General features: G+C 47.5%; 68 protein-coding genes (1 of these 68 cut by a window edge). 32 read left to right on the top strand and 36 right to left on the bottom strand.

Going from position 1 to position 55,846, the window contains the following annotated elements:
- The 4 genes from JMF81_RS12655 to JMF81_RS12640 form a co-directional block, all read right to left on the bottom strand.
- A protein-coding gene (locus tag JMF81_RS12655) for a YgiT-type zinc finger protein (protein WP_087418870.1) crosses the window boundary here: on the bottom strand, positions 1-83 show its 5' end (the start). 172 nt of this gene lie to the left of the window's left edge; only the first 83 of its 255 coding nucleotides appear in the window; its start codon is at positions 81-83; the stop codon falls past the left edge of the window.
- A gap of 72 nt (positions 84-155) precedes the next feature.
- Entirely contained in the window at positions 156-908 is a 753-nt protein-coding gene (locus tag JMF81_RS12650; RefSeq protein WP_201311804.1) for an alpha/beta fold hydrolase, read from the bottom strand.
- Positions 909-949: 41 nt separating this feature from the next.
- Positions 950-1,207, bottom strand: coding sequence for a helix-turn-helix domain-containing protein (locus JMF81_RS12645; RefSeq protein ID WP_087416744.1), 258 nt, complete (start codon positions 1,205-1,207; stop codon positions 950-952).
- A 96-nt stretch (positions 1,208-1,303) separates the two neighbouring features.
- Entirely contained in the window at positions 1,304-2,008 is a 705-nt protein-coding gene (locus JMF81_RS12640) for a hypothetical protein (RefSeq protein ID WP_243282651.1), read from the bottom strand.
- Positions 2,009-2,140: 132 nt separating this feature from the next.
- On the opposite strand from JMF81_RS12640, the gene JMF81_RS12635 reads away from it, so the two are divergent.
- From JMF81_RS12635 to JMF81_RS12565, 15 genes are all read left to right on the top strand, one after another.
- A complete protein-coding gene (locus JMF81_RS12635) occupies positions 2,141-2,482 on the top strand; it encodes a helix-turn-helix domain-containing protein (RefSeq protein ID WP_087202377.1) in 342 nt (113 codons plus the stop codon).
- A gap of 154 nt (positions 2,483-2,636) precedes the next feature.
- The gene (locus JMF81_RS12630) at positions 2,637-2,891 is read left to right on the top strand and encodes a helix-turn-helix domain-containing protein (RefSeq protein ID WP_201311803.1); all 255 of its coding nucleotides are present in this window, start codon (positions 2,637-2,639) and stop codon (positions 2,889-2,891) included.
- 360 nt (positions 2,892-3,251) lie between these two features.
- Positions 3,252-3,629, top strand: a complete 378-nt coding sequence (locus tag JMF81_RS12625) for a hypothetical protein (RefSeq protein ID WP_015574505.1) — start codon at positions 3,252-3,254, stop codon at positions 3,627-3,629.
- A 21-nt stretch (positions 3,630-3,650) separates the two neighbouring features.
- Positions 3,651-4,361 carry a hypothetical protein gene (locus JMF81_RS12620; RefSeq protein ID WP_087162270.1) on the top strand — a complete coding sequence of 237 codons (711 nt, stop codon included), beginning with the start codon at positions 3,651-3,653 and terminating at the stop codon, positions 4,359-4,361.
- A gap of 15 nt (positions 4,362-4,376) precedes the next feature.
- A complete protein-coding gene (locus JMF81_RS12615; RefSeq protein WP_201311802.1) occupies positions 4,377-5,294 on the top strand; it encodes a hypothetical protein in 918 nt (305 codons plus the stop codon).
- Positions 5,295-5,366: 72 nt separating this feature from the next.
- Entirely contained in the window at positions 5,367-7,091 is a 1,725-nt protein-coding gene (locus JMF81_RS12610; RefSeq protein ID WP_330611525.1) for a lysozyme family protein, read from the top strand.
- A gap of 10 nt (positions 7,092-7,101) precedes the next feature.
- Complete coding sequence (locus JMF81_RS12605; RefSeq protein ID WP_201311800.1) at positions 7,102-7,758, top strand: DUF5038 domain-containing protein; 657 nt, start codon at positions 7,102-7,104, stop codon at positions 7,756-7,758.
- Positions 7,755-11,066: a TraG/VirB4 family ATPase gene (locus JMF81_RS12600; protein WP_201311799.1), complete on the top strand. Its 3,312-nt coding sequence runs from the start codon at positions 7,755-7,757 to the stop codon at positions 11,064-11,066. The genes JMF81_RS12605 and JMF81_RS12600 overlap by 4 nt, the downstream gene beginning before the upstream one ends.
- An 88-nt stretch (positions 11,067-11,154) precedes the next feature.
- On the top strand, positions 11,155-15,171 hold the full coding sequence (locus tag JMF81_RS12595) for a VaFE repeat-containing surface-anchored protein (protein ID WP_201311798.1): 4,017 nt from the start codon (positions 11,155-11,157) through the stop codon (positions 15,169-15,171).
- 61 nt (positions 15,172-15,232) lie between these two features.
- On the top strand, positions 15,233-15,595 hold the full coding sequence (locus JMF81_RS12590; protein ID WP_201311797.1) for a hypothetical protein: 363 nt from the start codon (positions 15,233-15,235) through the stop codon (positions 15,593-15,595).
- Positions 15,596-15,657: 62 nt separating this feature from the next.
- A complete protein-coding gene (locus JMF81_RS12585) occupies positions 15,658-15,936 on the top strand; it encodes a hypothetical protein (RefSeq protein WP_054352595.1) in 279 nt (92 codons plus the stop codon).
- Positions 15,937-16,099: 163 nt separating this feature from the next.
- Positions 16,100-16,513: a DUF3268 family zinc-finger domain-containing protein gene (locus JMF81_RS12580; protein ID WP_087202361.1), complete on the top strand. Its 414-nt coding sequence runs from the start codon at positions 16,100-16,102 to the stop codon at positions 16,511-16,513.
- A 15-nt stretch (positions 16,514-16,528) separates the two neighbouring features.
- Entirely contained in the window at positions 16,529-17,104 is a 576-nt protein-coding gene (locus JMF81_RS12575) for a sigma-70 family RNA polymerase sigma factor (RefSeq protein ID WP_087162279.1), read from the top strand.
- Between the two features lie 20 nt (positions 17,105-17,124).
- Positions 17,125-17,808 (top strand): cell division protein, encoded by a 684-nt coding sequence (locus tag JMF81_RS12570; protein WP_201311796.1) that lies wholly within the window; start codon positions 17,125-17,127, stop codon positions 17,806-17,808.
- Positions 17,809-17,825: 17 nt separating this feature from the next.
- Positions 17,826-18,263 carry a hypothetical protein gene (locus tag JMF81_RS12565; protein ID WP_201311795.1) on the top strand — a complete coding sequence of 146 codons (438 nt, stop codon included), beginning with the start codon at positions 17,826-17,828 and terminating at the stop codon, positions 18,261-18,263.
- A 59-nt stretch (positions 18,264-18,322) separates the two neighbouring features.
- Here JMF81_RS12565 and JMF81_RS12560 read toward each other — a convergent pair whose 3' ends face one another.
- Complete coding sequence (locus JMF81_RS12560; protein WP_201311794.1) at positions 18,323-18,838, bottom strand: helix-turn-helix domain-containing protein; 516 nt, start codon at positions 18,836-18,838, stop codon at positions 18,323-18,325.
- 236 nt (positions 18,839-19,074) lie between these two features.
- On the opposite strand from JMF81_RS12560, the gene JMF81_RS12555 reads away from it, so the two are divergent.
- Together JMF81_RS12555 and JMF81_RS12550 are read left to right on the top strand one after the other, a co-directional pair.
- Positions 19,075-19,347 carry a type II toxin-antitoxin system Phd/YefM family antitoxin gene (locus tag JMF81_RS12555; protein WP_015573205.1) on the top strand — a complete coding sequence of 91 codons (273 nt, stop codon included), beginning with the start codon at positions 19,075-19,077 and terminating at the stop codon, positions 19,345-19,347.
- On the top strand, positions 19,328-19,642 hold the full coding sequence (locus JMF81_RS12550) for a type II toxin-antitoxin system RelE/ParE family toxin (protein WP_087202351.1): 315 nt from the start codon (positions 19,328-19,330) through the stop codon (positions 19,640-19,642). Before JMF81_RS12555 ends, JMF81_RS12550 begins: the two co-directional genes overlap by 20 nt.
- Positions 19,643-19,716: 74 nt before the next feature.
- Here the strand turns inward: JMF81_RS12550 and JMF81_RS12545 are convergent, their stop codons facing one another.
- The 28 genes from JMF81_RS12545 to JMF81_RS12410 all read right to left on the bottom strand — a co-directional run bounded on the left by JMF81_RS12545 (position 19,717) and on the right by JMF81_RS12410 (position 40,906).
- Positions 19,717-20,127 (bottom strand): winged helix-turn-helix domain-containing protein, encoded by a 411-nt coding sequence (locus tag JMF81_RS12545; RefSeq protein WP_201311793.1) that lies wholly within the window; start codon positions 20,125-20,127, stop codon positions 19,717-19,719.
- Positions 20,120-20,644, bottom strand: a complete 525-nt coding sequence (locus tag JMF81_RS12540; protein WP_201311792.1) for a hypothetical protein — start codon at positions 20,642-20,644, stop codon at positions 20,120-20,122. The genes JMF81_RS12545 and JMF81_RS12540 overlap by 8 nt, the downstream gene beginning before the upstream one ends.
- Before the next feature lie 29 nt (positions 20,645-20,673).
- On the bottom strand, positions 20,674-21,087 hold the full coding sequence (locus JMF81_RS12535) for a hypothetical protein (RefSeq protein WP_201311791.1): 414 nt from the start codon (positions 21,085-21,087) through the stop codon (positions 20,674-20,676).
- Positions 21,087-21,764, bottom strand: a complete 678-nt coding sequence (locus JMF81_RS12530) for an ABC transporter ATP-binding protein (protein WP_087162298.1) — start codon at positions 21,762-21,764, stop codon at positions 21,087-21,089. Before JMF81_RS12530 ends, JMF81_RS12535 begins: the two co-directional genes overlap by 1 nt.
- A 29-nt stretch (positions 21,765-21,793) precedes the next feature.
- The gene (locus JMF81_RS12525) at positions 21,794-23,047 is read right to left on the bottom strand and encodes an ABC transporter permease (RefSeq protein WP_201311790.1); all 1,254 of its coding nucleotides are present in this window, start codon (positions 23,045-23,047) and stop codon (positions 21,794-21,796) included.
- Positions 23,048-23,059: 12 nt separating this feature from the next.
- Positions 23,060-24,334 (bottom strand): ABC transporter permease, encoded by a 1,275-nt coding sequence (locus tag JMF81_RS12520; RefSeq protein ID WP_201311789.1) that lies wholly within the window; start codon positions 24,332-24,334, stop codon positions 23,060-23,062.
- A 15-nt stretch (positions 24,335-24,349) separates the two neighbouring features.
- On the bottom strand, positions 24,350-25,687 hold the full coding sequence (locus JMF81_RS12515) for an ABC transporter permease (protein ID WP_201311788.1): 1,338 nt from the start codon (positions 25,685-25,687) through the stop codon (positions 24,350-24,352).
- A gap of 265 nt (positions 25,688-25,952) precedes the next feature.
- Positions 25,953-26,351 carry a helix-turn-helix domain-containing protein gene (locus JMF81_RS12510; RefSeq protein WP_201311787.1) on the bottom strand — a complete coding sequence of 133 codons (399 nt, stop codon included), beginning with the start codon at positions 26,349-26,351 and terminating at the stop codon, positions 25,953-25,955.
- Positions 26,352-26,559: 208 nt separating this feature from the next.
- A complete protein-coding gene (locus JMF81_RS12505) occupies positions 26,560-27,456 on the bottom strand; it encodes a M23 family metallopeptidase (RefSeq protein ID WP_087317331.1) in 897 nt (298 codons plus the stop codon).
- Between the two features lie 98 nt (positions 27,457-27,554).
- Positions 27,555-28,925, bottom strand: a complete 1,371-nt coding sequence (locus JMF81_RS12500; protein ID WP_201311786.1) for a sensor histidine kinase — start codon at positions 28,923-28,925, stop codon at positions 27,555-27,557.
- A complete protein-coding gene (locus JMF81_RS12495) occupies positions 28,906-29,583 on the bottom strand; it encodes a response regulator transcription factor (protein WP_201311785.1) in 678 nt (225 codons plus the stop codon). The genes JMF81_RS12500 and JMF81_RS12495 overlap by 20 nt, the downstream gene beginning before the upstream one ends.
- 129 nt (positions 29,584-29,712) lie before the next feature.
- Positions 29,713-30,129 carry a winged helix-turn-helix domain-containing protein gene (locus tag JMF81_RS12490; protein WP_201311784.1) on the bottom strand — a complete coding sequence of 139 codons (417 nt, stop codon included), beginning with the start codon at positions 30,127-30,129 and terminating at the stop codon, positions 29,713-29,715.
- A gap of 245 nt (positions 30,130-30,374) precedes the next feature.
- Entirely contained in the window at positions 30,375-31,082 is a 708-nt protein-coding gene (locus JMF81_RS12485; RefSeq protein WP_201311783.1) for an ABC transporter permease, read from the bottom strand.
- On the bottom strand, positions 31,082-31,999 hold the full coding sequence (locus JMF81_RS12480; RefSeq protein WP_201311782.1) for an ABC transporter ATP-binding protein: 918 nt from the start codon (positions 31,997-31,999) through the stop codon (positions 31,082-31,084). The genes JMF81_RS12485 and JMF81_RS12480 overlap by 1 nt, the downstream gene beginning before the upstream one ends.
- An 88-nt stretch (positions 32,000-32,087) precedes the next feature.
- Positions 32,088-33,029, bottom strand: coding sequence for a sensor histidine kinase (locus tag JMF81_RS12475; RefSeq protein WP_201311781.1), 942 nt, complete (start codon positions 33,027-33,029; stop codon positions 32,088-32,090).
- Entirely contained in the window at positions 33,026-33,724 is a 699-nt protein-coding gene (locus tag JMF81_RS12470; protein WP_201311780.1) for a response regulator transcription factor, read from the bottom strand. Before JMF81_RS12470 ends, JMF81_RS12475 begins: the two co-directional genes overlap by 4 nt.
- A gap of 344 nt (positions 33,725-34,068) precedes the next feature.
- A complete protein-coding gene (locus tag JMF81_RS12465) occupies positions 34,069-34,485 on the bottom strand; it encodes a winged helix-turn-helix domain-containing protein (protein ID WP_201311779.1) in 417 nt (138 codons plus the stop codon).
- A gap of 158 nt (positions 34,486-34,643) precedes the next feature.
- Positions 34,644-35,378, bottom strand: coding sequence for an ABC transporter permease (locus JMF81_RS12460; RefSeq protein WP_015573168.1), 735 nt, complete (start codon positions 35,376-35,378; stop codon positions 34,644-34,646).
- A complete protein-coding gene (locus JMF81_RS12455; RefSeq protein ID WP_201311778.1) occupies positions 35,375-36,106 on the bottom strand; it encodes an ABC transporter ATP-binding protein in 732 nt (243 codons plus the stop codon). Before JMF81_RS12455 ends, JMF81_RS12460 begins: the two co-directional genes overlap by 4 nt.
- A complete protein-coding gene (locus JMF81_RS12450; RefSeq protein WP_201311777.1) occupies positions 36,103-36,336 on the bottom strand; it encodes an AbrB/MazE/SpoVT family DNA-binding domain-containing protein in 234 nt (77 codons plus the stop codon). The genes JMF81_RS12455 and JMF81_RS12450 overlap by 4 nt, the downstream gene beginning before the upstream one ends.
- 155 nt (positions 36,337-36,491) lie before the next feature.
- Complete coding sequence (locus JMF81_RS12445) at positions 36,492-36,731, bottom strand: AbrB/MazE/SpoVT family DNA-binding domain-containing protein (RefSeq protein WP_015573166.1); 240 nt, start codon at positions 36,729-36,731, stop codon at positions 36,492-36,494.
- Positions 36,732-37,018: 287 nt separating this feature from the next.
- Positions 37,019-37,435, bottom strand: a complete 417-nt coding sequence (locus JMF81_RS12440; protein WP_201311776.1) for a winged helix-turn-helix domain-containing protein — start codon at positions 37,433-37,435, stop codon at positions 37,019-37,021.
- A gap of 60 nt (positions 37,436-37,495) precedes the next feature.
- Complete coding sequence (locus JMF81_RS12435; protein ID WP_201311775.1) at positions 37,496-37,822, bottom strand: response regulator; 327 nt, start codon at positions 37,820-37,822, stop codon at positions 37,496-37,498.
- Positions 37,823-37,835: 13 nt separating this feature from the next.
- Complete coding sequence (locus JMF81_RS12430) at positions 37,836-38,327, bottom strand: anti-sigma factor (RefSeq protein WP_201311774.1); 492 nt, start codon at positions 38,325-38,327, stop codon at positions 37,836-37,838.
- A 10-nt stretch (positions 38,328-38,337) separates the two neighbouring features.
- Complete coding sequence (locus tag JMF81_RS12425; protein WP_201311773.1) at positions 38,338-38,634, bottom strand: hypothetical protein; 297 nt, start codon at positions 38,632-38,634, stop codon at positions 38,338-38,340.
- 5 nt (positions 38,635-38,639) lie between these two features.
- A complete protein-coding gene (locus JMF81_RS12420) occupies positions 38,640-39,404 on the bottom strand; it encodes an ABC transporter permease (RefSeq protein WP_201311772.1) in 765 nt (254 codons plus the stop codon).
- 15 nt (positions 39,405-39,419) lie between these two features.
- Positions 39,420-40,145 (bottom strand): ABC transporter permease, encoded by a 726-nt coding sequence (locus JMF81_RS12415; protein WP_201311771.1) that lies wholly within the window; start codon positions 40,143-40,145, stop codon positions 39,420-39,422.
- Entirely contained in the window at positions 40,142-40,906 is a 765-nt protein-coding gene (locus JMF81_RS12410) for an ABC transporter ATP-binding protein (RefSeq protein ID WP_201311770.1), read from the bottom strand. Before JMF81_RS12410 ends, JMF81_RS12415 begins: the two co-directional genes overlap by 4 nt.
- A gap of 156 nt (positions 40,907-41,062) precedes the next feature.
- On the opposite strand from JMF81_RS12410, the gene JMF81_RS12405 reads away from it, so the two are divergent.
- From JMF81_RS12405 to JMF81_RS12335, 15 genes are all read left to right on the top strand, one after another.
- Complete coding sequence (locus JMF81_RS12405) at positions 41,063-41,764, top strand: response regulator transcription factor (protein ID WP_201311769.1); 702 nt, start codon at positions 41,063-41,065, stop codon at positions 41,762-41,764.
- A 4-nt stretch (positions 41,765-41,768) separates the two neighbouring features.
- Positions 41,769-43,169: a sensor histidine kinase gene (locus JMF81_RS12400; RefSeq protein ID WP_201311768.1), complete on the top strand. Its 1,401-nt coding sequence runs from the start codon at positions 41,769-41,771 to the stop codon at positions 43,167-43,169.
- Positions 43,170-43,555: 386 nt separating this feature from the next.
- Positions 43,556-44,341, top strand: a complete 786-nt coding sequence (locus JMF81_RS12395; RefSeq protein ID WP_201311767.1) for a hypothetical protein — start codon at positions 43,556-43,558, stop codon at positions 44,339-44,341.
- Positions 44,342-44,511: 170 nt separating this feature from the next.
- Positions 44,512-45,282: a hypothetical protein gene (locus JMF81_RS12390; protein WP_243282649.1), complete on the top strand. Its 771-nt coding sequence runs from the start codon at positions 44,512-44,514 to the stop codon at positions 45,280-45,282.
- A 15-nt stretch (positions 45,283-45,297) separates the two neighbouring features.
- Positions 45,298-47,112 carry an AAA family ATPase gene (locus JMF81_RS12385; protein ID WP_201311766.1) on the top strand — a complete coding sequence of 605 codons (1,815 nt, stop codon included), beginning with the start codon at positions 45,298-45,300 and terminating at the stop codon, positions 47,110-47,112.
- A 19-nt stretch (positions 47,113-47,131) separates the two neighbouring features.
- Positions 47,132-47,383 carry a helix-turn-helix transcriptional regulator gene (locus tag JMF81_RS12380; protein ID WP_243282648.1) on the top strand — a complete coding sequence of 84 codons (252 nt, stop codon included), beginning with the start codon at positions 47,132-47,134 and terminating at the stop codon, positions 47,381-47,383.
- Between the two features lie 4 nt (positions 47,384-47,387).
- On the top strand, positions 47,388-49,505 hold the full coding sequence (locus JMF81_RS12375; protein ID WP_201311764.1) for a nitric oxide reductase activation protein NorD: 2,118 nt from the start codon (positions 47,388-47,390) through the stop codon (positions 49,503-49,505).
- Positions 49,506-49,528: 23 nt separating this feature from the next.
- On the top strand, positions 49,529-50,215 hold the full coding sequence (locus tag JMF81_RS12370; RefSeq protein ID WP_201311763.1) for a hypothetical protein: 687 nt from the start codon (positions 49,529-49,531) through the stop codon (positions 50,213-50,215).
- An 83-nt stretch (positions 50,216-50,298) separates the two neighbouring features.
- The gene (locus tag JMF81_RS12365) at positions 50,299-50,826 is read left to right on the top strand and encodes an AbrB/MazE/SpoVT family DNA-binding domain-containing protein (RefSeq protein WP_201311762.1); all 528 of its coding nucleotides are present in this window, start codon (positions 50,299-50,301) and stop codon (positions 50,824-50,826) included.
- A gap of 15 nt (positions 50,827-50,841) precedes the next feature.
- Positions 50,842-51,378, top strand: coding sequence for a sigma-70 family RNA polymerase sigma factor (locus JMF81_RS12360; protein ID WP_201311761.1), 537 nt, complete (start codon positions 50,842-50,844; stop codon positions 51,376-51,378).
- A gap of 7 nt (positions 51,379-51,385) precedes the next feature.
- Complete coding sequence (locus JMF81_RS12355) at positions 51,386-51,634, top strand: hypothetical protein (RefSeq protein WP_201311760.1); 249 nt, start codon at positions 51,386-51,388, stop codon at positions 51,632-51,634.
- Positions 51,631-52,200 carry a hypothetical protein gene (locus tag JMF81_RS12350; RefSeq protein WP_201311759.1) on the top strand — a complete coding sequence of 190 codons (570 nt, stop codon included), beginning with the start codon at positions 51,631-51,633 and terminating at the stop codon, positions 52,198-52,200. The genes JMF81_RS12355 and JMF81_RS12350 overlap by 4 nt, the downstream gene beginning before the upstream one ends.
- Positions 52,197-52,736 carry a hypothetical protein gene (locus JMF81_RS12345; RefSeq protein ID WP_201311758.1) on the top strand — a complete coding sequence of 180 codons (540 nt, stop codon included), beginning with the start codon at positions 52,197-52,199 and terminating at the stop codon, positions 52,734-52,736. Before JMF81_RS12350 ends, JMF81_RS12345 begins: the two co-directional genes overlap by 4 nt.
- On the top strand, positions 52,736-53,035 hold the full coding sequence (locus tag JMF81_RS12340) for a hypothetical protein (RefSeq protein ID WP_243282645.1): 300 nt from the start codon (positions 52,736-52,738) through the stop codon (positions 53,033-53,035). The genes JMF81_RS12345 and JMF81_RS12340 overlap by 1 nt, the downstream gene beginning before the upstream one ends.
- A 94-nt stretch (positions 53,036-53,129) precedes the next feature.
- Positions 53,130-53,861 (top strand): Fic family protein, encoded by a 732-nt coding sequence (locus tag JMF81_RS12335; protein WP_201311757.1) that lies wholly within the window; start codon positions 53,130-53,132, stop codon positions 53,859-53,861.
- Positions 53,862-53,894: 33 nt separating this feature from the next.
- Here the strand turns inward: JMF81_RS12335 and JMF81_RS16935 are convergent, their stop codons facing one another.
- The 3 genes from JMF81_RS16935 to JMF81_RS12320 all read right to left on the bottom strand — a co-directional run bounded on the left by JMF81_RS16935 (position 53,895) and on the right by JMF81_RS12320 (position 55,712).
- On the bottom strand, positions 53,895-54,050 hold the full coding sequence (locus JMF81_RS16935) for a helix-turn-helix domain-containing protein (protein ID WP_087202281.1): 156 nt from the start codon (positions 54,048-54,050) through the stop codon (positions 53,895-53,897).
- Positions 54,051-54,132: 82 nt separating this feature from the next.
- Complete coding sequence (locus tag JMF81_RS12325; RefSeq protein WP_087202279.1) at positions 54,133-54,783, bottom strand: ABC transporter ATP-binding protein; 651 nt, start codon at positions 54,781-54,783, stop codon at positions 54,133-54,135.
- Between the two features lie 2 nt (positions 54,784-54,785).
- On the bottom strand, positions 54,786-55,712 hold the full coding sequence (locus JMF81_RS12320; RefSeq protein ID WP_201311756.1) for a hypothetical protein: 927 nt from the start codon (positions 55,710-55,712) through the stop codon (positions 54,786-54,788).
- Positions 55,713-55,846 lie beyond the last annotated feature (134 nt).

Here is a 55,846-nt window from a genome sequence, read left to right as displayed (position 1 = left end):
ACCTTTATACTTTTTCCGTTAATAGTCATAGAAAATTCGCCGATTTCTGAGTGCAATGTGTTATGACATTTCATACATTTCATTGTAAATCCTCCTTGAAAAATTCCAATTCGACAACTTAGGATTTGTCTACTTAACAAACTGGAATTGCAGTACTAGATAATATATTTATCCAGTCGTGCAATCCACTCATTTGAGTGCAGTAATGCGTCCTCACAATGTCCTTTTCCTTTTGAACAAATAGTTATGGAATTTTTATAATTTTTCTTGATATATTTTGCTACGTTTCTAAAAACAAATTCATTTATCTTTCCACCATAAAAATAAATAATCTGTGTATTGGGTGTATCAACATCTGAGGGAAGTTTGAATTGTCCAACTGCATATAAATAATTTTTTATGGTTTCATCTGATATATTATCCAACAGTTCTAAAAACACATCCAGCATATCTTCTGTTACCATTGAATTTATTGCGTTTCGTACCACTTTTTGATTTCGTTCTCTTGCTTTTTTTGTTATAGACAAGTACTGCTTTATAAGCATTTGAGTCATATATTTTCCAAATGGTAAAAGTGGTGAACTTTCTAAAATAACCTTTTCAAAGGTAAGCCTTTTGTTTTTCCATAAATACGATGCTAAAACTCCACCCATGCTCATTCCATAAATTGCGTATATATGGTTAATAGATTTTGATATACAATAATTTTCTATCTCTTTTGCAGTATCATCAAAGGAATTGAACTCGGACTTTTCCTGCACGTCATGTCCCGGCAAAATTGGCACAAGAATATGATAGTTCTCTTTATAATGCTCTATATAATCAATCCATATTTGATATGGACTTTCAAAACCATGAACAAGCATTATTGTTGGATTATTTGTATTGCCATATTCCAAAATACGCATTTTAAGCCCCCGCTTTGCTTACACAAATTCCAATTTCCTTCTCATTCCTCCGCCGCCTGTTTCTTCGCTTCCTCCAGCGGAAACTTCGGGATCTCTTCCAGCAGCTTCATCCCGATCTGCTGTTTTAAATCCTCATCCACAACCTTTTTCACGCTTCCATCTGGCTGTTCGACTTCTACTGTCGCCAGTTCTTCAATATAATCCGCATAATATGCCAGCACCTTCTCCAGCGCCCATTTCTCCCCGGCGACTGCCGCCTCGATTGTATTCAGATCCAGCGTACATTCCTGCTCCTGCATCACATCCCGCTCCCTTCCCTTAGAATACTTTCATCATACCATATGCGGTCCGGATAGCATAGTGGCAGCCTGCCTGATTTTCCATGGAATTTCCCGTCAATCCCGCACTGGCGCATAGACCGCCTCCACCTCCATCCCGTCTTCCGTCTGATCCAGCCGTACATAATAATCCCTGATGTAGTAGCTGGCATGCTGCTCCTGCAGGGAATACAGCTCCAGCGTCTGAAAATCCACCAGACAAAGATCCCTGGGCTTTGGTTCCTCCCCTTCCGGTCCGTAGGTTTCCATGACAGCGAGCAGCTTATCCAGGCAGTCCTGGCAGAGAATGGTTTTTGCCTTCTCCACATCCAGGATGCTATCTTCCCCATAACTGACTTTCACCGTGGAAATCCCACGGGAGGGTGTCTGTGTGCTGGAAAAGAAATCTCCGCCTTCCCCGGTGCCTGTCATGGCAGTCCTGGTGCCACTGGTATCTGCTCCGTCCTCCTCATGAGGCAGGATGCCGAAATCCAGCACATACCACTGGTTTACACTGATAATCCCCAGATCATCAAACTGCCGGAAATATCCCATCAGGCTTTCCTTTGCTGTACCACACAGATAACAGCCCTCCGAATCCGACAATTCCGACTGGACTGCTGGCAATTCTTTATACTCCATAGAAGTGAACTCCTCCTGTTGCAGCATATCTGCCGTATCTTTCATTTTCCCAAAAGCTGTAAAAAAAAGAAGCAGGGCAGCCAGGATGCCCGCTCCCCATACCAGTTCTTTTCTCATCCGGTAATACTTTCCTTTCTGCATCGTCCTTCCTCCCGCTTTATTTATGTCTGTAACAAGCATTATTTGTGTCTGTTATGAGCATAAATAGTGTGTGGTTCAGACACTATTTATGTCTTACCATAAAGGCAAACATGGAAAGGGGGTGTAAAGAACATGGAACAATCTGAAATCAGGCGGATCGGCAGGATCCTGAAGGAACGACGGCTCCAGCTCGGATACACCCAGGAATATGCTGCAGAAAAAGCAGGCATTTCCTATTCATACTATACCAAGATTGAACGTGGACAACAACTTCCATCTCTGGAAGTTGCCATGGTCCTTTCCAAAACCTTCAGCCTGTCTATGGATCGCTGGCTTTTATGCCAGGCGCATGATTACAGGATGTCACCGGCTGCCTTAAACCTCATCCAATATGTCAGCTCCCTGGATAACAAAACCATCGAAACGATCCAGGAGCTGCTCTCCAAAGCCTCCCTGGTAGAGAAACAGAACTGACCGCAGGGCCTAAGCCCCTGCGGTTTTGCAATGAATACATTGCAATTATACTCGGAATATCCAGTAGAATCAAGGAAACTGCAATGAATACATTGCAAATTCACGTGATCGGTTTCGGCATACTCCCGGAAACACGAAAAAGGAGGCTTCTTTCATGGAACAAAAACTGAAACAGGATATTCAGATTGGCGAAACCATCCGCTCCCTCCGTATGGAGCGGAAACTGACGCAGGACCAGGTGGTTTCCAAACTGCAGCTTATGGATCTCGACATCACCCGGAGCATCTACTCTCAGATCGAAGGCGGTACCTACAGCATCCGCATCTCGATCCTTGCTGGTCTGTCCCAGATCTTTCAGGTGGACTATAACACCTTCTTTCGGGATGTCCATCTCCCAGGTTCAGAATAATTCTTCTCCCCAAATCTTCCCGCTTTCTCTTCGTTCTGACCGTGGCACATATTCTTCCCGGTTTCGCACGAAACTGGCACGGTTTTGCGATTGTGCCGTAAATTTCCCCGTGTTACAATAGGTACTGTCAAAATTATATGCAGCGAAAACGCAGCGCATCCAAAGGCGGCAGCCTCCCGCCCGGATTGGCTGCGTTTTTTCGTGCAGGGAAAGGAGGTTTCCCTTCAACAACTTCATATGGCTTTGCAGAAGTAGTCCGCATTGACCGGGCTGCTTTTGCTTTTTGAGGCAGGAAATTATAAGCACGGGCGGGAAAAGCAATCCCGTCCGTTTTTTCAAGATCAATGAAGGAGGTCATACATGAAACAGTTACCTGCAAACTCTTCACCGGAGAAAAAGCGGACGGTCTGCTACGGGAAATACCTCTACGCAGCCTTCCTGCTCTTTACGCTTATCGCAGCGAATGTCCAGCCGGTGCTTGCTTCCAATATGTGGGACAAGGCCAATGAGATCATGAAGGATGTTTATAACCAGATCGTCCTCATATCCACCATTGCCGCCGTAGTGACCGCATCCGTGGCGCTGCTTTTGATGAATTTCTCGAAATCCGGCAAGACCGTGGATGAGAGCCGTGCCTGGCTGAAGCGGATCATCATTACCTGGGCGATTCTGAACGGCCTTGGTTTTATTATGGCATACATTACCCCGTTCTTTGCCGGAGGCACATACAGCGGATAAGCCCGGAAAGGAGGAAACCACATGGGAATACTGGACGGAATCGTGGAATGGATCGCAGAACAGGTCATGAACATCCTGGATCTGATCACCACTTCAGTCCTGGGCGCCCTCGGCTGCTCCATGGACACGTTCCTGCGCTATTTTCCTGCAGCTGAAACCATGTACGATGTGTTTCTGGCACTGGCTCTTGGCCTCATCCTCTTAAACTGGGTGTGGCAGCTTTTCAAGAACTACTTCATGGGTGCCGGAATCGAAGCGGAGGATCCCCTGAAACTTTCCATCCGTTCTTTTATTTTTATCTTCCTGGCCTTTTATGCGGAAGACATCGTGAACCTGCTCCTTGGCATCGCCGGGACGCCTTATGACTGGATCTTAACGGAGGAGCTTCCCTCCCTGGATTTTGCCAGCTTCAATTCAGTCATCACCGTCATCCTGGGTGTATGCGCCAATGGAGCCGTGGCGATTATCGCCCTGATTTTAGTTTTGATTTTGGCGTGGAATTACATCAAGCTGCTCTTTGAGGCAGCGGAACGCTACATCCTTTTGGGAGTGCTGGTCTATACGGCGCCGGTTGCCTTTGCCACAGGTGCCTCCCAGTCCACCGGGAACATCTTCCATTCCTGGTGCCGGATGCTGGGCGGGCAGTTCTTCCTATTATTGATGAACGCCTGGTGCCTGCGGCTGTTTACCAGCATGGTCGGCACTTTCCTCGCAAACCCGTTATCACTCTGATGAAAGGAGGAGTCCATGAAATACAAAAAACCAATCCTCACTGCCCTGGTACTGGTTTCCTGCCTGGTTTTGTTCTGCTCCATGCCGGTCTTTGCGGCAGAGCTGACAGAAGCCCAGGTGGAGGAAGCCGTAGCAGAACAGGGAAAGGAAGCCGTGACCGGAAATGTGTTCATCTGGTTCCTCTGTGCCATTGCTTTCCTCAAGGTTTCCCAGAAGATCGACAGCTTTATGGCATCCCTGGGGATTAATGTAGGAAACACCGGCGGGAACATGATGGCGGAGCTGCTCATTGCAGGCCGGGGCCTTGCCGGAGCCTTCCATGGGCATGGTGGTGGCGGCGGATACCGCAGGGCATCCTCTCCCGGAAGCGCAGCCGTTGGCGGCAGCTTTCTCTCCGGAGGGCTTGCCGGTGCAGTGGGACGCCAGGTACAGCGGGAAGCCGTCAATGCTGCTACCCATTATTCGGAAGGCCCCAGCGTCGGGAATATGCTCTATCAGTCCTCGCTCAAGAAAGGCGGAGACTTTGCGAATAGTGTAATCAGCAATATCGCCCAGGGCAATTACGGGCAGGTCGGCTCCATCAAGGGAGAGGATGCGGCAAAAGCCTATGCCTCCTACATGGGAATCGACACCTCTGCTCCGGATGCCGCCACCTACTCGAACATGGAGATTGGCGGTGGACGGATGACCGGCGTGGAAAAAACGGATGCCGGCAGCCGGGAATTTGCCCTTTACAGTGCTGACCAATATGCGGCGCCTACCCATGGCAGCTTTGAGACGGTCCAATCCGTGGACGGCACTGCCTGGTATAAGCAGTACGCACAGGATACGGTGGAGAAAACGCCGTATGACGCTGGCAATGGAAAAGTCGCCTACAACGAATCCATTGTCCAGAAGCTCCCGCCGGCACCCCAGCGAAAGGACCGGATGTAAATGGCGGAGCAAAGCTCCGGCCTTGGGGAAGCTGTCGATGTAGGCACCAGTGCAGCCTCCCACTTACATGCCATGAAGACCGCCGCCCATCTGTCCAAGACCGTGGCGGGTGCGGCAGCCGGTCCCTTTACAGCAGCCATCAGTGCTGCCATCGCAAACCGGCATACCCTATTGAAAGCCGGAGCCGTTATCCTGGGGTTTTTACTGCTTCCCGTGCTATTCATCCTGATGCTGCCAGGGCTGATCTTCGGATCCCTGACAGAAAACACCGGGGCTTTAAACAGCAATGCCCTGATCAATGAAAATATCCAGAACGCCAGGCAGGCGATTGTTGAAGTCCTGGAAGAAAGCCATGCGGATCTTTTAGAAGAGATCAACAGTGCCATTGCCGCTCTTCCGGAGGGGTCCACCGTACAGATCGTAGATCCCTATGAGACAACCATAGCGGTCAATGCCCATCTTTTAATCTCCCAGTTCTGTGCGAGCCAGGATGATTATGAAAATATCAATATTGACAAACTCCAAAGCCTGATCCGGGAAAACAAGGACGGGCTTTTTTCTTATGATGTAGCGGAAGAAACCGTTTCTGTGGAAGTGGAGACGGAAACCGCAGAAGGGGAAACGCCTCAGACGGAAACCGTAACATTTACCCGCTATACCTATACCGTTTCCTTTGCCGGTGACGCCTATTTTGCTGACCATGTATTTTACTTGAGCGAGGAACAAAAGGAACTGGCGGAAAACTACGCCAGTAACCTGACCCTCTTCTTTGGCGCAGCCTCCGGCACGGCTATGGCGATCAACTTAAGTGATGAGGTGCTTGCCTACCGGCCACTGGTATCCGAGATTGCCGCCCGGTATGGAATGAGCGATTACGTGGAGCTGATCCTCGCCGTCATGATGCAGGAATCCGGCGGACGGGGAAGCGATCCCATGCAGGCATCGGAAAGCGGATACAATACCCGGTTCCCCAGAGGCTCCGGCACGATCACTGATCCGGAATACTCCATTGAGTGCGGCATCCAGGCGCTCCGGGACGTCCTGCAGAAAGCCGGATGCACCGGGCCGACGGACCTGGACCGGATCAAGCTGGCCCTCCAGGGCTATAATTACGGTTCCGCTTACATCGACTGGGCGATGGAACGGGATGGCGGTTATACAAAGGAAAACGCCATTGCCTACTCGGACATGATGTGTGCCCGGCCCGGCTGGAACTATTCCATCTACGGGGACAAGGAGTACGTGGATCATGTCCTGCGCTATTACCAGGTACTGAATACCGGCGGCACTTACCCGGCGAACGGGATGCAGATCCCCCTCTACATCCAGACGGAATACGGAAACATCCCTTACGGCACCGGCTCCATTGCGGACTGCGGCTGCGGGCCTACTGCCTTTGCCATGGTAGCAAGCTACCTGACTGGCAGCACCATTACTCCGGTGGATGCAGTCGCCTGGTGCGGCAATTCCTATTATAAGGCGGGGGAAGGCACCTACTGGTCCTATTTCCAGGCGGCGGCTTCTCATTTCGGATGCGGAAGCGTCACCCAGACTACGGATGCCAATGCGGTGCTGCAGGCGTTATCAGAAGGCCGTCCGGTCATCTCCTCCCAGCGTCCCGGATTATTCACGTCCGGGGGACATTTTATCGTCCTTAGTGGGCTGACTGCGGACGGGAAGGTGCTGGTAAACGATCCCAATGATAACGACTCCAAGAACTACGTGAACCGTGCATTTGACATGATGACGGAAATCCATGCGACTTCCTCGCAGTATTGGATTTTCGAGAAGAAATAGAGGAGTGCTTATGAGCAGATTAAAACTGATCCTGTCCATCCTCCTGATGCTCTTTCTCCTATTGGTCGCCATCTTTCTTCCCTCCAAGCTCCGGGAACAAAAGGAAACACCGGATCCAGAGGCGCAGGGAGAGGCCGCCACCCAGGAAGAGACAACACAGCCAGAGGAGCTGACCGAGATGGACTTTTTATCCTTTGAAGAACTGAGCCAGTTCTTCTCCTCCGCCCAGACTGCATCCCTAAAGGAGCAGTTTCCGCTATATCTTACTCTTATCGGGCGGACAGACATTACATCGGCAGAATATCTGCCGGATGAAACCGGGTATCCGGATACCACCTCAGTTGAACTGCATTTCCTCCTGTCCGATGACAGCACCCTTCCAGTGTTCTATGACACCATGACGGGTGCTTTTTCTTTTGGAGAGGAGCGGACAGTGCTGGGGACATCCGGTCAGACCTATGAGAAAACGGTAGATGATACCCTTCCTTCTGTCTCCAGCAGTGAAGTGGAGCAGCGCCAGGAAGGCGGCTATGCGGATGTGACCGCACCTGCAGAGTCTGCACCGGATACCGGGACAGAAGAAACGGGAACTACGCAAAGCGGAGCTTCCGAAAATGCTGCGGATCCCGTACAGAACACCCAGACCGGAGAGGAGGTGCTGCCATGAGCAATCCGGATGAGCAGCGGACCTCCTTTATCCCGCCAAACTTCATCGAAAAGGGCAAGATCTTAAACGGCACCTTTGACATCCGCAATGCCATTGAAGCCATTATTTTCGCCCTGCTGATCGGGATGCCGGTGGTCCACCTGCCGTTTTCCCTGACCACCCGCATCATCATCCTTTGCATGACCGCACTGCCGGCAGCCATGGTATCCCTCATCGGGATCGGCGGGGAAAGCATCACCGCTTTCCTTATGAACGCCCTGCGTTTTTTGAAAAACCGGCGGGTGGTTTACCGCTCTGACGCAATGCCGGAGCCAAAGAAGAAACGGCAGAAACAGCCCGGTACGAAAGAAGCCAAAAAGCCTGCCAAACGGGAACGGCGGAAGAAAAAAGCGAAAAAGGGCTCTTTGGAGGATTCTCCCCCTTTTGAGGGGGCCGGTCAGCAGGACGATGCACCTCCCACGAAAGAGGCGCCCCAGCAGGATCTGTCCGGCTCCCCTTCCTCCACTCCTTCTGGGAAAACAAATCGGAAAAAGAAACGGGAGCCAAAGGTACGGGAGCATAAATCCTTTGATACCTCCACCCGGCGGGGCATCCGCAGGCAGGCCAGAGAAGATATCCGGCAGTTAGCCTATGAGCAGAAATGCGCAAAGATAGCAAAGCGCCGGGAAGAGCGGGCGGAGAAGGAAAAGCTCCGTGCGGAAAAGAAACAGGCTGCACAGGACGCCCGCCTTGCTGCACGGCAGGCGAAAGCTGCCCGCAAAGCAGAAGCCCGGAAGGCAAAGCAAACACAGGAAGATAAGGCAGTACCAAAAAGTGCTTCAAAATCCAGTCAGACAGCTTCCCAATCTTCCGCCAAGAAAAAGAAACGGAAGTTACAGACCATAGAGGACTATCTTCCGATTGAAAAGATTGCCCACGGTGTCATCTACACGACAGATGGCCGGTATGTAAAGATCCTGGAAGTCGAGCCCATCAACTTCCTGCTCCGAAGTGCCAGGGAGCAGATGGGGATCATCTACAGCTTTATCAGCTACCTGAAGATCAGCCCGGTAAAGCTGCAGATCAAGATGATCTCCAAACGGGCGGACATCAACCAGCATCTGGAGAAATCCAGACAGGAGCTGGAAAATGAAACGGATCCCCGGTGCCGGGAGCTGCAGGAGGATTACCTGAAGTTTGTCCGGAACCTAAGTTCCAGGGAGGCCGTTTCCCGGCGGTTCTTCCTTGTTATGGAATATGAACCTTTTAACGTCAACCGGAAGGTGACGGAACGGGAGATCTTAGAGTCTCTTGAAACGACGGCGCAGACAGCCAAGACCTTCCTGTACCAGTGCGGCAATGAGGTGACAGAGCATGAAAATCCGGATGAGTTTACCACGGATGTTTTGTACACCCTCTTAAACCGCTCCCTTTGCGCCACCCATCCCTTACAGGAGCGCATTGCTTCCGTACTAGCACGGTACGCCAAGGAGAACCGGCCCGACGAGGACATCCGCATCAGTGAATTTCTCTCCCCGGAAACCCTGGATTTCCGGCACTCCAGCTATGTGCTGATCAACGGGGTCTACCACTCCTATCTGTACGTACCGTCATCCGGCTACAAAAGCCGGGTGGTGCCGGGGTGGCTGTCTCTTTTGGTAAACGCCGGGGAAGGCATTGACGTGGATTTTTACCTCCACCGGCAGCCAAAGGATAAGATCCAGCAGCGGCTGGGACAACAGATCCGGATCAACCGTTCCAAGATCAAGGACGCCTCGGATACCAATACCGACTATGACGACCTGGATTCCGCCATCCGCTCCGGTTATTTCTTAAAACAGGGGCTGGCGAATAATGAGGACTTCTATTACATGAGCCTTCTCATTACCGTCACAGCCTCTACTTTAGAGGAACTGCAGTGGCGGGTACAGGAGATGAAAAAGCTCCTGATCTCCCAGGACATGGACCTGAGAACCTGCTACTTTCTGCAGGAGCAGGGCTTTTTATCCACGCTGCCCCTGGCATCTCTGGATAAGAAGCTGTATCAGCTTTCCAGGCGGAACGTTTTAACCAGCGGGGCGGCAAGCTGCTATCCTTTTGTCAGCTACTCCATCTGTGATGACAACGGGATTCTATTTGGTGTCAACAAGCACAACAACAGCCTTGTCATTGCGGATATCTTTGATTCCAGGCAGTACAAAAATGCCAACGTGGCGATCCTGGGCTGCTCCGGTGCAGGGAAAACCTTTACCATGCAGCTTTTTGCCACCCGGATGCGGCGCAAGAACATCAAAGTCTTCATCATAGCGCCGCTGAAAGGGCATGAGTTCTACCGGGCCTGCAAGAATATCGGCGGGGAGTTCATCCAGATTTCCCCCGCCAGCCGGAACTGCATCAACATCATGGAGATCCGGAAAACGGATAACTCCGTCAATGAGCTGCTGGACGGTCCTTCCATGGACAACTCGGCGCTGGCCGGGAAGATCCAGAAACTGCATATCTTCTTCAGCCTGCTCATCCCGGATATGACCCATGAGGAGAGGCAGCTTCTCGATGAGGCGCTGATCAAGACCTATGCCAAAAAGGGGATCACCCACAAAAACGAGTTCCTGATCGATCCGGCTCATCCGGACCGGTATAAACCCATGCCGATCCTGGAGGATGTCTACGATATCCTGATGGAAAGCGATGACACGAAACGCATGGCCCACATCTTAAACCGGCTGGTCCACGGCTCTGCTTCCTCTTTTAACCAGGAAACCAACGTGGATCTGACCAATAAGTATACGGTGCTCGATATCTCTGAGCTGACCGGGGATCTATTGACAGTGGGCATGTTTACCGTCTTGGATTATGTCTGGGATATCGCAAAGGAGAACCGAACGGAGGAAAAAGCCATCTTCGTGGATGAGGTCTGGCAGCTCATCGGTGCGTCCAGCAACCGCCTGGCTGCGGAATTTGTCCTGGAGATCGCCAAGATCATCCGGGGATACGGCGGTTCTGCCGTCTTTGCAACGCAGGACTTAAACGACTTTTTTGCCCTGGACGACGGCAAGTACGGAAAGGGAATCATAAACAACTGCAAGACTAAACTTGTCCTGAACCTGGAAGACGAAGAGGCGCAGCGGGTGAAACAGATCCTGCATCTCTCGGAAACGGAGGTGATGAACATTACACACTTCCAGCGGGGCAATGGTCTGATCTCCACGAACAACAATAACATTACCGTGGAATTTAAGGCATCCGTTTTGGAAAAAGAGCTGATCACGACGGACCGCCAGGAACTCCTGGAGATCCTGGAACGGCACAGGCAGAAAGCCGCCGGATAAGGATGCCGAAGGAACCTTTGGGAAGTGTCTGGCGCAGGGCGGGCGCTTCCTTTTTCATTCCCTGCATCTTTTGAAAAGGAGGAGACTTATGAAACGAATCAAAACCCACGTCCTCCGCCGCTGTTTCGCTTTCCTGATGGCAGCCATCGTCCTTGCGGGGACAGCCATCACAAGCCCCGTGACAGCCCGTGCGGCGGACGGAACCCTTAATTTTCAGTTAGGTAAAACCATTTATTACGGGGACTATCTGACAACCAAGATGGCTGTGGATAACAACGGCACCGCCTACTGTGTCCAGCCTATGAAGAAAACTCCGCCGGCCGGGAGCTACCAGTATGACCTGTTGGGAAAGGACTCTGCGCTGCGCAAAGCCCTCTACTATCTGCCCGGCGGTTACGGCTATGAAGAGCGCAACATCGCAGGCACCTATCTGGGCGGCTGGTCCGAGGATGACCGCTACGTGATCGGACATCTGACTGCTTCCTATGTGTACGCCGGATATGACGCCGGAAGCGGGGCCTTCTACGGGGCGCCCCAGAACTACATTGACAAAGCAGTGGAGATTGCCAACGCCATCCAGGGCCTGCCTGCTCCGCCGGATTCCTTCCGCGCCTTTATCATCCCCTCTGACAGCCGGCAGACAGTAGCCGGATGCTGGTATGAAAAGCCCTACGGCTGGATCGAAATCCGGAAATCCACGGCAAACAGTTCCGTTTCTGACGGGAACGGCAATTACAGCTTAAAGGGCGCCCAGTACGGGATCTATCAGGGCAGCAACCTGGTAGAGACACTGACTACCGATGAGAATGGCTACGCCAAATCCGGTGATCTGGAGGTGGGCAGCTACACGCTCAAAGAGCTTTCCCCTTCTCCGGGATATGCTCTGGATACCAATACCTATGATGTGACCGTTTCTTCCAACGAGACAGCAAAAGCGGCTGTAAAGGAAATCCCCCAGAATAACCCCCTCTCCCTGGTGCTTCAGAAGCTGGATGCGGACTTAAAGGATGCCATTCCCCAGGGTGCCGCCAGCCTGAAGGATGCGGAGTTTACCGTGAAGTTCTACACCACCATCTCCGATACGGATCCGGCTGCAGACGGCAGTGAGCCTGCCCGCACCTGGGTATTCCGTACAGGAGACGATGGAAAAATTTCCTTTACGGAGGAATCCAAAGTCAGCGGGGATGACTTCTACTACGCAAGCGACGGCAAAACGCTGTGCGTGCCTCTTGGTACTGTGACCATTCAGGAGACCAAAGCACCAGCGGGCTATCAGCTCAATGATACCGTATTCGTTCTGCCGATTTCCAGCAGCGGTACAGAAGAAACAGTCTCTGCTTACCAGGCGCCGGATGTACCGGATGCTGTTATCCGGGGCGGTGTCAAAGTACAGAAACGGGATCTGGAAACCGGCAGCACCACTCCCCAGGGCGGCGCCACACTGGAAGGCGCAGAGTTCGCCATCACCTCTTTGAATGATAATCCGGTGGTCGTCGATGGGAAGACCTATCAGAAGGATGAAGTCGTCCTGACCATCAAGACCGATGCCTCCGGACTGGCATCCACTGCTGCGGACGCTCTGCCTTACGGCAGTTACCGTGTAGATGAAGTGACGCCTCCCACCGGTTATTTAGGGGAAGGCACCCTCTCCGCTGAGTTTACCATCTCTAAGAACGGGGAAATGGTAGATCTGACAGGAGAAGACAACTCCATCTCGAACCAGATCATCCGGGGCGGCGTTAAAGTGCAGAAACGTGACATCGAAACCGGGAAAGCTGCCGCTCAGGGCGGTGCTACCTTGGAAGGCGCAGAATTTACCATCACCAGCTTAAATGCCAATCCGGTGATCGTGGACGGGGAAACCTACGAAAACGGGGAAATCGTCCTGACGCTTGTGACGGATGAGAAGGGGCTGGCTTCCACTGCGAAAGATGCCCTGCCTTACGGCCATTACCGGGTGGATGAGACAAAAGCACCGGAAGGGTATCTGAACGAGGGCCGTATCTCCCTGGAATTTGACATCACGGAAGACGGCAAGATCGTGGAACTGACCGAAACCGGCTCATCCATTGAAAACCAGGTCATCCGTGGGGATCTGGAGCTTGTTAAAGTCAGTGACGGGGATCTGTCCCGTCTCGCAGGCGTACCGTTTACTATTACTTCTAAAACAACCGGCGAGAGCCATACCATCGTGACCGACCAGAATGGATACGCCAGCACATCCGCAGAGTGGAACAAACATACCTCCAATACCAACCGGGGCGAGACTGCGGAAGACGGTATCTGGTTCGGCACCTCCGAGCCGGATGACTCCAAAGGCGCCCTGATCTATGATACCTATACCATTGAAGAGCAGCGCTGTGAAGCCAATGAAGGCCGAAACCTTCTTACCTTTGATGTAGAAGTGTACCGGGATTCCGTTACCATCGACCTGGGGACGCTGACTAATGACAAGGTGGAGATTGCCACCACTGCACTGGATAAAGAAGGCGGCTCCCATATGGCAAAACCGGATGATAAGGTAACGATTGTGGACACGGTTGAGTATGAAGGGCTGAAAAAAGGTGTGGAGTACCGGGTAGTCGGCACGCTCATGAACAAAGAAACCGGGGAACCTTTTGAGATTGATGGGAAACCGGTCACGGCAGAGACGACCTTTACGGCGAAAAAATCTACCGGCAGCGTGGAAGTAGAATTTACCTTTGACGCTACGGGCCTTGGCGGAACCACCGTGGTCTGCTTCGAGGAACTGTGGCAGGATGACCTGAAAATGGCTGTTCACGCCGATATCGAGGATCAGGACCAGTCCATCTTCTTCCCGGAGATTGGTACTCAGGTGAAAGATTCCGAAACCGGCCTTCAGATGGCTCACGCAGATGAAGAGGTAACACTCATTGATACGGTGTCCTATTCCAACGTACCCGCCGGAGAAGAGCTTACCCTGCAGGGAATCCTGATGGATAAAGAAACCGGGGAAGCATTGGAGATTGACGGGGAAACCGTGACTTCTGAGCTGACCTTTACACCGGAAAGCACGGAAGGGACCGTGGATGTGGAGTTCACTTTCAACGCCACGGAAGCGGCAGGTAAGACACTGGTTGTTTTTGAGTCCCTGTATTATGGGGAGGAAGAAATCGCTTCCCACCAGGATCTCGATTCACCGGAGCAGACGCTGGTTCTGCCTTCTGTCAGCACCACTGCAGCAAATCCGGAGCTTGGAAACCAGACCGGGCTTGCAAAGGCGGAAGCATCCATTACGGATGTGGCGGAATATACGAACCTTATTGCCGAGGAAACCTTCACGATCCGCGGCACGCTGATGGATCAGGAAACCGGCGAAGAGCTGCTGATCGATGAGAAGCCCGTGACGGCTGAAGCAGAATTTACCCCGGAGGAGACTTCCGGAACCACCGAGCTGACCTTTACGTTTAACGCAGAGGCACTGGCCGGAAAAACACTGGTGGTCTTCGAGGAGATCCTTTATAAAGATCAAATCATTGCGTCCCACAGGGACATTTCCTCAGATCCGCAAAGTATCTACTTCCCGCAGATCGGCACCTCTGCCACAGACGGAGAGGACGGGGATCAGGAAATCCTGGCCGACAGTGAAGTGACCATCAAGGATACGGTTTCCTATGAAAACCTGATTCCCGGGGCATCCTATCTCTTAAAGGGTGTGCTGATGGATCAGGAAACCGGTGCAGAACTGCTTCTTGACGGCAAGCCGGTTACGGCAGAAACCACATTTACACCAGAAGAACGAAGCGGCTCTGCAGAAGTCCTCTTTACCTTCGATGGCAGCTCCCTTGCCGGGAAGTCCCTGGTTGTCTTTGAAACCCTCTACTACGTGGATGGGGACGGGACCCAGCGGGAGATCTGCTCTCACAAGGATATTGACGATGCGGGACAGACCGTGCATCTTAGCGAAAATCCTCCGGAAGTACCGGAAGAACCGACGGAAACACCTTCCGTTTCTAATCCGGTCAAAACCGGGGATGATGCACCCATCCTTCTTTACCTTGGCATCGGGGCAGGCGCTCTTGTCCTTGCCGGGGCACTGACCGTCCTGTATCTGCGCAGGCGGAAACAGAAGGAAAACAAGTAACATGAACTCTGACAGGCGGTTCCTTTGACTGGGCCGCCTGTTTCTATGGAAGGTGACAGATATGGAACGAACCCATTGTACGGCGGATGCCAAGCATATCCGCCATTTCCTGGACTGCTGTGAAGGGAACTGGCACCAGTGCGTATATGTGCGCTGCGTTTCCTGCAAAACTCCGGGATACTGCAGGCAGCCGGACTTTTTGTACCATCCGGATCCGGAGGGGAAACCCTGTATCCTCCCCATGAGGGATGCCAGATTGCTTTTCGCCCGGTTTCCGGAGCCCACCGAGTGCGCCGGCGCATTGACCATGGAGCAGTTTCACTCCCTGTACCGGCCCTATCTGGAGAAAGAGGGGCTGCTTGAGGCCCCCTGTCTTCCGGAAGCGATGCTGCGTCTCCAGGAGGCAGCCTGCTATGACTGGTAAAGTTGCGTTTTCCGGAGCTTCTACGTATGGGATAAGTAAGAAAATGAAAGGAGGAGCATCATATGAGTTATCTGATTCTGATCATCTGCTGGATCGACAGGGCATTTACCACCCTGATTTTTCTCCCCATGCTGTATATCCTGTACCGGAAGTTCCGCCCCACAAAGCCCTGGACGCCCCGCACCATGCGGCTGTACCTGGTCTGCAAGGTTCTGGTGATCCTGTTTCTGGTGCGTATCTTCTGCGCCGGATTCATCTTCACACCGGTCAACTATGAGCGCTTCACGGACAGCGGCCTGTTTCCACTGATCAAGGCCATTTTTTACTCTGACTGGCCGTAAAAATGGTGAAACGTGCCATTTGGTCCGGATCTGGGACCAGTTTCGGTGTTCATCCTATGGGCATCTGTCACCTTTATCCTTACACTATAAGTAAGCAATACGTAGAGAATGATAAATGTATGCCGTACTTATGCCATACGTATGAAATTGAGGTGAACAGACTATGAAACAGAAGAAAATCATCCGCTGCCCATACTGCGGCGGCACTGCCATCCTTCGGGACGCTTCCTTCGTCTACGGGGAAAAGTCCTACGGCGGCAAGGTTTATGTATGCAGCAATTATCCCAGGTGCGACGCCTATGTGGGAGTCCATCCCGGAACCCGGATCCCCAAAGGCACACTGGCAGACCAGGAACTTCGGAAGAAACGGATGCTGGCACATCAGATCTTTGACCAGATCTGGCTGAGGGGAATCTTGAGCCGTCCCGACGCCTATCACTGGCTGGCAGACAAGTTCTGCCTCTCCGATGAGCAGGCACACATCGGGATGTTCGGGAACTATATGTGTGACCAGGTGATCCGGGAGTCCAAAAAACTTCTGGCAAACCAGCGCCCCCGCCTTCAGGCGGCAGGCTGAAGGGAGGGAAATGCGATGGTAAAGCCCATGACACCCGCCCAGAAGCAGCTGGCGGAAGATCATATGGATCTGGTCCCAAAGATCATCCGCTCAATGACAAACGGAAGCCCTTTAACCAGCGAGCAGCGGCAGGAACTTTGCCAGATCGGATACCTGGCCCTGTGCCGGGCAGCCGTCTCCTGCGGGGAAGGGTTCCCCTTCACTCCATACGCTGCAGCTGCTATCCGCAATGCCATTTATGACTCCTGGCGTCACGAAATCCGGGGAAAAGATCTTTTCTGCCCGCTGCAGGAAGATCTGCTGGATGCTATGCCGGCCCTGCAGATTGGCCAGGAGCAGGAAGCAATGCCGGATGCAGCGCCCCTGGCGCTGAAGGATACGGCGGCAGGTGCTTATCTGGAGACGCTCAAAGCCTCCCAGTGCAGCACCATCCAAAAAGGCATTGAGGCCCTCTGCTTCCAGCTTGAGGGTTACTCGGCCAAGGAGCTGTCCGCTCACTACCAGGTGCCTTCCAACCATATCCGGGCCTGGCAGAGCAAAGCCCGCAGATTTTTACAGCAGGATGCAGCGCTGTGCGCTCTGTTATCCTGAACGATAAAGGAGGAACTTTTATGCTTACGCTCTATACCGCTGTCGGCAGTCTTCAGTTTGTAAATGTGAACGGGAAACCGGTCCCCCATGTGATCAACAACCAGAAGGAATACGGGATGTCCAAAGAGGAGCTTCTGGTGTGGAGCTGCCTGGCCTTCCAGATCCTGACCTACCCGGAACTGGAGCGTCTGTTTGAAAAGAGCTGTGCAGACTCCGGCCAGTCCATTTCCCTGCCGCTGTCCCATTACCTGAACCGTCTGCTCCTGCGGGGGCTTCTGGTAAAAGGGATGGGGGTAAGCGCCGTGGATGCCCTGTACCGGCTTTTGGGGACGCTGACCATCACGCCCGTTGAGGACCGTTTTCTTCCCCGGCTTGCCAGCGTATTCCTGCTCTACACCAAAAGGCAGGTACGTCTGAAAGATATCCCCCGGCTCCTGCGTAAGACAAAATGTACGCCCACGGAGCGGGAAGTCCTGGCTCTTGCCGGGAAAGCGTCTCTGTCCACGGCAGAGCTGCTGCTCAGTATGGAGCGGGGCGTCCTGATCCGGAAGGAAGAGGATATCCTGGAAAAGCTCTACACCTCGCCGGAAGACACCTGCAGCACCCTTACGGATACCGTGCAGATCACCCACGCCCAGTATCCCATCCTGCAAGCGGTCAGCAACCTGTACCTGAACCAGAAGATCCTGTTCCAGAAGATTTAATCCGAAAGGAGAACCCTATGCCGAAACCATTATTCACCCGGCTGGCTGCCATCTGTGCAGTCGGCCTTTTCTGTGTCCTGTTTGGAGGCGTTTATGCCCTGTCTCAGAAGGATACCATCCTGCTGGTCATGAGCCTGCTTCTTGGAGTGTGCTGCATCATCCGCTTCCTTCTTTTATATCATACCATCAAGACGGAGAATTACCTGATCCTGGAAGGCACCTGTGTTAAGCGGGAGAAATCGCCCCTCACTCGAAACCAGCAGATGCTGTTCCGTACTACGGACGGAAAAGAATACCGCTTCAGCCTGGAAAAAAATACCCGGCTTCTGGCTGGTCACAGCTATCGGCTTTATTTTAAAAGAGAATTCGCGCTGGAAGAAAATCCAGGAAGAGCACTTCACGATCCGGCGCTGATCGGTTACGAAGAACTGATAGAAGTAGCTGCAGAAGAATAAAGAATGTCCTGTACAACTGGGATCAATCCGGTGTACAGGACACTTTTTAGCGTGATAAACTATCTTTTTTTATAGGTGAAGATAATCCCGATAATAGAAGCAATAAGGGCGAATGGCGCCAGTCTTACGAACAAAAATTCAACGCCATGCAGGATGGTCCCTGCAACTGCCAGCTCCGGATCATTGTAATCCCAATTCAAATATTCGCTCTGCATAGCTGCAAAAGCAAGAAATACAACTATGATAACCGCACACAACGCAAAAAGCAGATAGCGGATCGTCCGAATCCTCGTCTCACTTCTTTTGGCAAATTGAAGATTGATTCTTTCCAGTTTCTCAGAAAGACTCTTGAGATCCAACTCATTCACACAAGGCTCCTGTACGGTTTCGCCTAAGAGTATACTTACTGAAGTATCCAGTTCGTCTGCTAACGAAATGAGCAGATTGGAGTCAGGAACCGATAGACCTTTTTCCCATTTCGATACCGTCTGCCTTACTACATTCAGCTTTATGGCAAGTTCTTCTTGCGATAATCCTTTTGCTTTTCGTAGATTTTTAATATTTTCATTCAGCATAACCTGTGCCTCCTTTGTTTTGATACAACTATTAAATATCAAAAGCACCGTTGCCACAAGCAACACAAATTAACATTTCCATTATTACTACGAATGTTAATCTGTTGACACCTTAAATATACCAAATAAGTATTCTTCCTGCTACACTTTAAGATAAAGGAATCGCAGACAACGAATAAGCTTCTTGCTTTTGTGATAAAATTATGATAAAATAACGCCATAAAGGAGGCGATACTATGCTGAATATTCGGCCTGTTTCAGATCTGCGCAATCGCTTTTCTGAAGTTGAAGAAGATGTCCTGTCCAAAGGCGAACCGGTTTTTCTTACCAAAAACGGCTATGGTTCTATGGTTCTGCTCAGCCTGGAGCAATACGAAGAACTGACGAATGATGTGGAGCTGGCGCTGGATGAAGCGGACCGTGCCGCTGACCTTTCTGATACACGCTATTCTGCCGACGAGGTTTTTGGTCGGGTGAGGAGGCGCATCCGTGAACGAAAAGCATTATGACCTGCGGTTTCTTCCTCTATTTGAAGATGACCTCAATGAAATCGTAGACTATATTACCTATCGGCTGAGAAATCCCGCTGCAGCAGAACGACTGGTGGACGATGTGGAAGCAGCCATTTTAGAAAGGCTTCCCTGTGCGGAATCCTTCGAGCCTTTTCACTCGGCAAGAGAACGTCAATATCCATATTATCGCATCCAGGTGCGGAACTTCACCGTTTTCTATGTGGTGATTGGAAACATTATGGAAGTACGACGGATCTTGTATAACCGCCGGAATTGGAAAGAACAACTTTAAGATCAGTACCCCGATCTTCTCATTCCATGAGACAGACCGGGGTACTTGGCTTTACAGTCTCCTTTTTCAGGGACTCATTCCCCTGGAACATCCACAAACTTGTATCCGACTCCCCACACAGTCTGAATATATTCTTTTGTTGTTACCTCCCGCAGCTTCTGGCGGATATTCCTGATGATACAGAATACAGCGCTGCTTACATCCACAGGCTCCTCCTTCCAGACTGCCCGATAGATCTGCTCTTTCGTATAGACTCTCCCTGGCTGACTGGCAAGATACGCCAGGGTGTGAAATTCGTAATTCTCTGTCAGAGAAATTTCTTGCCCCTGATACGATACCTGGTGGCGGAGTGAGTCAATACAGAGTCCGGAATACTCAAGAATTGGATCTGCATCCGGCAATGCCTGACCTCCATCCAGCCTTGCCAGGATCTGTTCCTTCACCAGACCGGAACTTTCTGTCGTGCGAAGTACCAGCTCAATCATACCTGTTTCGTACCGCCTTTCCCGCTACCTGAAATGTTACGGATATCAGCTCCTTTTTCCCGCTTCTGGAAATCTTCACATCATATCCCACAGATTGCAGATACTGAAGCGCCAGCAACCTGCTTGTTCCCAGCCTTTCACTGTCTGCCTTTCTTTCCGTTTCTCCTGTACCGTCTGTTGCTGTGAAGGACAGTGTTTGGTCTTTTCCTGAGAAAAGGACCTGTACCGGATGTATCTCGCATACCAATACATAGAAAAGCGCACAGATGGCTGCCTGTACCTGGCAGGTACACAAAATCTCTTTATCCTCTGCGATTTCCCGAAAATCCATTTTTACGGGAATCTTTTCTTTGCGAAGCTCTGTTTCCATTTCCTCAAAGATCTCTAGGCACATCAACAGGAGATTCTTATGCTGCGTCTCTGTTTTCCACTGGGAAAAAGGCGTCTTATTTAATGTAAGCCAGTTTTCGATTAGATAACTTTTCTCTACTTTCCTGCCATCTTTCTCAGTCTTCATTGTTTATCCCCTCCTCCTGCCTGCATGGATCATTCCGGCTCCCTTTCTTTAAATCCCCATTCCTCAAAATCAGTATCTTCCGTTTCCTGCCTGGAGCCGTCTACTTCTTCAGACACAGCCTCTATTGGCCCGTTAAGCATGGGAGACGATGCTTCCGGCTGTAAATCCAGCTTTTGCGCAGCAACTCTCGGAAGCACATATCCGCAAAAGATCAGGATTGCTGAAAGCGCAAAATACTGCACACAACTGGATAAATAAAGATTCACGATTGCCAGTTCATTTCCGGCTACGGGAACGCCCTGCTCCAACTGCAGGGAAATATTCTTGTGGCAGGCGGCCAATGCCGATACCGCTGTAACTAGCAGGATCAGTGCGAGGATGTAAAACACTGCAGAAAGCATTTTTCCCTTATGGATGGATCCAGGGGATGAAATCCGTCTCATTACCTTCCCCTCCTTCCATTCCGTGCCTTCGGTGTGTCCGATATCCGGTCCAGAACCTGGAGTTCTCCCCGTTTCAGCCTGCATATCACATCTGCCTGCTTCGCCAGCTCATTCGAGTGTGTAACTACGACCACACACTTATTCATCTTGTGGGCGCTTTCTTTGAGGATCTCCGTAATATCCCGTGCCGTATCCTCATCCAGATTTCCGGTAGGCTCATCGGCAAGGATGACCGGCGCCTCACTGGCCAGAGCCCTTGCGATAGCCACACGCTGCTGCTGGCCGCCGGAGAGCTTCAGCACGTTGCGCTTTGCCTCTTCTTTTGTCAGCCCCAGCCGCTCCAGGATAGGAAGCGGCGGCAGCTTAGAGGTAAGCGCTACATTCTCCTTTGGATTCAGATAGTCGATCAGGTTGTATGCCTGGAAAATGAAAGACACATGATTCTTCCGGTGGTCAGAAAGCCCTGTCTTCGCAATATCCTGGTCCTCGAATAAGATCTGCCCGCTGGTCGGGCTGTCCAGGCCGCCGATCAGAGATAGGAGTGTAGTCTTCCCACAGCCGGACGGGCCAAGGATTGCATAGAGTTTTCCCTGTTCCATCTGGACATTTATGCCACGTAATACTTTTCTTCGGTTGTCATAGGTATACCCTACGTTTTTTACTTCCATGATACTCATACTGTTTACCTCGTTTCTTATCTATTTCTTTACTCCATCTGTGACAAAATGGCTTTCGGTTTCATCCGCATGACCGGGATACACGACACCAGCACCGCTATGATAAGCAATCCCGCTCCGGCAGCTCCGACCAGAATAAAATGCTGGGGCGTAACAATGACGTTCTCTGCCGTCTTTCCAAACAGTGTTCCTAGCGTCCCCGCCATTTCCCGGCTTGCCAGATATGCCAGTGGAAATGCCACGATAGCAACCAGGCAGATTTCCAGCATTTGCTGCAATAGGACTGCGTACTTTTCAATCCCCACTGCCAGCAGGATCCCGATTTCCCGTTTGCGGCTTCGGATAGACATGGAAAGGATCAGGATGATCAGTACCATGCTTACCACGGTAATCATTACAATCAGTGTTGTAACCAAAGTGCTGGTATCCGAGAGAGAGCTGGAAATACGCTCATATACTTCGTTGTTCACCGTGATGTAGTAGGAGTTCCAGTCGATGGAAGTGCTGTTCTGGACTTCCTGAACAATGCCCTCCAGCTTCGCCGCATCGGAAACGAAGAAATCTACGGATGTAATCCCATTCCCTTCGCTTGCCGTATAGGGTGCAGAGATAGCGGACATGGTATCCATATCCACAAAGATATATTCCTCATAATCATAAAAGGTCGAGGGCCTTGCCATCGTTGCCTGTTCGTCATTATCATCCGCAATGACCTCAAACAAACCCGCAATCTGGCACTCTACCAGAGGATCATCCGGATTTCCATTTTTTACTTCCAGCGTATCGCCAATAGACAGTCCATATTTATCAGCAAGCCCTTCGTACAAAATGATTCCACCATTGCCATCCGTCACATGGCGGCCTTCTGTCAGACGCAGGGCTCCACTAAGAAACAGCGGAGAATACTCCGAATCAAAGCAACCCGTTCCATAAAAGAGGTCTGCTACATATTCTCGTTCATCTGTCCCTTTCATCAAAGTATCTTGATGATAGAGATTTACGATTGTCCAATGGGAAGTGTTATAGGCTTCCACACCGTCAATCGCAGCAATCTCCTGAATCATCTCGTCCGTGACAGGCTGTAAGGTATAGCCATTGTTGGCATTGACAGTAAAACTGGCACCTGTCACGCCTCGCAGCTCCTCCGACTGCTCCTCCTGTGCATCTGCAATCGCCAGCCCCGACAACACCAACGTCGTAATAAAGAGAAGCAGGCAGAAAAGCAGCAACGTCTTTTTCCATTTCCGAGCTGTATATAAAAATGCCCGTATTCCTAAATTCATCCTGCGCCTCCTTTACTCCATCTGTGATAAGATCTGTCTCGGTTTCAAACGCATCGCCGGAATCCCAGACAGCAGCACTGCCATGATCAGCAGGATACACCCTGCAATAGTCACCAACATAAAATGCTCTGGCGTGACAATCACATTTTCTGCCGTTTTCCCAAACAGTGTTCCCAGGGCACCCGCAACCTGCCGACTGCATATATAAGCCAGAGGGAAGGCTGGTACAGCGATCAGCAATGTTTCCAGCAGGTACTGCAGAACGACTGCCGGTTTTGCAATTCCCACTGCCAATAAAATTCCAGTCTCTCTTTTACGGCTTCTGACAGACATGAAAAGGATAAGCGTGATCAACACCATACTTACAACTGTAATCACGATGATCAGCGTGGTGATTAAGGTGCCTGTGTCAGAGAGAGCGCTGGAAATGTTCTGGTATACTTCATCATTGGACGTGATGGCATAGTTATTCCAGTTAATTGAGGATATGTTCTGCACATCTTTGATCACATTATCTAACTGGGCGGCATCCGCAACATAGAAATAGGCTTCGGAAATCCCATCACCGTCCTCTCCCCAGCCCTTTATTAATCCTTCCGCAGCCTCCATGCTACAGAATACATAGCTGGAATAATCGTAATAAGAGGAGTCATCATACATATTCACTTGGTCCTCTTTATCAGCCACCACATCAAAGATGCCTACGATTTCCATATCCACTGCAGGCGTGTTGTTCTCCGGGTAATAGATTCCAGTCAGTGTATCTCCAACCTTCAATCCATTCCACTCCGCCAGCTCTTTGCTGATCATGATGCCATTTGACATGTCATCTGTGATATGGGTTCCTTCCACCAGTTCAAACCGCCCGGACAAGAACAACTCATGATACTGTGAGTTGTAGGAACCATAGTTATAAAAACCGTAATTTTCGTGTTCCAGAGATTCCCCGTCGGCATTAAAGATCTGTGGCAATGTAATCAGGGAAGCGTCATATCCCTGGATGCCGTCCACCGAGGCAATCTCCCGGATCATGTCCTCGGTCATAAATTCCTGTGTGCTGTAAGAACCGCCGCTTCCGCTTGACCAGCCCCCTGTAGATATATCCCTCTGGACGGTAAAGCTGGCTCCGGTGGTTCCCCGGACTTCCTCTGTCTGCTCTTCCTGTGCGTCTGCAATAGCAAGCCCTGACAATACCAGGGTACTGATTGATAAAATCAGGCAGAATACCAACAGCGTCTTTTTCCATTTCCGGGCCGTGTATAAAAGCGCCCGTAATCCTAAGTTCATATCGCCTGCACCTCCTTAACTCATCTGCGACAAGATACTCTTGGGTTTCATCTTCATAATGGGATAGGCCGCCAGTGCAGTAGAGGCCACACAAAGTGCCATGCCAAAAGCCCACACCATAGCGTAATCTTCTCCTGAAACAGCCACCTCAATCTCGGCAAGGTTCAAATCCTCGGCGGGTTCTCCCGCAGTTTCATGTTCCCCTGTCAGATCGACCGTTTCATAGGTTTCGCTTGTTACCTGTGAGAGCAGGCTGCTCCCGATCTGGTGGGAAATGACGGTGCTGGTGCCAAAGGAGATTACAAGGGCGATGGCCGCCACAAGAACCACCTCCAGCAGATACTGCAACAAAACCGAGCCTTTTGAGATTCCCATCGCCAGATAGATACCGGTTTCATGGATGCGTCCCCTCAGCCGCAGCGTCAGGAATAGTGCCAGCACCAGGAAACAGATCACAGATACCACCGCAATGGCGATAAACACGATATTCTGCAGCCCTTCAAGGGACTCCTTTGCGTTCTGGTAGTCATTGTCATAGCGTGTGAGCGTACAATCCTCCCATGCTACGCCTGGAATTTCCTTTACCTCATCCATAATGCGCTCAAGCTCATCCGGATCATCCACATAAAAATCCCCATACTGTACACTTGCTCCGTCTTCTGTTCCATAGAGCAGGCTGGCGGCTGTGGACAGGTCTGTAAATACAATATTGTCGTAGAGGTCATAGGACGGTGCAATGCCGATAGAGTCTTGTTCTTTGGTGTTGGTAAAGATCCCTGCCACCGTTACCGGAATGGTACGATTCTTCCCCTCCACATCCTTCAGCAGCATCGTATCCCCTACACTCAGCCCGTTTCTCTGTGCAAATTTCTCATGGATCAGCACCTGGTTTCCGCCTTCCGTGGTAATCGGTTCGCCCTGTGTCAGTTCAAACCCGCCTTCCGTAAAGTAGCTGTCATCCTGTGAGTTTGAATTTGCCACAATCTTTCCAGCGTGTTCATAGCCTTCCGGTATTTGGGCAGCCTCTTCTGTGTTGATTTCAAGAGGATTCCCCTCTGCATCACAATATTCAGCGTAGGAGTAAGAACGGAGCGTGTACCTGCCGCTCAGTCCGTCAATCCCCAGGATCTGCTCCCGTACCTCCTCTGTGATCCCGCCCTCCAGCTGTTTTCCATTGATTGTGAAATATCCTAGAAGAGCCTTTTTAATATTGGCATTGGCCGTTTCTGTGGCAGACTGGATGGAAAAACAGGTCAGCATCAGCGTGGCCATGACCAGAAGGAACGCAAGCAGCGTAAGAGTCTTTCCTTTCTTCCGTATGGAATAGAGGAAAGCCCGTTTACACAAATTCATTTTTCTTTCACCTCATTTCTTATGTTGTTCTGTTGTCCATGTGTAAGTGAACATTCTAAGGATACATAAGGAAGGTGGAGTTCAGGTGGAGTTGAGATGTTCTTTTGGTGGAGTTGTTTCTAAAAGAAAAAACTGGAGGTTTTCGCAAAGGAAGACCTCCAGACTATTATGTATAGGATAATACTGACTGGATAAGAGTTGTACCTTCTCCAATCTCAGATTTTCTCGCTTGCCAACTTATAAATTACCTGTTCCAGAATCATACCTACATTCTTTGCCAAAGCCATTCTATATCAGGAAATAGCAAATGCAGAATGAAGCCTGCAACAACAAAGACTCCTATAAGGAGAATGATATAACATGATATTTTTACTAATTTCTTAACTTTTGCTTTGCCGTTCTCTACATCTAAATAAATAGAGTTCACTTTCTCATCGGTAAAACTTTTCTCTCTGACATCCTGAACATCTATATCTTTCACTAATTCATCTAATGTCATATCGAAATAGTCACTTAGCATGACGAGCCGTTGGAAATCCGGATAAGATTGACCTGCTTCCCATTTGGAAATGGTCTGCCTCGAAACTTGGAGTTCCATACCTAACTGTTCTTGAGACAGCCCCTTCTTCTTTCTGATAGATAAAAGTTTTTCATTGAATTTCATTTCTTCAAAAATCCTCCTTGTGTTCGGTGTCCAAATTATATATTGAGAAGCTGTATAAGGGCAAGCAATAACTGTTGGCAATTTGTCAACTGCGCTTACCATAAGGTTTTTATCTGATTTGTAAACCCATTAAAGCACCCAACACATCCAGATGTAAACTGTCGGTTTGTTGTAACCAAACTATCATAACAACTGAAAAACTGACATTCTATTTATTTTGATTTTCCACAATATCTCCTCTGCTAATATGAGGACTATTATGAGATATGCTGTGATTTCTAATTTTCTCAAACCATATCGGTAGACTGGCTGATAAAAGAAAACTTTTCCCTTGCTGTACTTGGAAATGTATATGTGGTTCACTTGTATTTCCGCTATTACCGCAACGAGCTATCTGCTGTCCTCGATAAACTTTATCTCCTACTTTCACACAAAAGCTGTCCTTTTTTATATGAGCTATGGTGCTGTATTCATGCTCTGAATGTTGAATGATTATATAATTCCCCCGCACATCAGAAGCATGGCAGTCAACCTCCTCTTTCTCAGGAATTGGTGTATCTTCAAAAAGATTTTTTATTTCTATGACAATGCCATCCGCAGCTGCTAAGACAGTTTTCCCGTAACAAAAATAATCTGTCACATTTTTTCCATTGCCTGAAAAGGTTGAACCATTCTTTTGGATATAGAAGTCATAAGCATACCTCTGATTGCAAATACTCCATGAATGTGAGGTTTCTTTATTATTCCCGCCATTAGCGACAGTCCAACATTCTAAAAAGGGAAGACTATAATGAACCTCCGGCATATAAGTATCTACATTAGGTAATCGAAACATATTTCGTATATAAATGAACGGTATTCCAATCAGCATACCTAAGTTCTGTAATAAAAATTTTAATTCATTTATCGTTTCATCTGTACTTTCTGTTCGTAAAACAATAATCAATGACAAAATAAAATCTATTATGGCAAGCAGAAAAAATAAATAGAATAATTCCAGAATTGGAATATCAAAAACACTTCCGGCAATACCAATCAAGCCTAACCAATATAGTTTTTTTATGATTTTAACGACAGTTTCTATGCCAATCTTATTTTTTTGCATATAAAATCCCTTAACAATTTTCAGAATAATCAAGAGTTTCTTTTATTTGCTGCACACTTCAGCTACTGATTTTCTTGATTATATCATGACCGGTCATACTATAACAATCTGAAAAGCGCTGTAAACCGCACGCCATTTTCCGTGTTCTCCATACTATAGGAAATCCCGTGGTGGTCCAGGATCGTTTTTGTGATATACAGCCCCAGACCGCTTCCCCCGCTGTTCCGGTTCCGGGATTTGTCCACCCGGTAGAATGGTGTAAAGAGCTGCTCTAAATCCTCCTGTTCAATGTGTATCCCGCTGTTCTCCACAGACAGAACGCCATCCTGCAAGGTCACAGTGACTACGGCTCCACGGGGCGAATAGGCAACCGCATTATCCAGCACATTGGCGAACACCTTTTCCATAAGCCGTGCGTCTCCCTCATAATGAAAATCCGGCTGGATATCCTGGCGCAGCTCCATTTCCTTATCCTCTATCCGTCCCATGACTTTGCGACAGGCTTTCTGCAGCATCCGGCTGATATCCAGGTCCGTGCGTTCCAACTTGAAATCGCTGCCGCCCATCCTGGCTGCGGATAGGATGTCTTTAACGATCCGCTCCATGTCATTGACGGTTTTCATACAGTGCCGCAGGTAAGTATCCCGGTCTTTGTATTCCCCAACCTGGTAGATCATTCCCTCCAGTTCCCCCTTGATAATGGCTATGGGCGTCTTCAGTTCATGGGAAACAGCGGTAAAGAAGTCAATCCTCTGTTTTTCCTGTTCACGCTCCCGTTCAATATCTTTCTGCAGCTGCTCGTTTGCGTCCTGAAGGCTGACAAGTGCATTGTTCAGGCGCTCCGACATCTCATTTAAGCTGTCCGCAAGAACACCGATCTCATCCCTTTGCTTTACCTCGCACTTCCAGGTCATATCCAGGCTGGTCATCCGCTTTGCCACACTGCAGATATGGATCAGTGGCCTGGAGAAATATCTGGAGCAGACCAGCGCCGCAAGAACAGAAATCAGCAGGATCACCACCGCAATCAGCGGGATGAGTTTTAAAAGGATTTCATAGGACTGGGATACCGCAACAAGGGAAATATCAGCAGAAACCTGGTACGTCTGCCATCCTTCCTGAAAGGTAGCAGAACAGGTCATGGTTCTGTCTGTCTCTTCCCAATTTTCCGGATCTGCATAATTTACAGAGAACACATCGCTTCCATCCGTGTCGGTGATCCGCACCGTAGCATTATTTTTCATGGAAAATGCCAGGATCTCCTCCGAGCCTGCTTCCCAGCCACTCCGTTCCAGAGTCTCCATCAGCCTGTAGAAGTCGGAAGTTGCCTGGCTTTCCAGTTCCGTCTGGTAATTTTTCGGCAGGAAGACCATTACCACAGCATAAATGATGACACAGCAGGCCAGCAGCAATGCCAGCATACTCAGAAAGGTCTTCGCCTGGATACTTTCACTGATTTTCTTTTTCAATTTTATATCCCACTCCTCTGATTGTCTCGATATAATCCACGCCCAGTTTCTTACGGATATTCTTGATATGCGTATTCACGATCTTCTGATCGCCATAATACTCATATCCCCACACGCTGTCCAGAAGACTCTCCCTGGAAAACACTTTTCCCGGATTTTCCAAAAGCAGCTTCAGGATTTCAAACTCCCGGCTGGTAAGGGATACCTCATCCGTTCCTACCAGCACCTCATAATTTTCCCCATCCAGTGTGATCTCTTTATACCGGATCACAGATGGTTCCTCCTCGTTTCCCTGTTCCGTCCGCCGCAGCACCGCCTCAATCCGGCGCAGGACAAGAGGCATGGAAAAGGGCTTGATGATATAATCATCCGCAAGGACATCAAATCCCTTCATCTGGCTGGCGTCATCATCCCGTGCCGTCAGCATGATGATCGGCGTCCGGCTTTCTTTCCGCAGGATCTCGCAGACTGCAAATCCGTCAATCTTCGGCAGCATCAGATCCAGCAGCACCAGGTCCGGATTGCATCTCCGGAATGTCTCAATCCCTTCCAGACCGTCACCGGCACTATATACTGTATATCCTTCATCCTCCAGGAACGCACGGACAATGTTCTGGATAGCGATTTCATCTTCTATAATCAAAATTGTCTTTGCCATAACAGCACCTCCGCTATTTGGACAACAGTGTATCATACAAAGATGGAGTTTTGGTGGAGTTCCCCGATTTTTCATACGGATTTTAAACTTTTCATAGTTTTCCATTTTCTACGGAAAAATCCCAGGAGATTACTCCCCTGGGACATCCACAAATTTGTATCCGACTCCCCACACAGTCTGGATATATTCTTTTGTTGTTACCTCCCGCAGCTTCTGGCGGATATTCCTGATGATACAGAACACAGCACTGCTTACATCCACAGGTTCCTCCTTCCAGACAGCCTGGTAGATCTGCTCTTTCGTGAAAACTCTTCCTGGCTGACTGGCGAGATAAACAAACGTCTGAAATTCATACGTTTCCGTAAGCGGAAGTACCTTCCCCTGATAAGAAACCTGATGTTGGACAGGATCAATACAAAGACCGGAATACTGAAGAACCTCATCACTCTCTGTCGCTGGCTTCTCTGTATCGAATCTTGCCAGGAGCTGCTCTGTCACTTTTCCAGCCGGATCCGTGGTGCGGAGGATGATTTCAATTTGCTCCATTCTATACATCCTTTTCCAATGAAGATACTATAGAAAAGTAACACCTGACTCACTTTCATTTGTATTAACTATTGTATTTATTCAACACGAAGCCATTCTACAGTACTTTTTTTACAGATACTTTTGTAAAAAATCAGCGGAATACCAATGGCATTGAGCATCGCCAATTCTTTCTGTCGAGTTAGGATCCCTGTTACTATTAGATTGATATAATTCAAAATACCAATAACCACCCATACACTCACCTACATTAAATCTTTCTTTTCTACTCCCACAACAGATAGAAAAGCAAAAATTAGTGAAATAATTGTCAGGATTAGAGGAAATATCACATTGTTTGCCATTGTAAAATCGCCAATGTTTGCTTGTGTTAATATAATCAGCAGGAAAGAGGAAATAATCGTTGCTTTTGAGGACTTCATTGCCAAGCCTATAAATAGGGCAATAAAGCTCATGGTAATGATAGAAATAGATTTCACAATAAGCTGTACATAAAATCCAAGACTTGCCATATTGTAGTCAATCGGGAATGACGATACCATGAACCGAGAACCAAGCAAAATGCTTCCATAAAGCAAGAGCTTTGTAAGAACTAACGCTACAAAGCAGAAAATCCAGACAGACAGCATTTGCGAAATCATTATTTTTTGTCGCTTAACAGGATAGGAAAACATCAGTGCCATCGTTTTGTCTTTATAGGCACTAACGATAAATGAGGAAAGCATGACGCTGGTAAATACCAAAAATGACATGCTTGTAAATAGCTCAATCGGAGAGGAAATTGTCCCGTTTCCCGGAGCTGCGTCCGGTACGCCGGTATCAGGATCATTTGCGATTCCAAGATAAGCAAGTGCAAACATAAACAGACAGAGAATAACTGCCAGAATAACTGCGTTTCTGATGTATTTCCCGATATTATTCTTTTTCCATTCTAATTTAATCAGTTTCAGCATTACTGTTTCACCTCCGCAGTCATTTTGAGAAAATAATCTTCCAGAGTTTCAGATTGTTTACCAAGTGCAGTTACTTCAACATCATTTAACGCCATAGCTTTTGACAGTTCCTGCGTTGAAATATGTTGATCGTAAATACGAATTTTATTGTTCTCAATAATCTTAAAATTGCTAAGGCCAAGTTTCTCGCTTAGTACATAGGCAGCCTTTTTGGGATTCGCTACTGTCAGTTCAATATAGGCAAGGCTCATTTTCTCAATTTCTTTCATACCGATTTCATTTATCATCATTCCATGATTGATTACACCAATTGTATCGGCAATGCTTTCAATTTCCGAGAGAATATGACTGGACACCATAATGGTTATCCCATATTCTTCACAAAGCGTTTTCAGCAGGTCACGGATTTGTTTCATGCCTGCCGGGTCAAGCCCGTTTGTTGGTTCATCAAGAATAAGCAGTTCCGGTTTACAAAGGATAGCACGGGCTATGCCAAGTCGTTCTTTCATTCCAAGAGAATAATTTTTGACTGGTTTTTGGGCTGCGTCTGTTAAGTCCAACATATCAAGAGCGTTTTCAATACTGCCATGCTTATAATACCCCATGTATTCACAATGCAATCTTAAATTTTCATATCCGGTCATGTGATTGTAAAAGGTTGGAAATTCAATAATGCTTCCCATTCTTTTTAGCACTTCATAAGACTGTGGAGTAAGTATTTCTCCAAAAATCTCAATGCTGCCGTTTGTTGGTTTCCAGAGGTTTGTGATCATCTTCATCACGGTTGTTTTTCCTGCACCATTTGGGCCAAGAAAACCATAGATTTCGCCTTTTTTTATGTGGAGACTAACTCTATTTACAAGGTCTTTTCCGCCAATGGTTTTGGTAAGGTTATTTGTCTGTAAGATATATGGCATTTTCTGTTGCCTCCTTTCTAAATACCATTGTAGCGGCTCGGATTTTCAAAACTCTTGAATAAGTATTACAAATTTCTTTCGTGCTACATTAGAATGATATTTTTTTCAGCCGTACCGTAAAAGTGGTTTTTTCATGAGGAATACTTTCTAGAGTAATAGTTCCACCAAGACGCTGGGCTAAATTTTGAGCGATTGTCAGTCCAAGACCGTTCCCCTGTATATTGCGGTTGCGTGAATCCTCCATTGTAAATAACCTGTCAAATATACTGTCTGCAAAGGCTTTATCAATTCCTTTCCCTTTGTCCGTTACATCAACATACACGTTCCGGTCATCATCCCGCAAAGAAATTCCAAGATATTTTCCATCAGCCCCATAACGGATTACATTAGAAATCAAATTGAACAGAATACGCTGTAAGGCTTCTTTATTCCCTTGTATATAAATAGGTGTTTCTGGCATATCGACTTTAACATAGAATTTCTTGTTTGAAAGTAGTTCGTAAAAATCTAATACACTTTCTCGACAGATCTCACAAATATCTACTCTGGAAAGTTCTATATCCATATCGCCAGATTCTATTTTGGAGAGTGTAAAAAACTGATTGATTAATTCCATAACACTCTGGGCTTTGCGCTCCACTTTTTTCAACATTTCACCAGAAGGTGTTTCGCTTAATTGCATGATTTCTAAATATCCCAAGATAACCGTCATTGGCGTTTTAATGTCATGGGAAATATTCGATAACATCTTTTTTGAAGTGATTTCTGAACGGCGATAGTCTGCTTTGATCTTTAAATACTTTTCTAGTAAAGCATTTATTTGTGCAGCCAGTTCCATGAGGTCTTTATTTTCTGTAAAAACCGTGATTTGTTCGTCACTATCTTTTTCTATGATTTCTTTGAGTTTGTCGCTGATTGCCCGCAGTTTAGCCTGTGTTCCTGTTCGGAAAGCAAATTGTTGATAAAGTATAACGCAAACTAAAATCCCTACACAAATAGTTAAAAAAAAGATAATCGTTGCTTCGCTCATAGATTTTCTCCCAATTTATATCCAAACCCCCAGACGGTAATAATATATCTAGGATTACGAGTATCTTCTTCGATTTTATTTCTAAGACGGCTTATATGAACATTGACAGCATTTTCATCACCTAGATAAGCGTCATTCCATACAAGAGAATATATCTGCTCTTTTGTATAAACTTTTTTTGGATTTTGCATAAGCAGTTTTAATATTTCAAATTCTTTCGCGGTTAGTTCAACTCGATTTCCATTTTTTGTAAGCGTATAATCTGATAAATTCATTACCAATTTCCCAGAAATTAGTATTTGTGGCGTATCAACTGCCGCATTATCGTATTGATTTCTTCTACGAATATTTGCCTTAATTCGGGCTAATACCTCTGCAACGGAAAAGGGTTTTGTAATATAGTCGTCAGCTCCTAAACTCAATCCTAAAGTTTTATCTGTTTCAGTATCTTTGGCAGACACTATAATAATAGGAACCACACTGTTTTTTCTAATATGTTGCATTACATCCATTCCACTGATTTTTGGTATCATTAAATCAAGCAGAACCAAACTAAAATCTGTACTATCAAAATAATTACAAGCCTCCTGTCCGTCTATCGCACATATCACTTCATAATTTTCTGCCGTCAAATAACTTTTCAGCATTTCACTGATTTCCAAATCATCTTCAATTAATAAAATTTTATCATTCATAATTTAAGTTCTCCTTTTTACATATTTACAAACACTTCTGTTTTAGCATTAACCTATAACGAACCATTTCTCTATTTTCCATATGCCTTGATTATATCACAGCACTTCTTGATCTACACTCTGAATTCTCTTTTTTAGTTGTATGCATCAAACATAATATTCCTATTAGTACACCACTATAAATAAACTTACAACAATTTGAATCCACTATATTTTGTGCTTCCATAATCTTGTATTTGAGTTTTTGTGTCATCCCGAAATGAGAGTCTGGGCAATTCATTCAGGGAATATGCTGTTAAATTTAGAATATGAGCATACCGTCATACTGCAAACATCCCAGGGGCTCACTCCCCTGGGACATCCACAAATTTGTATCCAACTCCCCACACCGTCTGGATATATTCTTTCTTTGTAACCTTCCTCAGCTTCTGGCGGATATTCCTGATGATACAGAACACCGCACTGCTTACATCCACCGGCTCTTCCTTCCAGACTGCCTGGTAGATCTGTTCTTTCGTGAAAACTCTTCCCGGTTGACTGGCAAGATAAACAAACGTCTGAAATTCATACGTTTCCGTCAGCGGAAGCACGCTCCCCTGGTAGGAAACCTGATGTCGGACTGAATCAATACAAAGACCGGAATACTGAAGAACCCTATCATTCCCTGGCGCTGGCTTCTCTGTATCGAATCTTGCCAGAAGCTGCTCTGTCACCTTTCCAGCTGGATCCGTGGTACGGAGGATGATTTCAATTTGTTCCATTACACATCACCTGTTAAGATTTGAATCAATTAACCAGATTGAAATATAGCCCATAGCACTCGAAAATACATACACCGCAGGTATTTGTAAACTTTTAAACCGTAACTATCTGTAATATAGATTATTATACGTTTTGGTATAAAATTTTTTTATCATAACTACCCTTTCATTCTGCGTTTAAAGATAACCACAGACGGAATGATAAGTACCAGAGCATATCCTAAAACCCATACAAGCTGTAATGGTATATCTGAAAAATTACCGTTTATTGCATAATTTACCGCATTTACTGCATGACTGAATGGTAGTAAATCGCAGACCGTTTTGAATGTACCGCCAATCATATCCAATGATAAAACAGCACCACTTAAAAACACTGTTGCATTTACTAAGATTGTTCCAAATCCATTGACCGCATTATTTGTTGAAAGTACACTACCAATAAACAAGCCAAAACTGATAAATAATATCGCCACTGGAATTAAAGTCAAAATAGCTATAAGAATATTTATGTTTAATTCTAACCCGAAGAACAGGGCTACACCAAAACAGCAGACAGCCTGTAAAATTGCAAGCGGAATGATAGGTATAGAATATCCTAAGATGTAATCAATTCCCTTCATAGGTGACGCAAATAATCGTGTTAGGAAAGAACTATTCCTATCTGTGGACATCAACGTACCTACAAAGGTACTTAGAAACGCCATTCCTAAAATCGTCATACTCGGTGCGAAATTTTGAACTTCAAATACATCAGCCATTCCACCGATACTTTCTTTCATCAGAGCCAACGCAATAATCAGCAAAACAGGAAATCCGAGACACATGAGAATACTCATGGGATCTCGCACAATCTCTTTAAAATTACGTCCTGTAAAAATAGTAAATCTCATAATTCAGTACCCCTTTCTGTATACATCAAAAATGCTTCTTCAAAATTTCTAGCACCAGATACCTTGATAATTTCATCAGCCGTACCAAGAACCTGCACAATACCCTTATCCATAATACAGATACGGTCAGCTAATTCCTCTGCTTCTTCAAGATAATGTGTTGTTAAAATCAAAGTTAATTTTCCTTTCAATTTTTCCATTGTTCCCCATAATTCTCGTCTTGCTCTTACGTCAAGCCCGATTGTCGGTTCATCAAGGAAAAGAATTTTAGGATTACTTATCAACGCCATTGCAATACTTAATTTTCTTTGCCATCCACCTGATAACTGTTTTGCTCTGTCATTTTTACGGTCAGTTAGTTCAAAGGTTGCCATGATTTTGTCGGCTTTTTCTCTTGCTTCCTGTTTAGAACTACCATGTAAGCGGGCAATCATCATCAGATTTTCTTTAACTGTCAGCTTTGGTGCAACGGCAGTTTCCTGTGGAGAAAGGTTGATAATATCTTTTACTTTATCTGCCTGTTTTCTCAAACTGTTTCCTAACATAAAGGCATCACCACTTGTTGGCTCTGTCAGACAGCTCAACATTTTAATAGTTGTTGTTTTTCCTGCACCATTTGAACCAAGCATTGCGAAAAATTCTCCTTGTTTGATATTAAGCGAAAGAGAATTAACTGCCGTTAAATTTCCATATCGCTTTGTTAAATCTTTAATCTCTATTGCATTCATTCTTTGTCCTCCTTTTGAAATGCCATTTGAAAAGCTTCATTACAACCGTCCATTTTCTGTAAGGCAATCCCTTTGTCTTTATCAGCAAGTAGCACTAATAGCTCGCCGATATGAATACCAAAGAAATCTCTTACCTCTTTAGGAATAAGAATTTGTCCTTTTGTTCCCACTTTTAAAGTGCCTAAATATCGCCCATTGTGGGAATAGTGTTCTGTAACATCTCTATCCACTATATTTCCTCCTTTTGGTATAACAAGTATTACTTGTTATACTTATATTAGCACCAGAAGAGTAAAACGTCAACAGAAAAGTATTACTTTTCTTACTTTTCATTAAAAGTCATAAAAAAGACGGTGCCGTAAAAGCACCGCCTTAATAATTTGATTTATTCTGACTTCGTAGGTGACTGTCCAGAGTTAAACACTTGTTCAAAAAAATCTTCGTAAACTTCATATTTTTGAACAGCGATACCTTGTTTTGCGTCCGCTAATAAGACCAAAGTATCCCCCGTACTGATATTTAACATTTCTCTTGCTTCTTTTGGTATAACAATCTGCCCCTTTGGACCTACTTTCACAGAGCCGACAAATTTATCATTCTTTGTTTTTTTGTTTTCATCAGACATGAACTCGCTCCTCTCTAAAACTGTATAACTTTTCTTACTTATTATACATCTCAGTTATAAAGAAAACAAGATTTTTATCTTTATCAATCATCACATCGCTTCATAGCCCCTACCAAATCCAATATATAGTTTTGATTAGATTGACACCTACCATATCTTGTGCTACTATAATCTTGTATTTAAGTTTTTGTGTCATCCCGAAATGAGAGTCTGGGCAATTCATTCAGGGAATATGCTGTTAAATTTAGAATATGAGCATACCGTCATACTGCAAACATCCCAGGGGCTCATTCCCCTGGGACATCTACAAACTTGTATCCGACTCCCCGCACGGTCTGGATATATTCTTTTTTTGTAACCTTCCGCAGCTTCTGGCGGATATTTGCAATGATACAGAATACAGAGCTACTTACATCCACCGGATCCTCCTTCCAGACCGCCTGATAGATCTGTTCTTTCGTGTAGACTCTTCCTGGCTGACTGGCAAGGTACACCAGAGTTTGAAATTCATACGTTTCCGTCAGAGGAAGCACCTTCCCCTGGTAAGAAATCTGGTGCTTGACTGGATCAATGCAAAGACCGGAATACTGAAGAACCTTATCATGCTCTGTCGCTGGTTTCTCTGTATCGAATTTCGCCAGAAGCTGCTCCGTCACTTTTCCAGTTGGATCCGTGGTTCGGAGGATGATTTCAATTTGCTCCATTACTCACCACCTGTTCAAGAGTTGAAAGACATTATTACGTTTCAGAGTTAATCAATTCTTTTATTTTCCAATCAAATCACAATCGGTCTTGGAGCAAAATACTCCCCCGCAAAGTTTCGCTTTTTGTTCAAGCAGGTAATCGTCATCCCCGGACATAAGTAGGAAGGGAACGTTAATGCCTTTTTGACGAATGTCTTCGAGCAATTCCAATCCTGTGCCATCCTTCATATTATAATCGGAACATATCGCATCTACTGTAATTGCTTGAAGAATATCCAATGCATCCTTGACGCCTGTGGCCTTAATTGTATCGAAATCATTTGATAACACATTTGACAGGACTTGTAAATATTCCGTGTTATCGTCTACTACTAATATTCGTTTCATATCTTTCTGCCATCTATTCCACGGTAATCTGGATAACGCCTGAATAGTCCGTACCGATGATCCCAATATAGTTAGCTCCCGCTTGAAGTTGGACGATAACGCTCCCGCTGTTGGATTCAGAAAGCACTTTTTCCTCCAATTCTGGGGAAATGTAAATGAGCTGGCAGTTTCCAGACTGAACATCAAAACTATATTGGATGTTGACTTCCCGACACTCATTTTCTTTGAGGTCGGTATCAGCTACCAAAATATCCTGTCCATCGAATCCCATTACAGAAGCATTATAATTGGCCTGAAAAGCATCGCCATCCGAAGTACGGCTTCCCTTAAAGGACTGATAAGGCGTTATCAGCGCGTTGCTTTTCCCGATCACAACATCGTCACTGAGTTGTTCTGCCCCGACCTTCAAATTATCACTTAATCTTTCGAGGCCGGAGCAGGCAGTACAGGCCAGCAAAGTAACAGCAATCAGACAACATCCAAAGATTTTTCCAATTTTGTGCATAACCATTTCCTCACTGAACGAAAGTAAGGAACAAAGCGAGTGCAACAATTCCCACCATCAGCAACAACCAAAAAGCACTGATTGCTGTTGATACGATATTGATAACGCTGCGGCTTTCCCTGTTACGCACACAAATTACCGAAAGAATCAGGCCCAGCAGAACAAAAACGATATTAGCTCCGGCCCAAACAGTTCGGATGCCGTCCGACAGCGAGAGGTGCAGAAAGGACGGGATAAGGGTTGCCAGCGGCAGGATGCTCACAATGAGTGCAGCTATACTGATTGATTGAAGTTTTTTCTTTTCCATAGTATTTACCTCATTTCTTTTTTCCCAAATCGGGTGACAGCCAGCGCGAGAAACAGACCGAACACGATAATCGCGCAGGGCAGGAACGGAAACATTGAAAAAGCAGCGTCTGAAGCTTCTGCTGTAAAATCATGGAGAGAGCAGGAAACGAGATAACCGCTGTAACAGTACGGATAAACAATCCACAGCGGCGTATTCGCAACCAATACACCGGGAATAACAAGCAGCAAATTCAATCCAACAGAAAGAAGCGGCTTTTCAAACAGTACCGTGATTGCCCACATAGTCGCAATACACGGCAGCATTGTCAGAAACAGCCCCAGGCACCATTTCAGCAGATAAAGGAGCGGCAAGGTTTCTGTTACTCCCATTGTCTGTGTCGCAATCAATCCCGCAATTACAAACACTGCAAGAAACACGACCATTTCCATAAGCAGGTAAAACACCAGCACGCAGAATTTGGCAATGGAAAGTGCATATCGGCTGACCGGCAGGGCCAGCATTTTCAGGATGCCGTTATTTCCGGTTTCCCGGCCTGCAATCATCACGCAGACAACAATCATGCTGAACGGCAACAGATAATACGCATAAACCAATGCGCTTTGAATGAACATGGCAGGCCATGCGTTTGTATATTCCGGGGTGAAATAGCGGCTCAAGCTTGCAACCCCGGAGGCAACCACCAACAGTGGCGCGATAAAGATCAGTGGCACGATCTTTGAGCGTTTTACCTTCATAAACTCAATTTTAAGCAATTCCAAAAAGCTCATTTCTTCAATTCCTCCTTACTCATAGCGTTTGCTTTTTGCCAGCCACAGTGCAATAGCAAGGAACAAAATGGTTTCTATCAGAGATACCACGGTCACAGTCACATCAGGCTGAGCGCTCATGGCAACTGCTGGTTTCAGCATAAGCACAAAAGGATGGGCCATCATGACAATAAAATTTGAATTGGCCAGCGCCATACCACTTAAAAATCCTGCGACCCCTACACCGAGAGGTATCCACATATTTTCAAAGCGTGAAGAAACCAACAGCATAAACGACAACACCGGCATGGATGTGAGGAAAGAATATCCGGCAAAGCGTACCAGTGTTCCCATCTCAAATGCTCCCTCCGGCAAGTCTGTCATGCCGATCTGCATAAGTGCTAAGTTTTGCAGTATGATTGCGACTAAGAACATGACTGTCAGTATCAGGAATTTGCACAGGTACATAGCTGGAACGCTCATGGGGAGCATATACATCTTCTTGATGGCGCTACCCTTAAACTCCATGTTGTAGATCATGCAGGTGGCAACCACGATACCGAACAGGTTCAGGATCATAATCACACCGTAAAGCTGGGTCAGCAGAACATCCATCGGGGCCAGCGGCAAATTGAGAAGCGTGTCTTTCCGCACCAGGAAATTGACAAATGCGTATGCAGCTCCTAACACTCCAACAGCCAGCAACACAGGAATGACGCCGGTCCGCTTTTCTTTCCGAAGTTCGATTGATAGTACATTCATAGCTGTGCCCTCTGCTTTCTGGCCGCATTATCTTTCTCCACCATCGAGAGGAACATATCCTCCAGATTGTCCGCCGCGAAACCGGCTTGTAAAGCACTTTGGCGAAGCTCATCCAGACTTCCTTCAAACAGAAGCCGGCCATGATTGAGAATGCCAATGTCATCCGCTATCAGTTCAATCTCGGACAGCATGTGGGACGATATCAAGATTGTACAGTCGTACAAATCCGGCAGAGACTTCACCAGATTGCGAATTTCATGGATGCCGGAAGGATCAAGCCCGTTTGTCGGCTCATCCAAAATAAGGATAGGGGGTCTGCCCAGCAGTGCACCGGCGAGGCCGAGACGCTGTTTCATTCCCAGCGAATATTTTTTTGCCAGTCTGTCACCAAACTCCGTCAAGCCCACAAGGTCCAGTGCGTCCTCCACAGCACTTTTCGGCAGTCCCAAAATTCTGCGGATAATATCGAGATTTTCCCGGCCAGTCAGGTTCGCATAAAACGAAGGGGACTCAATGAACGAGCCGACCTCCTTCAAAATCGCGATACGGTCAGCCGGGAACTGCTTACCATCAATGGTAAAACTGCCTTTTGTGGGAGCGGTCAGGCCCAGCAACATTTTCATAGTGGTGGACTTGCCTGCTCCGTTCGGACCGAGAAAGCCATAGATACTGCCTTTGCGGATATGAAGCGAAACGTGGTTGACAGAAATGAAGTTCTTGTATTTCTTTGTCAATTGTTCTGTAGTAATAATGTAATCCATAAGAACATCTCCTTTCATCGATTCCATCATAAAACATCAACCTGACATCTACATTCTCCTGTCCTTACTTTTACCTTACTTTTTAATTGATACGTCCGCAGAATGGATGGTCTATGATATAATTAGGAACAAAGAAATCAGATTGGAGAGAATGCTATGGACAATTCCTTTTTGCATAGTAAAAGGCTCCTGTTGGTAGATGATGAACAGGAGTTATTGAAGATGGTAACAGATATTTTGAAAGATGCAGGATTTGAAACTGTCCTTACTGCCGCATCAGTGAAAGAAGCTGTTATAGTGGCAAAACAAGAAAAACCGGATTTGATGATATTGGATGTAATGCTGCCAGATGGAGATGGTTTTTCCCTGATGGAGCAGCTCCGTACATTTACAGATGTGCCGGTAATCTTTTTAACAGCAAAAGACGAAGCCGCAGACAAGCTGGCCGGTCTTGGCCTTGGTGCGGATGATTACATTTCAAAACCGTTTATGCCGCAGGAACTTTTGCTGCGTATCTATGCGGTTTTGCGCCGCACTTATAAAGAGGACAGCCCGCTGGTTATCCTGGATGGATGTACGATTGATTTTAGCCGGGCAGAGGTCAACAAAGGGGGCGAGGTTATCTCCCTGACCGCAAAAGAGCATACCCTGCTGGAAACGCTGGCCCGCAATGAGGGAAAGATCGTCACGCTTGACGCTCTTTGTGAAGCATTATGGGGGGACAACCCTTTCGGCTATGAAAACAGCCTGAATGCCCATGTGCGGCGTATTCGGGAAAAAATTGAAGTCGATCCATCAAAGCCGGTTTCTTTGATTACAATCAAGGGGCTGGGCTATAAACTGATTACAAGGAAGTGACGCCATGAAATCTTTTGGAACATATATTTCAAAGCATTTGGCATCTTTCGCTGCGTTTCTCCTGATACTGGTGCTTATCAATGTTATTCTGTTTGGCGCGACCTTTTATCACACAGTTTCAGAGGATTACGGAGAAGCGTCCCCACGCGCTATGCTTGAGATGGCCTCCACCGCAGCAACTACAGAGGGTCTGACGGATGATGCGGTACAGAAATTGCGCCAGTACAATATCTGGGCTATGTATTTGACACCAAGTGGAGAGTGCTTTTGGACCCTCGATGTGCCAGAAGAAGTGCCACAGAATTATAATGTTCAGGATGTAGCTCTGTTTTCAAAAGGTTATCTGGAAGATTATCCTGTTTTTGTCTGGAATACGGACGAGGGATTGTTGATTTTGGGGTATCCAAAGGATAGCTACATGAAGATTACCAGCAACTACTATTCCATTGAGGCAATTCAAAAAATCCCTTTCTATGTGATGGGAATGTTAGGCATGGATGCGCTGTGCCTGTTTTTGGCCTATTATTTTTCAAAACGCAGGATCATCCAGAATACAGAGCCGATTGTAGAAGCCATTGAAACATTGGCAAATGGCAAACCCGCTTCGCTTCATATTGACGGAGAGCTATCTGAAATTGCAGGCAGTGTAAATAAAGCCTCTCAGATAATAAGCAGGCAGAACGAAGCCCGCGCCAACTGGATCAGCGGCGTCTCCCATGACATCCGTACACCGCTTTCTATGATTATGGGATATGCTGGTCGGATAGCCGCAAATGAAGCAACCACTGATAAGGTTAGAGAACAGGCCGAAATCGTGCGTAAGCAAAGCGTCAAAATCAAAGAACTTGTGCAGGATTTGAATTTAGTATCCCAACTGGAATACGAAATGCAGCCACTTCACAAGGAGCAGATACGCCTGTCCAAACTCATTCGTTCCTATGTAGCCGAATTGCTCAACTCCGGGATTTCTGATGCCTATACGATTGAAATTGATATTGCACCAGAAGCAGAAAATGCCATGTTGGAATGTGATGCACGCTTAATTTCACGGGCAATCAACAACCTTGTGCAGAACAGCATCAAGCATAATCCGCAAGGTTGCAAAATCCTGCTTTCCCTTAAATACACCGAAGAAACGCTTACTCTAACTGTTGCTGATAATGGAGTAGGGCTTACCCCTGAAAAGTTACAAGAGTTAGCGGAAAAACCGCACTATATGGAAAGCACCGATGAACGACTTGATTTGCGGCATGGACTGGGGCTTTTGCTTGTGCGCCAAATTGTTGAGGCGCATGATGGTTCTATGAAAATAGATAGTGTGCCAATGCAAGGTTATAAGGTAACGCTGTCTTTCTCTACGCTTCTCAAACGTGGAAAAAATAATGTTTCTTTTCATTCAAAGTGATATAATCAAGGCGGCCTGCATCTGCAGGCCGCCTTCGTTGATGGTATTCTGTTCAGTCTTTGCGCCAGATCACGGGAACCTATTTTATCTTTTCGCCCTCCGTCCGCCGTTCCAGAGCAAACACAAAGTCGGTTCCGCGCTCAAAAATCCACTACAAATAGTTTGGTTTCGTTTGACACCCACTATATCTTGTGCTACTATAATCTTGTATTTAAGTTTTTGTGTCATCCCGAAATGGGAGTCTGGGCCATTCACCCAGGACACATGCTGTTTAAGTTGGAAAATCGTGTCATTATAATGCCGTTTTTTACGGCACTGTAATGGCACTTTTTTTATTTTCACTATTTTTTATTTTAACGCCCAAAGAGGCAGAAAGGAGAATTTCTATGTCAGCAATCATCTTTTTACCAGGGAGGCCAACATCGGATCCTCAGATCATGCAGGCAAAGAACAGCAACACGACCTATACGACTCTGGACATCTCCTGCCCCCAGCGTGGAGCAGACGGGAACAAAGAAACTGTATTTTATTCCTGCTATTTCAATTCATTTCTGGCAGACCGCCTGATCAAAGCAGGTGTGAAAAAGTCAACCGGCCTGATTATCATTGGCGAGCTGGAACTGCATCCCTTTATTCATCAGAAGGGGAAGAACCAGGGAAAACCGAACTCCGGCCCCAGCGTAGTTGTCAAAGAGTGGCAGTTTGCGCCCTTGACTTATGACGATGTAAATGGGACCAATCCCGGTGTACCTGGAGGCGTTCCTCAGAACGGCTACGGACAGCCCGGAGGAGCTCCTGTTCCCAATCAGCAGGGCGGATACCTGACACCTGCACAGGGAGGCTATCCACAGGCATCCGGTGCTCCTGCCGGCAATTATGCACCTACAGGCGCCGCACCACAGAACCAGAATGGATATGCGCGGGGAGGACAGGGAAGAACAAATGCTCCACAGGGTAACGTACCGCAGAACGGTTACAGACAGCCCCAGAACGGCTATGCTCCGAATCCTGGAAGCGCACCGAATTACGCACAGGGCAATCCGAACCAGCAGCCTCCCGGCGGCTATGCTCCTGGAAACGGGGCAGCTCCGGGAACACAGGGCGGCTATCCGGGAGATGGATTTACCCAGGTTACAGAACAGCAGGCAGAGACACTTCCCTTTGTCGCTTGATGCTGACCACAAAAAATTTCATAAGAAACGATCCATGTAGAGAATTGCACCCGGAGACTACTCCGTACAGGCAGTTCTTTTTTTTGTGTCCGCACAGGATCCAGGAGAGCGCCGATCAGCGGCTCTCCTGGGTGCGGCACAGCAAGTTTAGAAAGAAAGGAAGAATTTACATGAAAGCAAAGAAAGCCAGAACGATCAAAAAGACGTTACAGATCACCGTATTGTGCCTGTTTGCGGCGGCATTTCTGCTCCCAAAGGGAAGCCAGTCCTATCTGATGACTGGCATTGCTGCTACAGGTGTCATTGTTTCCCTGGCAATCCTTATCATCCCTCCGCTTGCTTCCGGACTCCGGAAATTGCGGATTCCGACTGGAAGGGCAACGGATACGGGAAACGGGAACTCAGATCTGGAAACCATCCTGATCCGGCAGATCAGCTACCAGATCACAGATACACTTCAGTCTGCTTTTCCGGAAGCCACCTGGGAATTTGCAGAACCTCTGCATCTTTCCCACCTGCTGGATGGCGATGCGATCCGCTTATCTACCAGGAATACCGGTAATCATAACTTTGCGGAAGTGTCTATGGATGAGTACGGAAACCTGCATCTTCAGATGCTGACTGTCTCTGCGCTAAAGCGGAGAGGCGACAAATCCGCATCCCCGGATACGCCAAAGGTTGATCCTGCGTCCTGGTACTCCCTGATTGGGAAACCATTCCTTGTGGAAATGATCGGGAATTTACAGGCAAAAGGACACCAGAAGCTGTTCATCGGAGAACAGGGGGACGTTTATATCCTCAATGGGAAGGAGCCGGAGATAAAAGGCAAGCTGGAGCATTTCCCGCCAAAAGCCTACTGGCCTGCACTCCTGCAGGTATTTGCCGATGATGAACTGGAAGCGGCAGAGACGGAAAACGCAGTCGAGATTACCTGGGCATAAGGAGGAAAAGCAACGATGGCAAGTGGAAAATTAGTGGAGAGCTGGACCTTCCAGCGCACGCTCCCGGAACCTTTTAAGGACTATACGGATAACGCCGTGTTTAAGAATATCGCATCCAAATACTGTACCCAGCCGCAGAAAAGAAGCACTCTCCATGCGGCTACGCTGCAGGCCGTCCTGACCTATATGGAACTGGAGGAGCCCGCAGGCAGGAAGTCAGCAGAGGAACTGGGCGCAATCGGAAGCCAGACCAATACCTATACGGTGGCAGAATATCCCAGCCGTACCGGAGAACTTCATGTGGTGGTCTATAACCCTGCAAACGGGAAATTTATTGCCGGGAAGTACACGGTGCCGCCGGATACGGAAAACTCACCGGAAAAATATGTATTCAAAGATTCCGAGAATACAGGAACTGCTTTGTTATTCGCTCTGATGCCTACGTTTCTTTCCGATGAGGAGTTCAATGAGAAATACCAGCAGTTAAAGGAATACCGTGCAGCCGGTTATCCGGACATGGACGAGGCGGCAGAAACGGCGGCTGTCCTTTGTGACAACGTTTACCGCCGGATCCGATACAGTGACACGCTTCCAATGGGAGGGATCCGCACGGATATTGCTGCCAATGGTGTCATCCCGCTGCTGAAGCCGCTGGCTCTTCAAACGGGAACCTATGCGCCTACGGAAATCATCCACGGGGCTTTCCAGGTACTGAAACCCGGCAACACCTTCAAGAAAAAAGCGGAAGTCATAGCGAAAGCAGATTTCATGGGGCAGTATGTCTTATCACCTGCCCGTGTGCTGACTCCGGAAGAGGAGCTGACCGTCCCGGTACTGCCGGATTGGTATATCATCCCGAAGGAAGTCAAACGGATCTGTGAACACGCTAAGATTACAACGGATACGGTACAGCCCATGCGGAACTTTCTTCTACGTGGCCCTGCCGGCACGGGAAAAACGGAAGGAGCCAAAGCAGTTGCTTCCGGGCTTCATCTTCCTTACCGGTGCCTGACCTGTTCCGCAAATACAGAGGTATTCGATCTGCTCGGGCAGATCCTGCCGGATGTGGACGGGAAACGCACTGCCCTGGAGCGGCAGTATCCGTCTTTCCAGGATATCATGCTGGATCCGGCAAGCGCTTATGAAAAGCTGACCGGAACCTACGATGAAAATGTTACAGAAGACCAGGTCTACAAGCAGCTCATTGATACCATTTTTGATGAAATGCACGAATACTACGCCTCCAAAACCAGCCAGCAGAATTTCCGTTATGTGGATACGCCGCTGGTGGAAGCAATACGGAACGGATACGCCTTAGAACTGCAGGAACCTACTGTCATTGCTAATCCAGGTGTACTGGTGGGGTTAAATTCCCTGCTGGACCGATGCAACAGTGTGTTCCTCCCCAACGGAGAGACGGTACAGCGGCATCCAGATACCGTGATTATTGTGACAACAAACAATGATTATGCCGGCTGCAAACCCTTAAACCAGTCTGTAATCTCCCGAATGAACCTGGTCGTTGACTTGGATGAACCGGATGAGGAAACACTGGTGGAACGGGTGGTTGGCGTTACCGGCTGTAAAGAGAAAAAAACGGTTCAGACAATGGCACGGATCGTCCACTCCATCTCGGAATATTGTCGGGAAAACCTGATCACAGATGGATGCTGCGGTGTCCGGGAGCTGATTTCCTGGGTGCAGTCCTATATGGTCTGCGGCGATATCCGGGAGGCGGCCCATTACACCATCCTGCCTTCTGCTACGGCAGATGCGATCAGCCGTGCGGAGGTTGAGGAAAGCTGTCTGGATACTGTCCTGCCATCCTGAAAAGAGAGGAGGCAAGCCAGTGGGTAAAACGCCTCTTACAGAACCAGAAATGTATGCACTTCTTGCAAAAAACCTGTCCTACTTACGCAAATCTCAGGGCGGGCTTTCCCAAAAAGCGGTGTCACGGATCTTACACCTGCCGCCAAAAACCATTATGAATTACGAAAACTGCAGGGCCACTCCGCTTGCCTATGCTGTCCTGAAACTGGCAGATTATTACGGCTGCTCCGTGGAAGACCTGCTGACAAAAAATCTCATAGAAAGGAAATAGAATTTTGAACAGCAACCAGAAAAAATTAAAGCAGATGATCCGGGAAGAGGAATCTTCCATTACCGATCAGGAATTTTTTACATCCTCTGCCTTCCATCAGTATCTGACCTCCCAGGCACGTGCTGCTACCGGGCGTTACTGCTACGGCCTGCAGGCACTGATTTCCTGGGATGAATCCGATGGTGCGGCACTGGCTTACACAGACTCTTACAAGATCTACCTGAATGCGGCAAACCATGTTACCCAGAGCTTTCCGTCCCGCTTCCTGCGGGCGCTGAGCCTGGTAGGGATGACCGGACATGAGACGGCGCATCTTTTATTTACAGATTTCACCACGAGAAACCTCTACCTGACAAACCTGGGGAACGGCTCTTTTTACCCGGAAGATCCTTCCGTGGAGCTGCCGGCTTATCAGATAAACCAGACGGAGATCCTGGACGCCCTGCAGGAAAAAGACAAGGCCGTATCTCTGACCTTGCAGACCTGTGCGGCTTCTCTTCAGAACATCCTGGAAGACATCTATATTGAAGCAAGGATGTGCGCTGCCTTTCCCGGCAGCTTCCGAAAGGGCATCCAGCTCAATAACCTGCGGATGCTGGAGCAGATTCCGGATCTTCACGAACAGCTCAGCCGGGACTACCAGCCGTTTACGATTGCAACCAACCTGCTTCTGGCCTATTGCCGGTCCGGCACCATCAGTAACCGCTACCACAGCGACAGCGAATATCTGGATGTGCTGACCGACGGCATGGAGTATATCGACACAGCGCTGGAGGCACCGTCAATCAGGGAACGGCTGACTGCGACAAACTGCCTGCTTGTCCTGTTCTGGGACTTTATCAAACCGCTGGTAGAAGAAATGCGGGAGAAGCTGGAACACCAGGATGAAACGGAAGCAACAGAGGAGCTTCAGGATCTTCTGGATCAGCAGATTGCAGGCGGCACGCCCATTCCTCTGGGAAAAGGTGGTGGAGAGGTAAAAAATATCCCTTCCGCCAAAGGAGGCGCAGGCACCGATCCGCAAGACGCAGATTTCTTTTCTTCCAAAGGCCGTCAGGAAAGCCTGAAGGAAGCGGAAAAAGTGATGGCGGAGGAAGGCGGGCGGATTGCCCTTGCCAAGACCAGCGCTATTTTAGACGGCAATGATCCGGGCGTAACCTACGCATCCCAGTATGCCGGCACCGGCTATGAGGATGCGGCATCAGATATTGCCCGTGTCTTAAATGAAGCCGCAACAGAAAAAGCGCAGGCAGCCTATGAACAGCAGCTGACAGAAGAATTACAGAAAGCAGCAAATGATATCCATTACGGAAATGCCCATGCCGGTATCCATGTGACCATTCATCGGGTACAGGACATCCCAGACCGGCTGATCCGGCAGTATGAGGAAGTTGCACCTCCTCTTCTCAGGGCTTCCAAGCGCCTGCAGAGTTCCATCCTGCCCCTCTTAAAAGAGGAGGCGGAAGGCGGAAAACAGAAGAACCTTCTTTATGGACGGCGGCTCGATATGCGCTCCTTTCATCACCAGGACGGTTCTTTCTTCATCCGGACCAGGCTCCCAGCCGATGAACAGCGGCTGGCAGTAGGGCTCCTGATTGACGAAAGCGGATCTATGGGCTGGGGTGACCGTATCACTCACGCCAGAAAGACAGCCATTGTCCTTTATGACTTCTGTGTCAGCCTGGGGATCCCGGTGACCATCTATGGCCATTCCACGGATTACCGGGGCGTAGCCCTCTATTCCTATGCAGAGTTTGACTCTGTGGACGAGAATGACCGCTACCGGCTGATGGATATGATAGACCGCAGCGGCAACAGGGACGGCGCAGCGCTCCGCTTTGTTGCAGAGCATCTGGCGAAAAGACCGGAGAACCGGAAACTTCTGATCCTGATCTCCGACGGTCAGCCAGCCGATACCGGTTATCGCGGCACGGAGGCAGAGGCGGACCTGCGGGGAATCAAGAAGGAATACGCCAGACAAAATATTGTGCTGTTTGCGGCAGCCATTGGAGAGGACAAGGATGCCATCCAGCGCATCTATCAGGAAGGGTTCCTGGACATTACCCGTCTGGATAACCTGCCGAAAAACCTGACGCTCCTCGTCAAGCAGTACCTCAAATAAATCATAGAAAGAAGGGATAACTTATGAGTCAGTCTTACCAGAATCTGGCATCGGATCAGATCTGTAAAGTCCAGAATGACAAAAAACTGATTTCTTTTCATGACCGGCTGCGGGCCGCTTTGCCTGGCAGCTATGCACAGATACACGCCAAAGGAGAGTTCTCAGAGAACAACCATAAGGTTCACTCCCTCATCGGCGTATCCATCCAGGATTATTCCAACGGCACCGGGGACCGCAACATCATCACCCGGTTCCATTTAAGCCCGGAGCAGGTGCAGTTTTTCCTCACCCGTCTTACCGCAGGCTTTCAGGAATATGAATGGAGTATCAGCAAGATCTTTGGGGAACCCGATCAGTACGGGTACTCCACCGCACAGCAGTTTTCCATTTCCAGGCACGCTCGGGCATCCGATGGCAGGGAAATGAAGAACCCGTGGCGGATCCAGATCATAAACGGAAGGGGGATCAAAGTACAGAATCGAAACGGCGGCTCCTATATGCAGTCCGGCAGCTTCCAGATGGACAAATCTGCCTTTATCCAGCTTACAGACATGGATCTCTACCTGCTCTTAAAGCGGGTGGATGCCTATGTGACCGAGTGGGAGCGCTGCATTGCCCCGCCGCTGATCTCAAACGGGAAAGAGATGCTCGCAAATCAGCAGGCCCAGCGCCAGCAGATGCAGCGGCAGCCTTACCCATACGCAGCATAGAAACACACGATACAGCCATGCAGGAAAGGAAGCGGAAGCCCCGCTTCTTTTTCTGTTCCGGCGTAAGAGAAAGGACGGTTTTTATGAGTATTGCCGTGATACGAAACATGGATACCCAGGGGCGCATCATCATCCCTGCGGATATCCGCAAAGAAACAGGCATCCGCAGCGGCAGCACCCTGGAGATTGCCACGGACGGGACAACCATCCGCATCCGGAAGTGTACGCCCCGGAATACCGGTTCCAAAGAACTTTGGGATTTCCTGGAGCCTCTCTATAAGAACATCCGCTGCGGGCTTGCCATCAGCAGCACTGACTGCATCCTGGCATCCAAAGGCTGCTATCTGCCAGAAGGCGCACAGATCACAGAGGAACTGCGCTCTCTTATCCAGGAGGGCAGAGAAATGTTTTCTCAATCAGGTCTCTGCCCGCCAGTTCCCGACTGCTCCCGGAAGGTTGCCGCACTGTTTCCGGTCACTTTAGCTCTGGCTTCTAAAAAAGCAGCGCTATTGCTGATCCCGGAGCCAGGACGGTGCTTATCGGGCGCCGAGTGTAACTGCACACGCCTGATAGCAAACATGATTACCCGTAAATGCAAACCGAATGAATAGAAAGGACGAATGATTATGAAAGCATTGCACCCATTAACAGAAGAACAGAGAATTTTCGCAGAGAAGCACCATGATTTTATCTATCAGTATCTGAACGGACGCCACCTGAATATCGAGGATTACTACGATACCGCTGTCTTTGGCTATCTGAAAGCCGTACAGGATTATCTGGAGAAACCGGAACTTCAGCAGTACCGCTTCTCCACCATCGCCCGCATCGCCATGCGGGATGCACTGGCAACGGAATGGAAAAAACAGAACCGGCCCATGCGCCGGGCTTATCTGGAGGAGTATCAGGAAGATACCGCTGAACTGGACGCTTTTCTTCCCACCCGGCAGGAACGTCTGGCAGAGGCAATGGATGACCGGAACCGCCTGCTGGCGCTTCTGGCTTATCTGACGCCGAAGGAGCGCCAGGTGGTCCATCTGCAGGCGGACGGCTACACCTACCACGAAATTGCCGAGATCTGTAATATTACATCCCACGGGGTACACAGCCGGTTCTACCGCCTCCGCAGAAAAGTACGGAGTCTGGATGGAATGGAGGTGTGACTCTTTTATGACGAATGAAAAAATCACGGCTATGCCAGTAAAAAAGACACAGATCCATCTGACCGCCACTCTCAGCCTGCCCCTGCGTCTGCATGAGCGGGCCTGGATCCTAGCAGGCTCCCGGTCCCTGTCTACTTCCCTGGTCCAGCAGATCCTGGAGGTATCGCAGGACGGCGTCGTATTTGAAACTGAAAACACCGTTTACTATTTGACCTATGCTCGCCGTCCGGCAGAGATTGAGGTGATGTGCGCTTGACTGATATTTATGAACGGGGGAGCAGCCTGCAAAAGCTGCTCTCCACCCTGAAGCTCAACCGGGAACGGGTTCCTCTGGAAACTTTAAAGAGCGTATACCGTATTCCTTATGAGGAGCTGAAGGCGCAGATCCGGGAAAGCGTCCAGGAATTTGTCCTTCTCGTCGCCTGCCACCACCTTCTGATCAATCCGAATTTTTCTCTGGATGAACAGACAGCTGTGGTACAGGCTGCCATTGACCGCTCCCGGATGCCAAAGGAGATTGGAAAAAGCCTGACCAGAGACTATGACGTGTCGAAGATCCACCGGTTGGCACTGAAGCTGCGGGAAGAGATCGAAGCTGCACTCTGGCCCTATATTGACCGGGAAACCTGTCTGGTGGCTGACCTTGCGGATATCGAAAAAACGCCGGTCATCTATAATACCCTGACCAGACAGATCTACCAGGACGGGGGATGGATAGACCAGCCGCTGGATTTACGGGGAACATTACTGATTTACAGGAAACAGGAGGATGCTGTGCTGCCAGGCGCAGCCCTCCTTCAGAAAGGAGAACAAAAACTATGATAATAGAAAGAAATGAAACACCAGAAGAACTCGCTTTTGCACTAACTTTTCCGCAAATACGGGAAGCGCATGAAATCTACAAAAAGCACTGCTTTTTCCAGGATTTTATCGGGCAATGCGAAGACCGGCGACAGGACAGGATCGGACTTTGTAACCTTCCCTATCAGACACTTGAACATGAGACAGATATCCTGTGTACAGCCTATGAACTGTATGAGAAACTGGAGGACAGCAATGTTTCCTATCATGTTACGATGGAGAACGTGATCGATGCAATCGAGAAACAGATTTTAAACGGTGAACTGCGCCTGCATACAGAACCGGCGCCCCGTGTGGTGCTGGTCATGGAGGACGGCATTGTTACCGCCTCGTATACAAACGCTCCCTTTATTCAGGCAGAAGTCATTAAGCTGGATAAAGAATATGATTCCGCCGAAGAGCGGGAGGCAGTTTATGGAGCTTTAGAGCACGATCCGGAGCTGACCGAATGTGAGTGCCATATTACCTGGCCCGGACGTGAAAAGGAGGCCGCCTGATGACAAATGTCTGCAAGAATACGCAAGGAAATACACCGATAAAGATTTATGTTTTACACGGGTATACGGACGGTCTGACAGATCCCATCGTCAGCACCGACTACGAGAAAGTGTACGCAGCAATGAAAACTGCCTATGAAAACGCTCTGGATGGAGTGGAACAAGAAGATTCTGACCGGGAATACAGTTTCCTGGAAGGCTGGTCTGCTACTGCTGTCGTTCATGGAGACTGGATGGAATGGCAGATTGCGGAACTGGAACTACAACTCCCCAACGGACAGCCTGCATCCCAGGCTTGAGATTTCTGTTAGATCCGACAGAAAATCCCCTCTGTATCTTGTCCCGGCAGTATGGTAAAATAGACTCATTGAGAATAAGAAGGAGCGATTTCCTATGAAGAACGAAGAACTGATCCGGCGTTTCCGGATTGAGCGGAAGAAATTTGACCGCTCCGGTATCTACGCCTATACCCAGCGGACGCTGGCTTACAACTCCAATAAGATCGAAGGCTCTACACTGAATGAGGAGCAGACCGCCTCTCTGTTTGACACCGGTATGCTGCCCCGTAGTGATGATTATTACCGGGCCAAAGATGTAGAGGAAACCAACGGCCACTTCCTGATGTTCAATAAGATGATTGACACGCTGGATGAGCCTTTGAGCGAGGAACTCATTAAGGCGTTCCACTTTGAACTGAAAAGCGGTGTGTTTGAAGACCGAGCCAACGGCTATGCCATCGGGGATTATAAAGAACGTCCAAATATGGTGGGAATGTATGAAACCGCCCTTCCTAAAGAGGTGCCGGAAAAAATACGGGAACTTCTCGCCTGGTATCACGGAATCTCAGTCAAGACTCTTTCCGTCATGGCTCAGTTCCATGCCCGGTATGAGGCGCTGCATCCTTTCCAGGACGGCAACGGCAGGACCGGCAGGCTGATCCTGTTTCGGGAATGCTTAAAAGCAGATCTGACGCCGGTGGTCATTGAAGACAAGTTCCGGGGCAGATACATCGAAGGGCTGAAGGAATACCGGGAAACCGGAAAAACCGGACTTCTGGAAGAACTGTTTAAGGAAGAGCAGGAAGAATATGCTAAGAAAGTGGACTATTTTCTTGGCGAAGACTAAATGACTTTGAGCCGCCCTCACGGACGGCTCCTTTTATGTTCCCGGATCAAATGTGTATCCTACTCCCCAGACAGTCTGGATATATTGCCTGTCAGTATAAGCCCTGAGTTTCTTCCGGATACTGTAAATCATACATTCGACCTTTGCATACACACTTATAGGAATATCATCCCAGACTGCTTCGTGGATTTATTCTCTTGTAAGTAGCTGATCATCCGTACCTACTTACCTTGTAATATACAATCAGCTTTATCCAATTTTTTCAAATGTCTTACCTATATTTTTCTACATCTATTACTCTGGAAAAATAGTCGCACAAGTTCAGGTTGTGAGTTACCATAATTATTGTAACTCCACTTTCATTCAATTTTTTTAGAAGTGACATCACTACTGCTTCATTATCTTTATCAAGTCCAGAAGTGGGTTCATCAGCTAATATGATTTTGCTTCCTTGCAGAATCAATTTAATAATAGCGACTCGCTGCTGTTCACCTCCGCTCAACTGATATATTTTCTTATTAAGCATATCACCTAAACCAAACTGGTTTAAGTACTTGTTGATTTTTCTTAATTTCTCGCCTTTACCTATTTTTTTATATTCAAGGGCCAATTTCAAATTCCATAATACACTTTCATCTTCTACCAACCCATAATTTTGAAAAAGATAACCTATGGTATGCCGTCTAAGGAGCATAGCATTTTTGCTTTTCATGGACAAATTTTTATAATTTCCAATCGTTATCGTTCCCGCCGATATATCAGTAATCAGTCCGATTATATTTAGAAGTGTTGTTTTACCTGCACCGCTTTTTCCAATAAGGCCAACAAATTCTCCTTGATCTATCTCTAAAGACAAATCATTAAATAAAACTTGTTTTTTTCCATATTCCTTTTTAATATTTTTCAACACGATCAATGACATAGTTATGCCCCCTTTTCGATTTCATGTAAAGCCCTTTTGATATAAGTCCGGTATAACAATTCACAAAACAGAAAGTCCAGCAGCATGATTGCAAAAAAACACGCAAAGTAATAATTTATTGCAGTCAGGGCTGCTGATACGATTGTTTCTATTGCCAAAACAATATAACGGCTCTTTAGTATTTTTAAATGAGAAAAGCCCATAATCTCTTTTAAAGCATATCGTTTCCGGTTAACAAAAACATCTACATAATTTGAAATATATAAAATAAATACCAGTGAAACCACAAATACGATAGCGAACATCGAAAGGGTTTTAAGGACAAACGTTACGCTTTCTAGTTGTGTCAAGTACGGAGTCAGCAATGTTCCTGCCACAACCAACTTTTCCAGATCATATTTAGTTAACAGGGCAGAAAATTCTTCTCTTGATTGTACTGAAAAGAACAAACTTCTATTATTTAAAGAATCTAAATAATAAAGGCCTCCAAAATCTCCTGTATCGACAATGATAATACCGCCAGTTATATCCGAAAAGCCTTCCTCTGTATTGACCTTTATAGTAGAATTATCATCAATATAAACAATATTAAAATCATTTGTGCGTGTTTCTTCTTGTATCCCGTAATTTTGATTATAGTTCAGCAACAAATCATATTCTCCGACAAGATGTTCTTTTATAAGGCTTTCGTCATTTTTATACATATCAGGAATCAATACAGTCGGTGTGGCAAAAGCACTTTCGTCTAATGAAGTTCCGTCTACATGTATATTTGCAAATTCTTTTAAATAGTTTTCGTTTGCAATTATAGTTTGCTGTACATAATATGGACGAGAGTCACCAAATGGCCCTTGCGCTTCACTGCTACCGGCATAATCACATAACAATGCGTGATGGTTATTATACAGTTCTAACTGGAGTAGTATCATTTAAATGCAGTCGTTAAATCCACCAAAAGATGATAATATATCATTAAGGAAGGTGGAGACATGCAATACGATAAGGAATTCAAACTACAGGCTCTTGAACTGTCCGATGAAATTGGCGTCAAGGCAGCTGCAGA

The sequence above is a fragment of the Anaerostipes butyraticus genome (genome assembly GCF_016586355.1).
Lineage (GTDB): Bacteria > Bacillota > Clostridia > Lachnospirales > Lachnospiraceae > Anaerostipes > Anaerostipes butyraticus.
This window is presented reverse-complemented; position numbering and strand designations above follow the sequence as displayed.

What these genes read in the sequence shown, in the direction of transcription:
- JMF81_RS12360 (WP_201311761.1), top strand. Translation starts at nt 50,842, where the DNA reads ATGAAAGCATTGCACCCATTAACAGAAGAACAGAGAATTTTCGCAGAG.
- JMF81_RS12610 (WP_330611525.1), top strand. Translation starts at nt 5,367, where the DNA reads ATGAAGACCGCCGCCCATCTGTCCAAGACCGTGGCGGGTGCGGCAGCC.
- JMF81_RS12490 (WP_201311784.1), bottom strand. Translation starts at nt 30,129, where the DNA reads ATGGAGCAAATTGAAATCATCCTCCGCACCACGGATCCGGCTGGAAAA.
- JMF81_RS12480 (WP_201311782.1), bottom strand. Translation starts at nt 31,999, where the DNA reads ATGCCATATATCTTACAGACAAATAACCTTACCAAAACCATTGGCGGA.
- JMF81_RS12615 (WP_201311802.1), top strand. Translation starts at nt 4,377, where the DNA reads ATGAAATACAAAAAACCAATCCTCACTGCCCTGGTACTGGTTTCCTGC.
- JMF81_RS12335 (WP_201311757.1), top strand. Translation starts at nt 53,130, where the DNA reads ATGAAGAACGAAGAACTGATCCGGCGTTTCCGGATTGAGCGGAAGAAA.
- JMF81_RS12325 (WP_087202279.1), bottom strand. Translation starts at nt 54,783, where the DNA reads ATGTCATTGATCGTGTTGAAAAATATTAAAAAGGAATATGGAAAAAAA.
- JMF81_RS12385 (WP_201311766.1), top strand. Translation starts at nt 45,298, where the DNA reads ATGGCAAGTGGAAAATTAGTGGAGAGCTGGACCTTCCAGCGCACGCTC.
- JMF81_RS12430 (WP_201311774.1), bottom strand. Translation starts at nt 38,327, where the DNA reads ATGCACAAAATTGGAAAAATCTTTGGATGTTGTCTGATTGCTGTTACT.
- JMF81_RS12485 (WP_201311783.1), bottom strand. Translation starts at nt 31,082, where the DNA reads ATGCTGAAACTGATTAAATTAGAATGGAAAAAGAATAATATCGGGAAA.
- JMF81_RS12340 (WP_243282645.1), top strand. Translation starts at nt 52,736, where the DNA reads ATGACAAATGTCTGCAAGAATACGCAAGGAAATACACCGATAAAGATT.
- JMF81_RS12410 (WP_201311770.1), bottom strand. Translation starts at nt 40,906, where the DNA reads ATGGATTACATTATTACTACAGAACAATTGACAAAGAAATACAAGAAC.
- JMF81_RS12440 (WP_201311776.1), bottom strand. Translation starts at nt 37,435, where the DNA reads ATGGAGCAAATTGAAATCATCCTCCGAACCACGGATCCAACTGGAAAA.
- JMF81_RS12505 (WP_087317331.1), bottom strand. Translation starts at nt 27,456, where the DNA reads ATGCAAAAAAATAAGATTGGCATAGAAACTGTCGTTAAAATCATAAAA.
- JMF81_RS12395 (WP_201311767.1), top strand. Translation starts at nt 43,556, where the DNA reads ATGTCAGCAATCATCTTTTTACCAGGGAGGCCAACATCGGATCCTCAG.
- JMF81_RS12495 (WP_201311785.1), bottom strand. Translation starts at nt 29,583, where the DNA reads ATGGCAAAGACAATTTTGATTATAGAAGATGAAATCGCTATCCAGAAC.
- JMF81_RS12470 (WP_201311780.1), bottom strand. Translation starts at nt 33,724, where the DNA reads ATGAATGATAAAATTTTATTAATTGAAGATGATTTGGAAATCAGTGAA.
- JMF81_RS12650 (WP_201311804.1), bottom strand. Translation starts at nt 908, where the DNA reads ATGCGTATTTTGGAATATGGCAATACAAATAATCCAACAATAATGCTT.
- JMF81_RS12455 (WP_201311778.1), bottom strand. Translation starts at nt 36,106, where the DNA reads ATGAATGCAATAGAGATTAAAGATTTAACAAAGCGATATGGAAATTTA.
- JMF81_RS12585 (WP_054352595.1), top strand. Translation starts at nt 15,658, where the DNA reads ATGAGTTATCTGATTCTGATCATCTGCTGGATCGACAGGGCATTTACC.
- JMF81_RS12640 (WP_243282651.1), bottom strand. Translation starts at nt 2,008, where the DNA reads ATGCAGAAAGGAAAGTATTACCGGATGAGAAAAGAACTGGTATGGGGA.
- JMF81_RS12510 (WP_201311787.1), bottom strand. Translation starts at nt 26,351, where the DNA reads ATGAAATTCAATGAAAAACTTTTATCTATCAGAAAGAAGAAGGGGCTG.
- JMF81_RS12625 (WP_015574505.1), top strand. Translation starts at nt 3,252, where the DNA reads ATGAAACAGTTACCTGCAAACTCTTCACCGGAGAAAAAGCGGACGGTC.
- JMF81_RS12370 (WP_201311763.1), top strand. Translation starts at nt 49,529, where the DNA reads ATGAGTCAGTCTTACCAGAATCTGGCATCGGATCAGATCTGTAAAGTC.
- JMF81_RS12580 (WP_087202361.1), top strand. Translation starts at nt 16,100, where the DNA reads ATGAAACAGAAGAAAATCATCCGCTGCCCATACTGCGGCGGCACTGCC.
- JMF81_RS12365 (WP_201311762.1), top strand. Translation starts at nt 50,299, where the DNA reads ATGAGTATTGCCGTGATACGAAACATGGATACCCAGGGGCGCATCATC.
- JMF81_RS12530 (WP_087162298.1), bottom strand. Translation starts at nt 21,764, where the DNA reads ATGAGTATCATGGAAGTAAAAAACGTAGGGTATACCTATGACAACCGA.
- JMF81_RS12525 (WP_201311790.1), bottom strand. Translation starts at nt 23,047, where the DNA reads ATGAATTTAGGAATACGGGCATTTTTATATACAGCTCGGAAATGGAAA.
- JMF81_RS12445 (WP_015573166.1), bottom strand. Translation starts at nt 36,731, where the DNA reads ATGTCTGATGAAAACAAAAAAACAAAGAATGATAAATTTGTCGGCTCT.
- JMF81_RS12390 (WP_243282649.1), top strand. Translation starts at nt 44,512, where the DNA reads ATGAAAGCAAAGAAAGCCAGAACGATCAAAAAGACGTTACAGATCACC.
- JMF81_RS12600 (WP_201311799.1), top strand. Translation starts at nt 7,755, where the DNA reads ATGAGCAATCCGGATGAGCAGCGGACCTCCTTTATCCCGCCAAACTTC.
- JMF81_RS12535 (WP_201311791.1), bottom strand. Translation starts at nt 21,087, where the DNA reads ATGAGACGGATTTCATCCCCTGGATCCATCCATAAGGGAAAAATGCTT.
- JMF81_RS12425 (WP_201311773.1), bottom strand. Translation starts at nt 38,634, where the DNA reads ATGGAAAAGAAAAAACTTCAATCAATCAGTATAGCTGCACTCATTGTG.
- JMF81_RS12645 (WP_087416744.1), bottom strand. Translation starts at nt 1,207, where the DNA reads ATGCAGGAGCAGGAATGTACGCTGGATCTGAATACAATCGAGGCGGCA.
- JMF81_RS12460 (WP_015573168.1), bottom strand. Translation starts at nt 35,378, where the DNA reads ATGAGATTTACTATTTTTACAGGACGTAATTTTAAAGAGATTGTGCGA.
- JMF81_RS12420 (WP_201311772.1), bottom strand. Translation starts at nt 39,404, where the DNA reads ATGAGCTTTTTGGAATTGCTTAAAATTGAGTTTATGAAGGTAAAACGC.
- JMF81_RS12400 (WP_201311768.1), top strand. Translation starts at nt 41,769, where the DNA reads ATGAAATCTTTTGGAACATATATTTCAAAGCATTTGGCATCTTTCGCT.
- JMF81_RS12575 (WP_087162279.1), top strand. Translation starts at nt 16,529, where the DNA reads ATGGTAAAGCCCATGACACCCGCCCAGAAGCAGCTGGCGGAAGATCAT.
- JMF81_RS12545 (WP_201311793.1), bottom strand. Translation starts at nt 20,127, where the DNA reads ATGATTGAGCTGGTACTTCGCACGACAGAAAGTTCCGGTCTGGTGAAG.
- JMF81_RS12555 (WP_015573205.1), top strand. Translation starts at nt 19,075, where the DNA reads ATGCTGAATATTCGGCCTGTTTCAGATCTGCGCAATCGCTTTTCTGAA.
- JMF81_RS12465 (WP_201311779.1), bottom strand. Translation starts at nt 34,485, where the DNA reads ATGGAACAAATTGAAATCATCCTCCGTACCACGGATCCAGCTGGAAAG.
- JMF81_RS12630 (WP_201311803.1), top strand. Translation starts at nt 2,637, where the DNA reads ATGGAACAAAAACTGAAACAGGATATTCAGATTGGCGAAACCATCCGC.
- JMF81_RS12345 (WP_201311758.1), top strand. Translation starts at nt 52,197, where the DNA reads ATGATAATAGAAAGAAATGAAACACCAGAAGAACTCGCTTTTGCACTA.
- JMF81_RS12355 (WP_201311760.1), top strand. Translation starts at nt 51,386, where the DNA reads ATGACGAATGAAAAAATCACGGCTATGCCAGTAAAAAAGACACAGATC.
- JMF81_RS12590 (WP_201311797.1), top strand. Translation starts at nt 15,233, where the DNA reads ATGGAACGAACCCATTGTACGGCGGATGCCAAGCATATCCGCCATTTC.
- JMF81_RS12515 (WP_201311788.1), bottom strand. Translation starts at nt 25,687, where the DNA reads ATGAATTTGTGTAAACGGGCTTTCCTCTATTCCATACGGAAGAAAGGA.
- JMF81_RS12570 (WP_201311796.1), top strand. Translation starts at nt 17,125, where the DNA reads ATGCTTACGCTCTATACCGCTGTCGGCAGTCTTCAGTTTGTAAATGTG.
- JMF81_RS12520 (WP_201311789.1), bottom strand. Translation starts at nt 24,334, where the DNA reads ATGAACTTAGGATTACGGGCGCTTTTATACACGGCCCGGAAATGGAAA.
- JMF81_RS12605 (WP_201311800.1), top strand. Translation starts at nt 7,102, where the DNA reads ATGAGCAGATTAAAACTGATCCTGTCCATCCTCCTGATGCTCTTTCTC.
- JMF81_RS12540 (WP_201311792.1), bottom strand. Translation starts at nt 20,644, where the DNA reads ATGAAGACTGAGAAAGATGGCAGGAAAGTAGAGAAAAGTTATCTAATC.
- JMF81_RS12595 (WP_201311798.1), top strand. Translation starts at nt 11,155, where the DNA reads ATGAAACGAATCAAAACCCACGTCCTCCGCCGCTGTTTCGCTTTCCTG.
- JMF81_RS12565 (WP_201311795.1), top strand. Translation starts at nt 17,826, where the DNA reads ATGCCGAAACCATTATTCACCCGGCTGGCTGCCATCTGTGCAGTCGGC.
- JMF81_RS12560 (WP_201311794.1), bottom strand. Translation starts at nt 18,838, where the DNA reads ATGCTGAATGAAAATATTAAAAATCTACGAAAAGCAAAAGGATTATCG.
- JMF81_RS12415 (WP_201311771.1), bottom strand. Translation starts at nt 40,145, where the DNA reads ATGAATGTACTATCAATCGAACTTCGGAAAGAAAAGCGGACCGGCGTC.
- JMF81_RS12435 (WP_201311775.1), bottom strand. Translation starts at nt 37,822, where the DNA reads ATGAAACGAATATTAGTAGTAGACGATAACACGGAATATTTACAAGTC.
- JMF81_RS12320 (WP_201311756.1), bottom strand. Translation starts at nt 55,712, where the DNA reads ATGATACTACTCCAGTTAGAACTGTATAATAACCATCACGCATTGTTA.
- JMF81_RS12635 (WP_087202377.1), top strand. Translation starts at nt 2,141, where the DNA reads ATGGAACAATCTGAAATCAGGCGGATCGGCAGGATCCTGAAGGAACGA.
- JMF81_RS12620 (WP_087162270.1), top strand. Translation starts at nt 3,651, where the DNA reads ATGGGAATACTGGACGGAATCGTGGAATGGATCGCAGAACAGGTCATG.
- JMF81_RS12475 (WP_201311781.1), bottom strand. Translation starts at nt 33,029, where the DNA reads ATGAGCGAAGCAACGATTATCTTTTTTTTAACTATTTGTGTAGGGATT.
- JMF81_RS12405 (WP_201311769.1), top strand. Translation starts at nt 41,063, where the DNA reads ATGGACAATTCCTTTTTGCATAGTAAAAGGCTCCTGTTGGTAGATGAT.